Origin of the sequence: Actinopolymorpha sp. B9G3 (assembly GCF_040120725.1) — a bacterium.
In the GTDB taxonomy this organism is placed as follows: domain Bacteria; phylum Actinomycetota; class Actinomycetes; order Propionibacteriales; family Actinopolymorphaceae; genus Thermasporomyces.
Map to the genome: position 1 here is coordinate 171,690 of NZ_JBEEAB010000004.1, position 57,671 is coordinate 229,360.

Annotated in this window: 46 protein-coding genes and 2 tRNA genes (1 of these 48 only partly in view); 23 read left to right on the forward strand and 25 right to left on the reverse strand. The window is 69.5% G+C overall.

Annotated features, from left to right (window positions below; all coding sequences use genetic code 11):
* Positions 1 to 137: 137 nt before the first annotated feature.
* Positions 138 to 203: transfer RNA gene (locus ABNF93_RS09650), tRNA-OTHER, on the reverse strand.
* A 34-nt stretch (positions 204 to 237) separates the two neighbouring features.
* Here ABNF93_RS09650 and ABNF93_RS09655 point away from each other — a divergent pair.
* The 3 genes from ABNF93_RS09655 (at position 238) to ABNF93_RS09665 (ending at position 2,973) form a co-directional block, all read left to right on the forward strand.
* Complete coding sequence (locus tag ABNF93_RS09655; protein WP_349327529.1) at positions 238 to 549, forward strand: EamA family transporter; 312 nt, start codon at positions 238 to 240, stop codon at positions 547 to 549.
* Between the two features lie 465 nt (positions 550 to 1,014).
* The gene (gene sigJ, locus ABNF93_RS09660) at positions 1,015 to 1,956 is read left to right on the forward strand and encodes an RNA polymerase sigma factor SigJ (RefSeq protein WP_349327530.1); all 942 of its coding nucleotides are present in this window, start codon (positions 1,015 to 1,017) and stop codon (positions 1,954 to 1,956) included.
* A gap of 87 nt (positions 1,957 to 2,043) precedes the next feature.
* Positions 2,044 to 2,973 (forward strand): NAD-dependent epimerase/dehydratase family protein, encoded by a 930-nt coding sequence (locus ABNF93_RS09665; RefSeq protein ID WP_349327531.1) that lies wholly within the window; start codon positions 2,044 to 2,046, stop codon positions 2,971 to 2,973.
* 608 nt (positions 2,974 to 3,581) lie between these two features.
* Here the strand turns inward: ABNF93_RS09665 and ABNF93_RS09670 are convergent.
* Positions 3,582 to 3,657: transfer RNA gene (locus ABNF93_RS09670), tRNA-Arg, on the reverse strand.
* Between the two features lie 220 nt (positions 3,658 to 3,877).
* Between ABNF93_RS09670 and ABNF93_RS09675 the strand changes: the two genes are divergently transcribed.
* The 5 genes from ABNF93_RS09675 to ettA all read left to right on the forward strand — a co-directional run bounded on the left by ABNF93_RS09675 (position 3,878) and on the right by ettA (position 11,606).
* Positions 3,878 to 5,686 carry an ABC transporter ATP-binding protein gene (locus ABNF93_RS09675; protein ID WP_349327533.1) on the forward strand — a complete coding sequence of 603 codons (1,809 nt, stop codon included), beginning with the start codon at positions 3,878 to 3,880 and terminating at the stop codon, positions 5,684 to 5,686.
* A complete protein-coding gene (locus ABNF93_RS09680) occupies positions 5,679 to 7,514 on the forward strand; it encodes an ABC transporter ATP-binding protein (protein ID WP_349327534.1) in 1,836 nt (611 codons plus the stop codon). Before ABNF93_RS09675 ends, ABNF93_RS09680 begins: the two co-directional genes overlap by 8 nt.
* 50 nt (positions 7,515 to 7,564) lie before the next feature.
* Positions 7,565 to 8,857, forward strand: coding sequence for a nickel-dependent lactate racemase (gene larA / locus ABNF93_RS09685; RefSeq protein ID WP_349327535.1), 1,293 nt, complete (start codon positions 7,565 to 7,567; stop codon positions 8,855 to 8,857).
* 189 nt (positions 8,858 to 9,046) lie between these two features.
* Positions 9,047 to 9,718 carry a single-stranded DNA-binding protein gene (locus ABNF93_RS09690; protein ID WP_349327536.1) on the forward strand — a complete coding sequence of 224 codons (672 nt, stop codon included), beginning with the start codon at positions 9,047 to 9,049 and terminating at the stop codon, positions 9,716 to 9,718.
* A 205-nt stretch (positions 9,719 to 9,923) separates the two neighbouring features.
* Positions 9,924 to 11,606, forward strand: a complete 1,683-nt coding sequence (gene ettA, locus ABNF93_RS09695) for an energy-dependent translational throttle protein EttA (RefSeq protein ID WP_349327537.1) — start codon at positions 9,924 to 9,926, stop codon at positions 11,604 to 11,606.
* Between the two features lie 6 nt (positions 11,607 to 11,612).
* Here the strand turns inward: ettA and ABNF93_RS09700 are convergent, their stop codons facing one another.
* Positions 11,613 to 12,131, reverse strand: coding sequence for a MarR family winged helix-turn-helix transcriptional regulator (locus ABNF93_RS09700; RefSeq protein WP_349327538.1), 519 nt, complete (start codon positions 12,129 to 12,131; stop codon positions 11,613 to 11,615).
* A 107-nt stretch (positions 12,132 to 12,238) separates the two neighbouring features.
* Here ABNF93_RS09700 and ABNF93_RS09705 point away from each other — a divergent pair, with 107 nt between their 5' ends.
* Complete coding sequence (locus ABNF93_RS09705) at positions 12,239 to 12,787, forward strand: YceI family protein (RefSeq protein WP_349327539.1); 549 nt, start codon at positions 12,239 to 12,241, stop codon at positions 12,785 to 12,787.
* Positions 12,788 to 12,918: 131 nt separating this feature from the next.
* Positions 12,919 to 13,329: an acyl-CoA thioesterase gene (locus ABNF93_RS09710; protein ID WP_349327540.1), complete on the forward strand. Its 411-nt coding sequence runs from the start codon at positions 12,919 to 12,921 to the stop codon at positions 13,327 to 13,329.
* A gap of 12 nt (positions 13,330 to 13,341) precedes the next feature.
* Here the strand turns inward: ABNF93_RS09710 and ABNF93_RS09715 are convergent, their stop codons facing one another.
* Together ABNF93_RS09715 and ABNF93_RS09720 are read right to left on the reverse strand one after the other, a co-directional pair.
* Positions 13,342 to 14,169 (reverse strand): GNAT family N-acetyltransferase, encoded by an 828-nt coding sequence (locus ABNF93_RS09715; protein WP_349327541.1) that lies wholly within the window; start codon positions 14,167 to 14,169, stop codon positions 13,342 to 13,344.
* Positions 14,166 to 15,014 (reverse strand): DUF1707 SHOCT-like domain-containing protein, encoded by an 849-nt coding sequence (locus ABNF93_RS09720; RefSeq protein WP_349327543.1) that lies wholly within the window; start codon positions 15,012 to 15,014, stop codon positions 14,166 to 14,168. The genes ABNF93_RS09715 and ABNF93_RS09720 overlap by 4 nt, the downstream gene beginning before the upstream one ends.
* A 266-nt stretch (positions 15,015 to 15,280) precedes the next feature.
* Here ABNF93_RS09720 and ABNF93_RS09725 point away from each other — a divergent pair, with 266 nt between their 5' ends.
* Positions 15,281 to 16,666, forward strand: coding sequence for a Gfo/Idh/MocA family protein (locus ABNF93_RS09725; protein WP_349327544.1), 1,386 nt, complete (start codon positions 15,281 to 15,283; stop codon positions 16,664 to 16,666).
* 56 nt (positions 16,667 to 16,722) lie between these two features.
* Here ABNF93_RS09725 and ABNF93_RS09730 read toward each other — a convergent pair whose 3' ends face one another.
* The 10 genes from ABNF93_RS09730 to ABNF93_RS09775 all read right to left on the reverse strand — a co-directional run bounded on the left by ABNF93_RS09730 (position 16,723) and on the right by ABNF93_RS09775 (position 29,864).
* On the reverse strand, positions 16,723 to 19,083 hold the full coding sequence (locus ABNF93_RS09730; RefSeq protein WP_349327545.1) for a glycoside hydrolase family 95 protein: 2,361 nt from the start codon (positions 19,081 to 19,083) through the stop codon (positions 16,723 to 16,725).
* Between the two features lie 202 nt (positions 19,084 to 19,285).
* Positions 19,286 to 19,546, reverse strand: coding sequence for a hypothetical protein (locus tag ABNF93_RS09735; RefSeq protein ID WP_349327546.1), 261 nt, complete (start codon positions 19,544 to 19,546; stop codon positions 19,286 to 19,288).
* Between the two features lie 346 nt (positions 19,547 to 19,892).
* The gene (locus ABNF93_RS09740; protein WP_349327547.1) at positions 19,893 to 21,584 is read right to left on the reverse strand and encodes a glycoside hydrolase family 13 protein; all 1,692 of its coding nucleotides are present in this window, start codon (positions 21,582 to 21,584) and stop codon (positions 19,893 to 19,895) included.
* 167 nt (positions 21,585 to 21,751) lie between these two features.
* Positions 21,752 to 22,300 carry a globin gene (locus ABNF93_RS09745; RefSeq protein WP_349327549.1) on the reverse strand — a complete coding sequence of 183 codons (549 nt, stop codon included), beginning with the start codon at positions 22,298 to 22,300 and terminating at the stop codon, positions 21,752 to 21,754.
* A 129-nt stretch (positions 22,301 to 22,429) separates the two neighbouring features.
* Positions 22,430 to 23,500 carry an ABC transporter ATP-binding protein gene (locus ABNF93_RS09750; protein ID WP_349327550.1) on the reverse strand — a complete coding sequence of 357 codons (1,071 nt, stop codon included), beginning with the start codon at positions 23,498 to 23,500 and terminating at the stop codon, positions 22,430 to 22,432.
* A 195-nt stretch (positions 23,501 to 23,695) separates the two neighbouring features.
* The gene (locus ABNF93_RS09755) at positions 23,696 to 24,700 is read right to left on the reverse strand and encodes an ABC transporter ATP-binding protein (protein WP_349327552.1); all 1,005 of its coding nucleotides are present in this window, start codon (positions 24,698 to 24,700) and stop codon (positions 23,696 to 23,698) included.
* 9 nt (positions 24,701 to 24,709) lie between these two features.
* The gene (locus tag ABNF93_RS09760; protein ID WP_349327554.1) at positions 24,710 to 25,633 is read right to left on the reverse strand and encodes an ABC transporter permease; all 924 of its coding nucleotides are present in this window, start codon (positions 25,631 to 25,633) and stop codon (positions 24,710 to 24,712) included.
* On the reverse strand, positions 25,630 to 26,730 hold the full coding sequence (locus ABNF93_RS09765) for an ABC transporter permease (protein ID WP_349327555.1): 1,101 nt from the start codon (positions 26,728 to 26,730) through the stop codon (positions 25,630 to 25,632). Before ABNF93_RS09765 ends, ABNF93_RS09760 begins: the two co-directional genes overlap by 4 nt.
* Before the next feature lie 10 nt (positions 26,731 to 26,740).
* Positions 26,741 to 28,555 carry an ABC transporter substrate-binding protein gene (locus ABNF93_RS09770; RefSeq protein WP_349327556.1) on the reverse strand — a complete coding sequence of 605 codons (1,815 nt, stop codon included), beginning with the start codon at positions 28,553 to 28,555 and terminating at the stop codon, positions 26,741 to 26,743.
* A 295-nt stretch (positions 28,556 to 28,850) separates the two neighbouring features.
* Positions 28,851 to 29,864 carry a LacI family DNA-binding transcriptional regulator gene (locus ABNF93_RS09775; RefSeq protein ID WP_349327557.1) on the reverse strand — a complete coding sequence of 338 codons (1,014 nt, stop codon included), beginning with the start codon at positions 29,862 to 29,864 and terminating at the stop codon, positions 28,851 to 28,853.
* Between the two features lie 247 nt (positions 29,865 to 30,111).
* Between ABNF93_RS09775 and ABNF93_RS09780 the strand changes: the two genes are divergently transcribed.
* Positions 30,112 to 30,537 carry an OsmC family protein gene (locus ABNF93_RS09780; protein WP_349327558.1) on the forward strand — a complete coding sequence of 142 codons (426 nt, stop codon included), beginning with the start codon at positions 30,112 to 30,114 and terminating at the stop codon, positions 30,535 to 30,537.
* A 106-nt stretch (positions 30,538 to 30,643) separates the two neighbouring features.
* On the opposite strand, the gene ABNF93_RS09785 is transcribed toward ABNF93_RS09780, so the two are convergent.
* Positions 30,644 to 31,573 carry a mechanosensitive ion channel family protein gene (locus ABNF93_RS09785; RefSeq protein WP_349327560.1) on the reverse strand — a complete coding sequence of 310 codons (930 nt, stop codon included), beginning with the start codon at positions 31,571 to 31,573 and terminating at the stop codon, positions 30,644 to 30,646.
* A 155-nt stretch (positions 31,574 to 31,728) separates the two neighbouring features.
* On the opposite strand from ABNF93_RS09785, the gene ABNF93_RS09790 reads away from it, so the two are divergent.
* From ABNF93_RS09790 to ABNF93_RS09800, 3 genes are all read left to right on the forward strand, one after another.
* Positions 31,729 to 32,148: a hypothetical protein gene (locus tag ABNF93_RS09790; RefSeq protein WP_349327562.1), complete on the forward strand. Its 420-nt coding sequence runs from the start codon at positions 31,729 to 31,731 to the stop codon at positions 32,146 to 32,148.
* Complete coding sequence (locus ABNF93_RS09795) at positions 32,135 to 32,524, forward strand: DUF5130 family protein (protein ID WP_349327564.1); 390 nt, start codon at positions 32,135 to 32,137, stop codon at positions 32,522 to 32,524. Before ABNF93_RS09790 ends, ABNF93_RS09795 begins: the two co-directional genes overlap by 14 nt.
* A gap of 115 nt (positions 32,525 to 32,639) precedes the next feature.
* Positions 32,640 to 33,476 carry a nucleotidyltransferase domain-containing protein gene (locus ABNF93_RS09800; protein ID WP_349327566.1) on the forward strand — a complete coding sequence of 279 codons (837 nt, stop codon included), beginning with the start codon at positions 32,640 to 32,642 and terminating at the stop codon, positions 33,474 to 33,476.
* 62 nt (positions 33,477 to 33,538) lie between these two features.
* On the opposite strand, the gene pepN is transcribed toward ABNF93_RS09800, so the two are convergent.
* Positions 33,539 to 36,103 carry an aminopeptidase N gene (gene pepN, locus ABNF93_RS09805; RefSeq protein WP_349327568.1) on the reverse strand — a complete coding sequence of 855 codons (2,565 nt, stop codon included), beginning with the start codon at positions 36,101 to 36,103 and terminating at the stop codon, positions 33,539 to 33,541.
* A gap of 250 nt (positions 36,104 to 36,353) precedes the next feature.
* Between pepN and ABNF93_RS09810 the strand changes: the two genes are divergently transcribed.
* Positions 36,354 to 36,983 carry a mycothiol-dependent nitroreductase Rv2466c family protein gene (locus ABNF93_RS09810; RefSeq protein WP_349327569.1) on the forward strand — a complete coding sequence of 210 codons (630 nt, stop codon included), beginning with the start codon at positions 36,354 to 36,356 and terminating at the stop codon, positions 36,981 to 36,983.
* Between the two features lie 155 nt (positions 36,984 to 37,138).
* Here ABNF93_RS09810 and ABNF93_RS09815 read toward each other — a convergent pair whose 3' ends face one another.
* From ABNF93_RS09815 to ABNF93_RS09825, 3 genes are all read right to left on the reverse strand, one after another.
* Positions 37,139 to 40,456: a M36 family metallopeptidase gene (locus ABNF93_RS09815; RefSeq protein WP_349327570.1), complete on the reverse strand. Its 3,318-nt coding sequence runs from the start codon at positions 40,454 to 40,456 to the stop codon at positions 37,139 to 37,141.
* Positions 40,457 to 40,553: 97 nt separating this feature from the next.
* On the reverse strand, positions 40,554 to 41,846 hold the full coding sequence (locus ABNF93_RS09820; RefSeq protein ID WP_349327571.1) for an MFS transporter: 1,293 nt from the start codon (positions 41,844 to 41,846) through the stop codon (positions 40,554 to 40,556).
* 64 nt (positions 41,847 to 41,910) lie between these two features.
* Positions 41,911 to 43,233 (reverse strand): MFS transporter, encoded by a 1,323-nt coding sequence (locus ABNF93_RS09825; protein ID WP_349327573.1) that lies wholly within the window; start codon positions 43,231 to 43,233, stop codon positions 41,911 to 41,913.
* Between the two features lie 92 nt (positions 43,234 to 43,325).
* On the opposite strand from ABNF93_RS09825, the gene ABNF93_RS09830 reads away from it, so the two are divergent.
* Together ABNF93_RS09830 and ABNF93_RS09835 are read left to right on the forward strand one after the other, a co-directional pair.
* The gene (locus tag ABNF93_RS09830; protein ID WP_349327574.1) at positions 43,326 to 44,708 is read left to right on the forward strand and encodes an ROK family transcriptional regulator; all 1,383 of its coding nucleotides are present in this window, start codon (positions 43,326 to 43,328) and stop codon (positions 44,706 to 44,708) included.
* Positions 44,709 to 44,751: 43 nt separating this feature from the next.
* A complete protein-coding gene (locus tag ABNF93_RS09835; RefSeq protein ID WP_349327575.1) occupies positions 44,752 to 45,222 on the forward strand; it encodes a ribose-5-phosphate isomerase in 471 nt (156 codons plus the stop codon).
* A 16-nt stretch (positions 45,223 to 45,238) separates the two neighbouring features.
* Here the strand turns inward: ABNF93_RS09835 and ABNF93_RS09840 are convergent, their stop codons facing one another.
* Positions 45,239 to 46,465 (reverse strand): GNAT family N-acetyltransferase, encoded by a 1,227-nt coding sequence (locus ABNF93_RS09840; RefSeq protein ID WP_349327577.1) that lies wholly within the window; start codon positions 46,463 to 46,465, stop codon positions 45,239 to 45,241.
* Positions 46,466 to 46,685: 220 nt separating this feature from the next.
* Between ABNF93_RS09840 and ABNF93_RS09845 the strand changes: the two genes are divergently transcribed.
* From ABNF93_RS09845 to ABNF93_RS09865, 5 genes are read left to right on the forward strand one after another with little or no spacing between them, the layout of a single operon-like run.
* Positions 46,686 to 49,076 (forward strand): HelD family protein, encoded by a 2,391-nt coding sequence (locus ABNF93_RS09845; protein ID WP_502877566.1) that lies wholly within the window; start codon positions 46,686 to 46,688, stop codon positions 49,074 to 49,076.
* A gap of 40 nt (positions 49,077 to 49,116) precedes the next feature.
* A complete protein-coding gene (locus ABNF93_RS09850; RefSeq protein WP_349327579.1) occupies positions 49,117 to 50,244 on the forward strand; it encodes a Gfo/Idh/MocA family protein in 1,128 nt (375 codons plus the stop codon).
* On the forward strand, positions 50,241 to 51,269 hold the full coding sequence (locus tag ABNF93_RS09855; RefSeq protein ID WP_349327580.1) for a Gfo/Idh/MocA family protein: 1,029 nt from the start codon (positions 50,241 to 50,243) through the stop codon (positions 51,267 to 51,269). Before ABNF93_RS09850 ends, ABNF93_RS09855 begins: the two co-directional genes overlap by 4 nt.
* Before the next feature lie 58 nt (positions 51,270 to 51,327).
* Entirely contained in the window at positions 51,328 to 52,107 is a 780-nt protein-coding gene (locus ABNF93_RS09860) for a TrmH family RNA methyltransferase (protein ID WP_349327582.1), read from the forward strand.
* Positions 52,108 to 52,138: 31 nt separating this feature from the next.
* Positions 52,139 to 52,945, forward strand: coding sequence for a class I SAM-dependent methyltransferase (locus ABNF93_RS09865; RefSeq protein WP_349327584.1), 807 nt, complete (start codon positions 52,139 to 52,141; stop codon positions 52,943 to 52,945).
* On the opposite strand, the gene ABNF93_RS09870 is transcribed toward ABNF93_RS09865, so the two are convergent.
* The 4 genes from ABNF93_RS09870 to ABNF93_RS09885 all read right to left on the reverse strand — a co-directional run.
* Positions 52,933 to 53,850, reverse strand: coding sequence for an SWIM zinc finger family protein (locus ABNF93_RS09870; RefSeq protein WP_349327586.1), 918 nt, complete (start codon positions 53,848 to 53,850; stop codon positions 52,933 to 52,935). The genes ABNF93_RS09865 and ABNF93_RS09870 overlap by 13 nt on opposite strands.
* Positions 53,847 to 56,744, reverse strand: coding sequence for an SCO1167/SCO6262 family helicase (locus tag ABNF93_RS09875; RefSeq protein WP_349327588.1), 2,898 nt, complete (start codon positions 56,742 to 56,744; stop codon positions 53,847 to 53,849). Before ABNF93_RS09875 ends, ABNF93_RS09870 begins: the two co-directional genes overlap by 4 nt.
* A 35-nt stretch (positions 56,745 to 56,779) precedes the next feature.
* Positions 56,780 to 57,328, reverse strand: coding sequence for a Uma2 family endonuclease (locus tag ABNF93_RS09880; RefSeq protein WP_349327589.1), 549 nt, complete (start codon positions 57,326 to 57,328; stop codon positions 56,780 to 56,782).
* Positions 57,329 to 57,427: 99 nt separating this feature from the next.
* Positions 57,428 to 57,671 carry the 3' portion of a hypothetical protein gene (locus ABNF93_RS09885; RefSeq protein ID WP_349327590.1) on the reverse strand. It continues 1,427 nt past the right edge of the window, so 244 of the gene's 1,671 nt are visible here — the last part of the coding sequence; the start codon falls outside the window, past its right edge — the gene reads right to left on this strand; the stop codon is at positions 57,428 to 57,430.

The following is a 57,671-nucleotide window of genomic DNA, read 5'->3' on the forward strand; positions in this document are numbered from 1 at the left end:
GCCGCAGCCCCAAAAGTCGTTGTCCTGCAAGGCTCGTGCGCTCGTGAACGCGCGAAATCGCGAGTTACTTGACGCATCCGTGACGCATGGGCACGATCAGATGCTCGTTGAAACCTCAAACCTGCACGTCATCGCGGTGGCACGCCGGAGGCTCGAACTCCGCACACACGGGTTAAAGCCCGTTGCTCTACCCGATGAGCTAGTGGTCAGTCGGATGACGCCAAAGTGTTCTTAGCGTTGGCGAGGACTTCGTCGGCGGTCGTGGCGGCGTTCTTCTGCAACGCCTTGCCGTTCACGATGTTCAGCATCGGCCAGCAGACGATCGACTCGGGAGTGGCCGGGGTGCTGAACGCGACCACGCCGCTCTGGTCGCTGCTGCTCGGCCTCGCCATCGGCACCGAGCGCGGCATCCGCCCGGTCCGGCTGGCCGGCCTGGTACTCGGGTTCGGCGGCACGGTGCTGATCTTCGCGCCCTGGCAACAGGCCGGATCCGTCGGTTGGGGTGCTCTCGGCGTGGTGACGGCGCCGACGGGACCGAGGGCCAGGTGACCCGGCGGCGTGCAGCACTCGACGGTCGTCGGCTGGTCGAGCAGGGGCAGTGTCTCGAGGGGCACGTGGCCCCCTTCCTCGCAAGGGTCCCGCAATCTCGTGCACGTCGTGGTGACGTCGACGTCGAGCGGACCTCGATGAACGAGGTCCGGAGCCTGACCCGCCGTGCCAGATGGACCGCGTCCTTCGCGTCGTTCTTCAGCCGATCGCCGCTGGGCCGCTGCCGAATGAAGCGCCCCAGGCTTGATGCCGCATCCTTGTGAGTTGGGAGGATGCGAACCATGCCGAAGAGGATTGGTCCGAAGGTCAAAGAGCGGTGCGTGCGGTCGGTGCTGAAGCAAGACACTTACCGCGCGCCCGTGGCTCGCTCTCGGGGTCGCGTGCCTTCGGGATGGCTACTGCACAAGCGGGTTGAGAAACAGGCGCTGCACATCGCCAATGCCGGATCCTAGGTACGATCCGGTCGTGCCTTTGACAGCGGACGACGTTGACCGGTTCGAGCGATCGAGGCCGCGCCTGGAGGCCATCGCCTACCGTATGCTCGGTTCCGCGGACGAGGCACAGGACGTCGTGCAGGACACGTTCCTGCGATGGCACGCCGCCGACGTCGACCGCGTCGAGGTCCCCGAGGCCTGGCTGACGAAGGTCCTCACCAACCTGTGCCTCAACCAGCTCACCTCCGCGCGGGCACGGCGCGAGACCTACGTGGGTCGATGGCTCCCCGAGCCGCTGCTCGCCGGGGACCCGATGCTCGGCCCGGCCGACACCGCTGAGCAGCGCGAATCGGTCTCGTATGCGGTCCTGACCCTCATGGAGCGCCTGTCCCCCAACGAGCGGGCCGTGTACGTGCTGCGGGAGGCCTTCGACTACCCGCACCGGGAGATCGCCGAGATCCTCGACATCACCGAGGCCGCCAGCCAGCAGATCTTTCACCGTGCCAAGAAGCATGTCGCGTACGGCAAAGCCCGCGGCGAGATCGACCAGGCCGCCGCCCAGCGGATCGTCGAGGAGTTCCTCGCGGCCGCCACCAGTGGCCAGACCGATGAGCTCGTACGCCTGCTCACCAAGGACGCCATCTCCATCGGCGACGGCGGAGGGAAGGCTCCGGCACGCACCAAGGCGTTCGAGGGAGCCGTCGCGGTCGCGAAGTTCGTGTGGGGCTTGTTCAAGCCCGCCGAGGCCAAGCGCGCCATGGTCGGCGGCTCGTCCGAGATATACGCCTGGGCCGCCAATGGCGAACCCGCCGTTGTGGCCGTCGTGGCAGGCCGGGTCGTCGCGATCATGTGCCTGGAGGTCACCGCCGAGGGCATCACTGCCTGCCGTATGCAGGCAAACCCTGACAAGCTCGAACGCGCGACCGAGCAATGGGCGGCGGCCAACCATGGGGAACCCCTGCTCATGATGTGACGGGTATCACCTTTGGCTCCTGTCAGGAATCGGTGGGCCATCCGGTTCAAGCGACACATCCGGACCTGAACCGAACAGGAGCTAACGATGAGAGTGCTGGTGGCAGGAGCGACCGGAGCGATGGGGAAGGAACTGGTGCCGCGTCTGGTCGATGCGGGACACGAGGTGTTCGCCATGATCCGCAGTGATTCCAACAAGGCCAAGGCATCACAGCTGGGCGCGGTACCGGTCATCGCCGATGCGCTGAATCGCGCCCAGGTCGAGAAGGCCGTGCGCCAAGCGGCCCCAGAGGTGATCGTCAACCAGCTGACCGCCATCGGGCACGTCGATCTCCGCAAATTCGAACAGAGCTTCGCCGCCACCGACCGGCTGCGGGTCGAGGGCAACGACAACCTGCTCGCGGCCGCACGCGCCACAGGAGTACGACGTTTCGTCGCCCAGAGCAACGGCGCGTTCACCTACGCGCGGACCGGCGGGCCGATCAAGAACGAACAAGACCCCCTGGAGAACTCACCGATCGCCCCGATGGCCCCGATGATCGCCGCGATCAAGCACTTGGAGAAGGCGGTGCTGGGCGCCGCCTGGACCGAAGGGATCGTGCTGCGCTACGGCGGGTTCTACGGACCCGGCACCTCCATGGCGCCGGGCTCCCAGCAGCTCGAGATGATCCGCAAACGCAAGTTCCCGGTCGTCGGCGACGGCGGCGGGGTGTGGTCGTTCATCCACATCGCCGATGCCGCCGAGGCCACGGTCATAGCGGTGGAGAAGGGCGGCCGCGGTGTCTACAACATCGTCGACGACGAGCCCGCCCCGGTCGCCGAATGGCTGCCGGAACTGGCGGCGATGCTGGGCGTCAAGAAGCCGACGCGCGTACCCAGGTTCATCGGACGGATGGCCGCCGGACCCGCCGGCGTCGTGCTCATGACGGAGCTGCGCGGCGCATCCAACGCCAAGGCCAAGCGCGAACTGGGTTGGCATCCCGCACATCCCACCTGGCGACAAGGCCTCCTGGGGTGACCACCGCGGAGATCGGTATCCCCGTCTGGCGCGAAGCCGACTTCGCTGCGACCGCGGATGCCGTGTAGGAAGTCCCTGGTCCTGGCGCTGGACACCTGGCCGGGCGGTTCACCGCGAACCGACGGATAAAGCTGAACGCCCCCAGCAACGGCTGCGATCGCAGCAACCGGCATTCGACGTGGACACAGAGGTACGCACCGTGGCCTGGCCGATGGACGGTCGGGGCCGCACGGTCTTCGGTTTCGCGCCGTGCATGCCCGTGGCGCTCGGCTGTTCGCAGGTTCGCGCGGCCGCCACGTCGCGGGGGAGCGGCCTACGTGGCGATGCTAGCCCTGGCCCGCCGGTCGATCGACCCCCAGCCACGTGCCAGCGGTCCAGGGAATCAGCGAGGCAAGGATCGTCTCGGCATCGCAGGACCGGAGACACACGTTCAGGCCACCGGGTCTACGGCAGGCTCTCCGGGCCGAGATCCTTGAGCCGCAAGTCTTTTCACCCAACTGCGGCTTTACTGGCATGACCGAAGGGGCGCGCACCGGGACACACATCTAGCTTCGCGGCGCGGTCGACCGGCTTGTCGGAGGCAAGAGGCGACGTTTTCGCAGGTCAGTTGGTGCGCCCGGGAGGATTCGAACCTCCGACCATCGGATTAGAAGTCCGGTGCTCTATCCACTGAGCTACGGGCGCAGGCGCGGCTAGAAACTCTACCGAGGAGCGGAACGGATCTCTCGCTGGACCGGCCGGTGAGTCGCTGCGACTCGCCGGACGACCCGTCGATGATCAGTCGGAGCCACGCGACGGAGAGAGTCTGCGGGCGTGGAGTCGGCCGTTCCCGCAAGGGGCCGCAGGTGACGCGCGAAGCGTAATTGCGTTGTCCCTGTCGGTGGCCGCCGTTACGGTCGTCGCTGTGTTCGCCTTGATCTGGTACGCCTACCGGGTCGCTCGTGGCAGCACCGTTCTTGCGCTCACCCTCGCCGTTGCCGCAGCCAGCACCGGAGTCCTCCTCACCTACCTCGTCGGGCAGGTCGTCGGCGCGGTTCCGGGCATCGTTACTGGCGGCTCCAGGGCCATGTCGATGGTGGCGTTCGGCTGGTTGCTCGCCGCCCTGCTGACCGTGTTCGTCGTGGAGACAACCCTGCCAGCGATCCGCCAGGCCGCCGAGTGGAGCATGTCCAATCGGATCAGCCGGGACATCGGCGTACGCGTGACTGATCCGCTGCTGGCTCCGTGGCGGATCAGGCATCTGGAGGATCCCGAGGTTCAGGACGCCCAGCAGCGGGCCAAGGGCAAGGATGGCTACCAGGTCAGCTTCGGACTCCGCATCCTGCCGGGTTTCCTCAGCAGCCGGCTCACGCTGCTGGGTTCGGCGGTCCTGGTGGGCCGGATGTTCTCCTGGCCGGTAGCTGCCGGCCTCACGGCCGTGACTCTGTTCATGGAATGGCACCGTCGGCGGGTGCTCGAGGGCGAGGTCGACTCCTGGTGGGGGCTGACCGAGGGTGCGCGGCGGGCCGGGTACCTCTTCGACCTGGGGATGCGGGACGCGCCCAAGGAGCTTCGGGTGTTCGGTCTTGGTCCGTGGCTGGTGGAGCGGTACGTCGCGCAGTGGCTCGACGCGATGCGGCCGATCTGGCAGGCCCGGCGCCGAGGCACCCTTGTGGCGGCGGCCGTGGGTGTGCTGCACCTCGGTGCCCATGCGTTCGCGATCGTGCTCGTCGGCCGGGCCGCGCTCGCCGGCCAGTTGCCACTCACCCAGGTGGCTACGGCGGTGCCGGCGATCCTCGCCGTGGGGGCGTCGTACAACGGATTCGCGGCCGTTCAGGTCAGGCGTGCGCTGACGGCCTACCGCGCGATGTGTGACCTGCCGGGACTGATCGCCGAACGCCATCCCGAGACCGGTGAGGGGAGCCGGCATCCGGTGGCCGCGATGCCGCGGGAGGAGATCCGATTCGAAGGCGTGACCTTCCGCTATCCGGGGTCGGAGGTCGATGTCCTGGCCGGACTTGACCTCACCATCCGTGCCGGCGAAGCGCTCGCCCTGGTCGGGGTCAACGGCGCCGGCAAGTCGACCCTGGTCAAGCTTCTCGCCGGCGTCTACGCGCCGACCACCGGACGCATCACCGTCGACGGGGTCGACCTGCGTGAGCTCGACCTCGTTGCCTGGCAGCGCCGGATCGCCGCCATCGTGCAGGACTTCCTCCGCTTCCCGCTCTCGGCAACCGACAACGTCGTCTTCGGCGCGGACGAACACGCCGGCGACGGCGCCGCGGTGACGAAGGTGGCGACGGAAGCGGGGATCGCCGAGACCATCGCCGCGTTACCGGCAGGGTGGGACACCGTGCTGGACAAGACCTACGACGGCGGTGTCGACCTGTCGGGCGGGGAATGGCAGCGGGTCGCGCTCGCCCGGGCGCTCTTCGCCGTCGACGCCGGAGCGGGTGTGCTGGTGCTCGACGAGCCGGCCGCCGCGCTCGACGTACGCGCCGAGGCCGAACTCGTCGATCGCTACCTCGACCTCACGTCAGGCGTCACGTCGCTGATCATCTCCCACCGGTTCTCCGTGGTCCGTGACGCGCACCGGATCTGCGTCCTTGACCGCGGTGCGATCGTCGAGGCCGGTACGCACAAGGAGTTGCTGGCCGAAGGGGGCCGCTACGCCCAGATGTTCGGCCTCCAGGCCGAGCGCTATCTGACCGAGGACGGTGTGTCCCGTGCCTGAGGGGGTCCGGACGGACTCAGCGCGCGCCCCCGAGTCCCTGCGGATGCCGGAGACCCTCCGCGCGCTGCGGTTGTGGGTCGCGACGGCGTTCCGGGCGGCGCCGCTGCTGGTCGTCGCCCAGTGTCTGCTGGCCGCCGTGCAGGCGGTCACGGCTCCCGCCCAGACCTACGGCGTGAAACTCCTGGTCGACGGACTCACCGGCCATGATTCCGCCACCGTCGTGTGGGGCATGGCCGTGATCCTGGCCGGCTTCGGCGTGATGTTCGTGGGCATGGTGATCAGCGGACCCGTGCAGGACACGACCGCCGAACGTGTCTCCGGGCAGATCTACCGTGACGTCCTCGACGTCACCGTCTCCGTGCCGGGCATCGTCCATCACGAACGCCCCGACGTCGCCGACAAGATCGAGCTGATCAGGGACCAGGCATGGCGGCTGGGCGTCAGCTTCGAACTCCTCCTGTTCGTGGTCGGCACGGCGGCCAACACGGTCGCCGTGCTCGGTCTGCTCGGGTCGGTCCATCCGGTGCTCCTGCTGCTGCCGATCCTTGGCCTGAGCCGAGTCTGGTCGGCCTTCCGCGGCTTCCAGCGATCGCAGGACGCCATGGAGCGGACGACGCCGCACGACCGGGTGATGAACCGGCTGATCGAGATCTCCAAGGACCCTCGCAGCGGTCTCGAGGTGCGGGTCTTCGGCCTGCGGCCGGTGCTGACCAGGCGGCTCACCGAACTGATGGACGAACGCCTCGACATCCAGGAGACCGCCCTACGCAAGGGGGCGGTGCTCGACGGGACCGTCCGGATCTGCTTCGGACTCGTCTACTGCGCGGCGATCCTCTGGACGCTGTGGATGGCGCAGGCCGGCCGGCTCTCGGCAGGTGACGTCGTCCTGATCATCCTGGTTGCTCCCCAGGTGGACCAACTGGCCGGTGGTATCGCCGGCAACGTCTACTGGATGGGCGAGATCGTCCGCAGCTTCGCCCGGTACGACTGGTTGCGTCGCTACGCCGCCGACAACTCCTGGTCGGGCAGCAGCGATCCCGGACCGACGAAGCTGCGCGAGGGCATCACCTTGCGCGACGTCGGGTTCAGCTATCCGGGTTCGGACCAGCCCGTCCTCCGCGATGTCAACCTCACCTTGCCGGCGGGATCGACCGTGGCGCTGGTCGGCGAGAACGGCGCCGGCAAGACGACCCTCGTCAAGCTGCTGGCCCGGCTCTACGACCCCACCACCGGCGCGGTACTCGTCGACGGCACCGACCTGCGCGACATCGACCCCGACGCATGGCGGAAGCGGATGTCAGCCGGGTTCCAGGACTTCGTCAAGTTCGAGCTGCCGGCACGTGAGGTCGTGGGCCTCGGCGACACCGGCCGGATGACCGACGACGCCGCCATCAAGGCGGCCCTGCTCCGGGGCGACGCCGAACCCGTCATCGAAGGGCTTCCGAGCGGACTCGACACCCAGCTGGGCCGGAAGTTCACAGGCGGTGTCGATCTGTCCGGCGGGCAGTGGCAGCGGCTGGCGCTGGCGCGGGCGTTCATGCGCGACCGGTGCCTGCTCCTGCTGCTCGACGAGCCGACGGCGGCGCTGGACCCCGAGGCCGAGCACACGTTGTTCGAACGCTTCGCGGAGGCGTCGCGGATCGCTGCGCGTGAGACGGGCGGGATCACGGTGCTGGTGTCGCACCGGTTCTCCACCGTACGGATGGCCGACCTGATCGTGGTGCTGGTCGACGGGCAGGTGGCGGAGGCGGGCAGCCACGCGGAGCTCCTCGCCGGAGGCGGCCGCTACGCCGAGCTCTTCGAGATGCAGGCCCGCGCCTATCGCTGAGGGTGGCGTACCGTCGGGGTCGACGACCTTCGGGCGAGAAGGGGAGCGAGATGGCGGGAGCGGGTGCCTCGATCACGGTGCGGCTGGCCTATGGCGAGCGCGGTTTGGACGTACGTCTGCCTGCCGACCGCACGGCGCTGGTACAGCCGCGTTACCGGCCGGGGGTCGCGGATCCGGCCGCCACCCTCGCCGACGCGCTCCGCCACCCGGTGGCCGGGCCGCCGCTTCGCGAGGTCGTACGCAGGGGACAGACGGTCGCCATCTCCGCCTGTGACAGCACGCGGCCGCAACCCCGGCACCTCATGATCCCGGCGGTGCTTGCCGAGCTGGCAGACGTCGTACGACCGGAGGACGTCACCATCCTGGTCGCCACCGGCACCCACCGGTCGAACACCGACGCGGAGCTGCGGGCGATGTTCGGCGACGCGGTGGTCAACCGTGTCCGGATCGTCAACCATGACGCGCGCAACGACGCGGAGCTCGTCTGGTGCGGACGTCACGGCAACGACGTGCCGGTGTGGCTCAACCGCGCGTGGGTCGACGCCGACGTACGCCTCACCACCGGTTTCGTGGAGCCGCACTTCTTCGCGGGCTTCTCGGGCGGGCCCAAGCTCGTGGCGCCCGGGCTCGCCGGCCTGCAGACGGTGCTGACGCTGCACGACGCCGCCCGGATCGGCGACCCGCGTGCGACGTGGGGGATCACCGAGGGCAACCCGGTCCACGACGACGTACGCGCGATCGCCGCCGCCACGGGTGTCGACTTCGCGTTCGACGTGATCCTCAACCGAGACCAGGAGATCGTCGGTGCGTACGCAGGCGAGCTGTTCGCCATGCACAGGGCCGCCTGCGCGGCGGCGAAGGACAACGCCATGGCGCCGGTCGACGCGGCGTTCGACGTGGTGCTGACCACGAATTCCGGCTTCCCGCTGGACCAGAACCTCTACCAGGCGGTCAAGGGCATGTCGGCCGCGGCGAAGGTCGTGAAGCCGGGAGGTGTGATCGTGTGCGCGGCCGAGTGCCGGGACGGATTCCCGGACCACGGTTCCTACCGCGAGGTGCTCACGTCGGCACCGTCGCCCGAGGCCCTGCTCGAACGCATCGCCGCACGTGACCACACCGTCCCTGACCAGTGGCAGGTGCAGGTCCAGGCAGCGGTCCAGGCGAAGGCCCGGGTCGTCGTGCACACGTCGTACCTCTCGGCTGACGATCTACGCGCCGCCCACCTGGACCACACGGCCGACGTCGAGAAGACGGTCGAGGAGGCGTTGGACGCCGCGGGTGAAGCGGCGCGGGTCTGTGTCCTTCCGGAGGGACCGCAGACCATTCCGTACCTCGTTGACTGACTGGTTGGCTGACAGGTTTCCTGGCTGGCTGGCTGGCTGGCTGGCTGGCTGGGTGGTGCGTTCCGTCGCTGCCAGGTTTTGTCCACAGGACCCAGATCGGTGGTCTTTTCCACACCCGAACGCCACCGCGGCCCGCAGGTGATCGTGCTCCGCCATCGTGGTGAGCACAGTTCACGAGAAGGGTCAGACATGAACGAGACGATGATCAGCATTGCCGGCAACGTCGCGACCGAGATCCGGTTCCTGCGTTCCGATCGAGGCACTCCGCTCGCGTCGTTCCGGCTTGCGTCGACTTCGCGGCGATTCGACCGGAGTCAGGGGGGCTGGGTCGACGGTCGCACGACATACGTGACTGTCGTGTGCTGGCGCGCTCTCGCCGAAAACGTGGCGGCGAGCCTGCGCAAGGGAGAACCGGTCGTGGCCACCGGCCGCCTGCGGGTGGAGCCGTGGGAGCGCGACGACGGTCGCAGCGGAACGTCTGTCGAGATCGAGGCCCAGGTCGTCGGTCACGACCTGTCCCGGGGAACCTCGGCGTTCCGGCGCACCCGGCGCGAGCACGTGGACACGCCGTCGGACGCCAAGGTCGCCGAACAGCTCGCGCGGAGCCTTGACTCGGTGCCGCTGAACGACGAAACCGACGCGTCGACCACGGCACCCGGTCCAGGTTCGACCACGGCACCGCGCTCGGCGACTGGGCAGGCGACGCCTCAGTCCAGCCCGGGTTCGGAAGCAACCACAAACCAAGACGTCGGCGCCCCCAGCGCCGAGGCGGCTGCGCTGCCCACGCAACCGCGCAGCGGCGGTCGAGCCTCTCGGGCCGCCGCCGCGTCCTCGGCAGGCGCCGACCAGCGGGCCGCCTGAGTGGCGGCCCGTCCGAGATAGGCGGTTTGTGACCGTCTCATCTCGACAGCTGCCGGGCGGCAGCCCGCCCGCCTGACGGTGTGCCCTGCCAGCCCCCCGCCGGTGGCGGGCACGGGACGCCGCCCGGCAGCGCCGGTCTCGACGCGATGTTGCAGGATAGGTATCTGTCTGGTTCTCCCCCCGATCTCTCCAAGGTGAATGCCACGTGCCCGAGTTCATCTACACGATGCGCGGCGTCCGCAAGTCGCTCGGTGACAAGGTCGTCCTCGACAACGTCACCCTCTCGTTCCTCCCCGGAGCGAAGATCGGCGTCGTCGGCCCGAACGGCACGGGCAAGTCGACCCTGCTCAAGATCATGGCCGGCATGGAGCAGCCCTCCAACGGTGACGTGATGTTGGCGGCCGACGCGACTGTCGGAATGCTCCAGCAGGAGCCGCCGCTGACCGAGGACAAGAACGTCCTGGAGAACGTCCAGGAAGGCGTGGCCGACACGAAGGCGATGCTCGACCGGTTCAACGAGATCTCTGCCGAACTCGCCGATCCGGACGCCGACTACGACGCGCTCCTCGCCGAGATGGGGGAGTTGCAGACCCAGCTCGACCACCGGGACGCCTGGGACCTCGACTCGCGCCTCGAGATGGCGATGGATGCTCTCCGATGCCCGCCGGGGGACGCTGACGTCACCCCGCTCTCCGGTGGTGAGCGGCGGCGGGTCGCGCTCTGCAAGCTGCTGCTGTCCCAACCCGACCTGTTGCTGCTCGATGAGCCGACCAACCACCTCGACGCCGAGAGCGTCCAGTGGCTCGAGCAGCACCTTGCCGCGTATCCCGGCACGGTCCTCGCCGTCACGCACGACCGGTACTTCCTCGACAACGTGGCGGGTTGGATCCTCGAGCTCGACCGCGGCAAGACCTTCCCCTACGAAGGCAACTACTCGACCTATCTGCAGACCAAGCAGGAGCGGCTCACTGTCGAGGGTCGCAAGGACGCCAAGCGCAAGCGGATCCTCGAGCAGGAGCTCGAATGGGTCCGGTCCAACCCGAAGGCGCGCCAGGCCAAGAACAAGGCCCGGCTGCAGCGTTACGAAGAGCTCGCGACCGAGGCGGAGCGAGCCAAGAAGATCGACTTCGAGGAGATCCAGATCCCTCCAGGCCCCCGTCTGGGCAACCTGGTGCTCGACGCGACCGGACTGACGAAGGGCTTCGGCGACCGGGTCCTCATCGAGGATCTGTCCTTCTCGCTGCCGAGAGCGGGCATCATCGGCGTGATCGGCCCGAACGGGGTGGGCAAGACCACCCTGTTCAAGATGATCGTGGGCGAAGAGAAGCCTGACGCCGGAGAGTTGCGGGTGGGGGACACGGTCAGCCTGTCCTACGTCGACCAGAGCCGAGGACGTATCCCCGCGGAGAAGACCGTCTGGGAAGCCGTCTCAGACGGTCTGGACTGGATCAGGGTCGCAAGCTTCGAGATGCCGAGCCGGGCGTACGTCGCGTCGTTCGGGTTCAAGGGTCCCGACCAGCAGAAGCGCGCGGGAATCCTCTCAGGCGGGGAGCGCAACCGACTCAACCTCGCGCTGACGTTGAAGCAGGGCGGCAACCTGTTGCTCCTCGACGAGCCCACCAACGACCTCGATGTCGAAACCCTCCAGTCGCTGGAAAATGCTCTGCTGGAGTTTCCTGGCTGTGCCGTCGTCACGTCACACGATCGGTGGTTCCTCGACCGGGTGGCGACCCACATCCTGGCCTGGGAGGGCGCCGACGAGAACCCGGCGAAGTGGTTCTGGTTCGAAGGAAACTTCGCCGACTACGAAGCCAACAAGATCGAGCGACTCGGACCCGAGGCGGCGCGGCCGCACCGGGTGACCTACCGCCGCCTCACCCGCGACTGAGTTGGCCTAGGTCCCGCGCGACTCGGCACCGCGCGACTCGGCACCGCGCGTCGGGGTGTTGTGCGATGAGGTGGACTGACCGCCGCGGCTGATGACCGACTCGAAGGCGCGACCGATCGCCTCGAAGTCGGCGTCGCTCACGAGATCGACGAACCCGTCACGCACGCCGGCCACATGGATCGGGGCGGCCTCGACGAGCCTGTCGTAACCCGTGTCGGTCAGTTTGGCGAGCACGCCGCGCCGGTCCGACGGGCACGAGTGGCGCTCGACGAGACCGGCAGTCTCCATCCGGGAGACGGTGTGGGTGAGCCGGCTACGGGAGTGGTGGACCGACTCGGCCAGTTCCGCCATCCGCAGCGTCCGGTCCGGCGCCTCTGACAGGCGGACCAGGATCTCGTACTCGGGCAGCGACAGGCCGAGCCCAGCCAGGTCCCGGTCAAGTCGCTCCATGAGGTGGGCCGCCCCCAACAGGTAGGTACGCCAGATCCGCTGCTGTGAGGCCGTGAGCCACCGAGGCGTCGTCATGCCCACCAGCGTAGCGCCATGGTTGACGATTCAACGAACGTCAGCTAGGGTCGGACCCAATGTAGTTGAAGATTCAATAGGGATCGCCTGAAGGAGACCTCGCAACCATGACAATTGCCACGACGTACGCGCTCGTCGCCGGGACCTGGGCCATCGATCCGGCACACTCCGAGGTCGGCTTCACGGTCCGTCACCTGATGACGAAGGTGCGTGGATCCTTCCGTGAGTTCGACGGGACGATCGAGGTCGCCGAGGACCCGGCCGCGTCCAAGGCGACGGTGTCGATTCAGCTCGCCTCGATCGACACCGGCACCAAGCAACGGGATGATCATGTGCGGTCCGGAGACTTTCTCGACATCGACAACCACCCCGTGATGACCTTTGTCTCGACGGGGATCCGGCCCGACGGCGACGGCTTTGTCCTGACCGGCGACCTCACCGTCAAGGGGGTCACCAGGTCGGTGGATCTCACCGCCGAGTTCCTCGGCGTCGAGGAGGACGCCTACGGCAACACGCGTGCCGGGTTCGATGCGACCACCACCATTGACCGCAAGGCGTTCGGCGTCGACACGAACGTGCCTCTCGGCGGCGAGAAGCTCCTCATCGGCGACCAGGTGTCGGTCCAGTTGTCCGTCCAGGCCGTCCTGCAGAAGTAGGACCACGGGCGCCGTCCTGCAGAGTAGGACATCGGGCAGGTCAAGCGACGCCAGGGAGCTGTCGCGCGTCCGCACCGAGACCCTGCGATCCCCCCACGAGCGGTCATCGCCAGGCCTGAGAGGATCGCGGGGTGGCGCCCTTCGTGTTCCAGTGCCCGCTGCGCTGGTCAGACATGGATTCGTACGGTCATGTCAACAACGTCGAATTCTTGCGCCTGCTGGAGGAAGCACGGGTCGCGTTGTTCTTCGACGGCGCCCGGCAGGCGGGCGTGAAGAGCTTCGAGGGCGAACTCGTCGTCGTACGCCATGAGATCGACTACAAGCGTCCCCTGGTCTACCGGCCGGAGCCGATCACCGTCGAAACCTGGGTCACCACGATCCGCTCCTCGTCGTTCACGATCGACTATGAGGTGAGCGACGAGGCGACGCGCTACGCCTCGGCGCGAAGTGTGCTGGCGGCCTACGACGCCGAGCTCGACCGGCCACGCCGGCTGAGCCCGGAGGAGCTTTCGTGGCTGGAGCGGTACCGCGGCGACGAGTGACGGCCAAGCGTGTTACCCGAGCTGGCGCCACAGTGCGCGGACGAACTGCACGCGCATGCCAACTCGTTCCATCGCGCGATGACTCGTCGAGAGGTAGTCGGCGCCACTGCAGACGAACTCGACACCGGCCGCGTGCGCGTCCGCGATCCGGCGTCGGAGCAGCGCGGTCTGCAAGCCGCGGCGCCGGAATGCCGGATCGGTCGCCGCGTCGGCACAGTAACCCACTTTGTCGTGCAGGAAGAGGATGCCTGCCGCCGCCGGCCGGCCATCCACCCGCGCAAGGTAGAGCTGCCACCCGGGAAGGCCCAGCCAAGGCTGTACGTTCGCCTTGAACCCGGCTCTCTCCGGGATCTGCCAGCCGGCCGTGTAGGCGTCGAGGAAGGCATCGAACTGCTCGGCCGTCGTGACCCGCTCGACGGCGGCAGCAGCGTCCGCCGCATCCGCGTCGCCACCCAGCGGTTCAGGCTCGCGGATGAGCGAGGTGTGGAAGCCTGCTTGGAAGTATCCGAGGCGGCTGAGCTCCCGGCCGAGCTCCTTGTCGTAGGTGCCCGGGACCAGCTCGAACTGCGTCTGGATGCCCGCGGAGCGATACCACTCGGCCAGCGGCGCGACGTGCCGTTCGAGTCCAGAGCGCAGTCCGGTCACGGCATTGAACCCAGGGATGTGCCGGGCCATCATCGCCACCACCCCGTCGTCGACGTGGCGGTAGGCGACCCCGATCGGATTGCCAGGCAGGCGTTCCAAGATCCGCAGCCTGGCAAGGGTGTAGGCGGTCTCGACGGTGATCGTCTGCCGGATCAGGTCGAGTGAGGGCAGGAGCACGCCGCGCCCTGCGGTCATCGGCTGGGGCGGGCCTTGCGCTTGACGTTGACGCCACCCCAGAACGCCAGTCCGGTGACGCGGACAACCGGCCGGCTGGTTCGCGGCGCAACGGTTCCGCCGGTGGCGTGGCCCCTGTCCGCGTTCTCCGCGCCGTCCTGACCAGGCTCCGCGTGGCTGTGGCTGCCGTGGCCGGCGGCGCCCACGTGGCTGCCGTGGCCGGTGTGGGGGAGTGCGGGGCGCCGATCGTCCTCCGAGCCCCCGGAGTCGGGTTCGACCACGTCGCTGCTGTCGTCGAAGCCGCCCATGATCCCGACACCGTCGACGATGACGTCGACGTCCTCCGGCACGATCACTTCGATGCCACCCATGATCGCGAACGCTCGGATGGTCACCTCGGGCTGGGTGAAGCGGGCGTTCCGCAGGTCGAGGTTGACCCCGCCCCAGAAGGCGACGGCGGTGTGTGCGTGGGGGACCACCCAGGATCCACGGCGGTTGACCCCGGACATGAAGGCGATCGACACCGCCTGCCCCGGCAGGGTGCCGCGGTAGGCAGGCGCCGCCGCTGGTTCCGGGCGTGCGGCCAACCCGGTCGCCGGGTCGACGGCAGGAAGATCATGGGTGAACCGGTCCAGCTCGGCGTAGGTCCGAGCGGCGTAGACCCCCTCGAGACGTTGGTCCAGCTCATCAAGGGTGAGCCGGCCGTCGCCCGCCGCGTCACGCAGTCGCTCGGCCACCTGGTGCCGGTCGGCGTCCGAGGCGCGCACATCACGCGGGCCGTTCGGCTCCGTGGGCTCGACGTGCCCCGCCGAGGCAGTCGGCTCGACCCGTCCCTTCGGGTCGGTTGGCTCAGGCAGCTGTGTCACGGCGACAGCTTAGAGCGCTGGGGCGAGTCGGCAACGCTTACCGCCCGACCGGGCTCCATGGTCGACGGTGGCGCCTCGGGACGTGCTGCTGGCGAGTGGGCCGGTCCTGGTCGGCTCCGGCGCTCCACCTTGCGAGGGGACTTGATTGGGTCTAGTTTGCCGAGAAAGCGCTTACCAGGCGGAGCGTCGCGGGACGGCGTGAGAGTCGCACACCCACGCGATGACCGGCACGACGGCGACCCGAGCGGTTGCCGGAAGGAGTTCGGATGACCACGCAGGATTCCTCGAAGGCACCGACGGCTGCGACGGTTCAGGCCGGTGGGAGCGAGCGGGCGAGGTACGCCGTGGTCGGCTTGGGTTCCAGGTCCCGGATGTTTACGACCGCGCTGCTCACCGAGTATCACGAGAGCGGTCAGCTGGTTGCGCTGTGCGATCCCAACCAGACCCGGATGGGCTATTACAACAAGAAGTTCGCCGACTCCTACGGCATCGCCCCGATTCCGACGTACGCACCGGACGAGTTCGTCCGCATGCTCGACGAGGAGCGGGTCGACACCGTGATCGTCACGTCGGTCGACCGTACGCACGACCACTACATCGTCACGGCGATGGAGAATGGCCGTGATGTCATCTCCGAGAAGCCGCTGACGACCGACGCGGACAAGTGTCAACGCATCCTTGACACCCAGCACCGGACCGGCCAGAAACTCACCGTCTCGTTCAACTACCGTTACGCGCCGCGCAACTCCGCGGTCAAGGACCTCCTCCAGTCCGGGGCGATCGGTGACGTTCAGTCGGTGCACTTCGAGTGGCTGCTCGACACCCGGCACGGCGCCGACTACTTCCGCAGGTGGCACCGCGACAAGCGCAACTCCGGCGGCCTGATGATCCACAAGGCAAGCCACCACTTCGACCTGGTGAACTGGTGGCTCGGCACAGTGCCGGAAACGGTGTTCGGATTCGGCGACCTCCGCTTCTACGGCCGCGACAACGCCGAACGCCGCGGCGAGGTCGTCCGGAGCTATCGCAGCCACGGCAGCCCCGACGGCGAGAAGAATCCCTGGGCGATCAGTCTCGCCGACGACCCGACCCTGCGCGCGCTCTATCTCGACGCCGAGCACGAGGACGGCTACCTGCGCGACCGCAACGTGTTCGCCGACGGCATCAGCATCGAGGACGACATGTCGGTGCTCGTCCGCTACGCGACGGGCGCGACGATGACCTACCACCTCACGGCGTACTCCCCGTGGGAGGGCTATCGCGTTATGTTCAACGGTACGAAAGGGCGCCTCGAGCTCAACGTCGAGGAACGTTCGTACGTCAGTGGAACGGCGCAGGATCCGAACAAGCCTGGCGCGGGTGCGGCGAAGAAGGCGCCGCCCATCGACCGTGCGCAGCTGATGATCCGTCCGTTGTGGGATGTGCCCCAGCCGGTCGAGGTCGAAGAGGGCGCCGGCGGCCACGGTGGTGGTGACCGGCGCCTGCTCAACGACCTGTTCGGTGAGGTCAAGGAGGCCGACCCGCTCGGCCGTGCCGCGACCCACGTCGACGGTGCGTACGCGATGCTGGTCGGCGCGGCGGCGAACCGTTCCTTCGCGAGCGGCCTGCCGGTGCGGATCCGCGATCTCGTCGACTTCCCCGGCGGACGCTGACCGCAAGGCGGGCGCCAGGCTGTTGTGAGTGGCAGGGCGCGGCGACGGGAGTGGGGTCAGCCGGTGGCCACGACTTCGTACCGCTCGCCTGTCCGGGCTTGCATCGTCACCAGAGTGCCACTGCGGTGATGGTCGACGAGATCGCCGGTCGCGCACTGGATGAGAACGTAGCGACCGTTGGCAAAAAGCGTGCTCACCAGCCGCAGCTTGACGTCCCGGCCGGGGGAGGAGAAGTGGATGCGGGTAGGTAGTCCGCCCGCCCACGCGATGTCCACGATGACGCCTCCGCGGCCACGCAGGCCGGTGACGGTGCCCTGGCGCCAACTGGAGGGCAGTGCGGGGAGGATGTGGAGCGTCGCTCGGTTCTCGCCGTCCCACCGGCTCTGGAGCAGCATCTCCGCCATCCCGGCTGTCGCGCCGAAGTTCCCGTCGATCTGGAACGGTGGGTGCGTGTCCCAGAGGTTGGAGAGCGTGGAGTGCCGCAGAAGCTCGCGCAGCATCCGGTGCGCGTGGTCACCGTCGTGTAGTCGCGCCCAGAAGTTGATCTTCCACGCCTTGCTCCACCCGGTGCCGCCGTCGCCGCGCGCCCGCAAGGTCGCCATGGCAGCTTGGGCCAGCTCCGGAGTCTTGCTGGGCGAGATCCGTCCGCCAGGGTGGAGTGCGTAGAGGTGCGAGACGTGCCGATGGTCGTCAGTGGCGTCGTCGACGTCTGCTTTCCACTCCTGCAGTTGTCCCCAACCACCGATCCGGAGTCCGGGGTCGAGTCCCCGCAGTGCGGTGGCGAGCCGCCGGCGAAACGCCGGATCCTCACCGAGGACCTCGCTCGCCGCAATCGTGTGTGCGAAGAGGTCTGCCACCACCTGCTGCGCCATGGAGGCCCCCGCCGTCACCGGTCCGTGCTCGGGTGAGTAGCTCGGCGAGACGACCAGCAGGCCGTCATTGACGTCGGGTACGAGGAAGTCGAGCCAGAACAGTGCCGCCTCGGCCATGATCGGAAATGCCTTCGTACGAAGGAAATCCACCTCACCGCCGAACTCGTAGTGTTCCCACAGGTGCCGGCACAGCCATGCTGCCGCCTCGGGAAACCAGAACGACGTCGGGTGGTCGCGTACGCCGGCGAACCCCCAGACATTGGTCTGGTTGCCGACGATCCAGCCGCTGGCTCCGTCGAGTTGCTTCGCGGCGTCGCGACCGGCTGGTCTCAACGCATCGATGAAGTCGACGAGCGGGGTGACGGACTCGGCCAGGTTGGTGGCTTCGGCGGGCCAGTAGTTCATCTGCAGGTTGATGTTGACGTGATAGTCACTCGACCATGGCGGTGTCGGTGACGCGTTCCACACGCCTTGCAGGTTGGCGGGCAGCGAACCGGGTCGCGACGAGGCAAGGAGCAGGTAGCGCCCGTACTGGAAGAACAACGATTCCAGCGCACGAGAGTCCGGGCCGGTCCCGTCGTAGCCAGCGAGCAGTTCGTCGGTGGGAACCGTCGTGTGTGGGGGCGCCCCGATGTCCAGACGCACCCGCCCGAACTGCCCGGCGTAGTCGGTGACATGGCCCGTACGCAGAGCCGAGTACGGTTGCGCCGCGGCGGCGTTGATCCGGCGCGAAACCTTGCGATGGGGCTTCTTCCCACGGTAGCTGGGATAGCGTTCGGCATAGTCGGTTCCCAGGCAGAGCAGCAGCGTCGCGGCCCGGGCCTCCCTGACTGTCACCGAGTCTTCGCCGTCGAGCAGGGAACCGTCCTCGGCCACGACGAGAAGCTGACCTTCGTAGCGCAGTCCGTTGTCGGGAAGGGATCCCCGGATCGTGATCCGGCCGTCGTTGACGTGCACCCGTGCGTGGGGATTCGGGGACTCGAAACGCACGGTCAGCGACAGTTTTCCGGCCTGGCTCGCTTCCAGCCGGGAAGCGATGACGCCATCCGGGTAGCTCGCGAGGTGCTCACGCGAGTAGTGGATGCCGTCGATGTCGTAGTCCACCCGGGCGATCGCGGTGGTGAGATCGAGACTGCGCCGGTAGTTGTCGGCGCTGACGCCCGCGTCGTGCACGTCGATGTACACGTCACCGAACGGTTGGTACGCACCGAACGCCCAGTCCCGCTGGCCAAGCTTCTCCGCCAGCCAGGCGGGTTCGGCGCTGCCGTGGGCGGCCAGGTGGTCGCGCACCTCCTGCAGCGCGCCCGCTCGCTGCCGTTCCCAGAGGCCGTACGCATAGGGGTGGCCGTCCTCCACAGCGCCAGGACCGCCTGTCCACAAGGTCTTCTCGTTCAGCTGGAGATGTTCGGTGGCGACTCCGCCGAACGCCATGGCACCCAGCCGCCCGTTGCCGATCGGAAGTGCCTCGCTTTCCCAGTCGGTCGCGGGTTGGAGGTACCAGAGGGTGAGGGCATGGGGAAACGAGGTGGCAGTGTCTTCAGCCATCGATCGGATGGACGTGATGACGAGCCTCCTGACGGTGGTCGGGATGTGGCTCGGACTGGCCTTCGATCGTACATCTGATGTTTTCGGCTCGTCAGAGATTTGATCTTTCCGCCAGCTCTGCCGCTGTCCGCCGGCACACATGCGTCCGGTCGCTTCCCGGGCCGAACGTGTCGAGCCGGAAAGCGACCGGATGTGTGTGCGTTCAGTTGTCGTTCACGGTTTGGTTGCGTTGACCCGAGCCGAGGATCAGCCGAAGCAGTTCTCGACCGGGTCTCCGCTGTCCGCGCAGTTGGATGGCCGGTTCTTGGTGATCTCCGACTTTTCGTCGACCTCGGCCGTCCCGCCCTCCGTCCTCGCTGTGGTGCAGCGCGACGTTGCTGCCGACGACGGCAATGATGCCGCCGCCCGAGCCGTCTGGACTGGCGATGGAGTTCGCGTTGATCTTGCTGTCGTTGGCCGCCACTTCGCTGGCGAAGCTGAACAGTCCACCGCCAAAACCGCTCGACCGATTCTGGACCAGGCTGGTGTGCGTCAGGTACGTCGTGGAGAGGAAGGTGTCAAGGCCGGCACCGGCACCTGCACAAGCGCGGATTCGAGGTGCGCGTCGTCAGGTGGGGAGGGTCGACGCGGTGGGTTTCGATGATGTGGAATCGACGTTCGGGGTCGAGAAATTCCTGAACTACAACGACCCCGGGTCCCGTGTTCGGGAGCCGGCGGCCGTCGCTGGAATTCCGCGGTAAACCGGAAAGGACGGGCAGGAGTACGGCGAATGGATTCTGCCGGGTGGATACTCTGGCGACTTCCGGCGCTCAGGAAAGTGTCAGCCAGATCGTCGTGTCCGACGGGAGTTCGTCACCGGAGAGCGGGCCGCTTGACAGCAGGACCTTCTCGTGCGGCGGCAGGGCAACCGAATCCGTGCCGAAGTTGACCACACAGCAGAAACGGCCGGGCCGTTCGAACGCCAACAGGTCTTCGGCGAGATCGTTCCGCCACCGCAAGGTCGCATCTGCCAACCCTGGCAGCGATCTGCGCAGCGCCAGCGCCGTCCGGTAGAGCTCCAGAACCGACTCCGTGTCGCCGGTCTGTGCATCGACGCTGAGCGCCTTCCACTCAGCCGGCTGGGGGAGCCACGGCGCGGCCGAGCCGAACCCGAGCGCCGGGGCGTCACCCGTCCACGGCAACGGGACCCGGCAGCCGTCGCGGCCGCGTACTGTGCCACCGCTGCGGGTCCAGATCGGGTCCTGCAGGGTTCCGACCGGAAGGTCCTCCACCTCGGGCAGGCCCAGCTCGTCGCCCTGGTAGACGTACGCGCTGCCAGGCAGGGCAAGCATCAACAGTGCGGCGGCGCGGCCGCGGCGGGTTCCCAGCGCGATGTCGGCGGGACCGTCGGCGGCGGTCCGCCGCCGCAGGAGGCCGCCCGCCCGGCCGTACCTCGTCACGTGCCGTGGTACGTCGTGGTTGGACATGACCCAGGTGGAAGGTGCGTCTACTGCGGCGAGGGTCTGGAGATTGTGGTCGATGGAGCGACGGAGGTCCGCGGCGTTCCACGCGCACTTGAGGAAGTCGAAGTTGAACGCCGTGTGCAACTCGTCCGGTCGCAGGTAGCGGGCCAGCCGGTCGCTCTCGGTGCGTACCCACGCTTCGGCGACGAAGACCCGGGAGCCTTCCGGGGTGTCGGCGTACGAGTCGGCGATTCGGCGCCACTCACGGTAGATCTCATGAACGCCGTCGCGGTCCCAGTGCGGGTGGTCTGCGATGTCGGGTTCAGCGAGGAGCTCTTCCTCGTCGAGGCCGATGTCGGGCAGGCCGGTGTGCTTGTCGAGCCCGTGGGCGACGTCGATCCGGAACCCGTCGACGCCACGGTCGAACCAGAAGCGCAGGATGTCGGCGAACTCGTCGCGTACCTCTGGATTGGTCCAGTTGAGGTCCGGTTGCTCGGAGGCGAACAGATGGAGGTACCAGTCGCCGGCCGCACCGGTGCGTTGCGCCTCGTCGTGCTCACTGTTCGGTACGCCGTCGTCGACCCGGGTCCAGGCGGGGCCGCCGAAGACCGAGCGCCAGTCGTTGGGAGGTTGTGCGCCGTCGGGTCCCTGGCCAGGACGGAACCAGTACCGCTCCCGGGCCGCCGAACCCGGTCCGGCTTCGACCGCCGCCACGAACCACGGGTGCTGGTCGGAGGTGTGGTTGGGCACGATGTCGAGGATCACCCGCAGGCCGTGCGCGTGCGCCTCGGCGATCATCGCCTCGGCCTCGGCCAAGGTTCCGAACTCGGGTGCGATGCCCCGGAAGTCGGCCACGTCGTAGCCCCCGTCCGCCATCGGCGAGGCGTACCACGGGGTGATCCAGACCGCGTCGACCCCGAGGTTCGCGAGGTAGGGGAGTCGGGACCGGATCCCCGCGATGTCGCCGATGCCGTCGCCGTTGCCGTCGGCGAAGCTGCGGATGTAGATCTGGTAGATCACGGCGGTTCGCCACCATGCGGCGGGCGGTGTCGTGGTCATGACGGCCTCTCGGTGCGGTCGGGCTGCGGTCGATCAGCTCGGCTGGGCTGCGGTCGGTCAGCTCGGCTGGGCTGGCTCGTCGGCCGAGCGTCTCACGGTCTGGATTGGCTGGGTCTGGATGTGGCTGGGTCTGGATGTGGCTGGTCTGGATGTGGCTGGGAACCAGATCAGCGCAGCAGGTTGGGGCGCTGGCCCGGCGCCGCAGGTCCGGGGTCGGCCGGACCAGCGTCGGTCGGACCGGTGTCGGTCGGTCCGGTGTTGACCAGGGAGTTGGCGGCCATGACGAGGTAGGCCCAGAGCTCCTTCTCGTACGCCGGATCGAGGGCGAGCTCGTCGACCGCCGCGCGCATGTGTGCGAGCCACCGGTCGCGGGCATCGTCGGTCACCGCGAAAGGGACGTGCCGCATGCGCAGCCTCGGATGGCCTCGCTGCTCGGAGTAGGTGCGCGGACCGCCCCAGTACTGCTCGAGGAACATCCGCAGGCGCTCCTCGGCCCCGGCGAGATCGGGCTCAGGGTAGAGCGGACGCAGGACAGGATCGTCCGCGACGCCTTCGTAGAAGCGCCGGACCAGGCGTACGAACGTCTCGTGGCCACCGATGGCGGCGTAGAAGGTGCCGGCGTACGCATCGGGTTCCGGGGCGTCCGCGCCGCCCGTGATCGGGATGCCAACGTCCGGATCCTGCCCGGCCTGGGGGTTCTGCGGTTGCTCGCTCATCGCCGTCCATTGTGACAACCGGGACCAAGTCAGTGAACACCGCTCCGGATACCTGGACGATGCACGGCAATTCGCCATGTTGCACGCCGAATGCGCCGCGCATCGCGGGGGATGATCGCGCGCACATGATCACGTCCGCCCCAGGACGCGGGCGGCATGGAGGTGGCAGGCGACTCCGGCGGCACCGGGCTCGGCGGCACCGGGCTCGGCGGCACCGGGCTCGGCGGCACCGGGCTCGGGAGGCGTCGTGGCGACGCTGGCGGTGGTGCCGGCTTCGATGATCTCCACAGGGGTACGCCGGCAGGACTCGGCTACGCCGGCGGCCTCCGCCGCGCCGGACGCGAGCTCCTGACACCGGGGATGGAACCTGCACCCGGCCGGGATCTGCGTCGCGTCGGGTGGTTCGCCGGCGAGGACGATCGGCGAGGCGATCGGCGAGTCCGGCAGTACCGACACCAGCGCACGCGTGTACGGATGCCGTGGATCGGAGAGGATCCGCTCGACCGGACCGGTCTCGACGATCCGCCCGAGGTACATCACGGCCAGCCGGTCGGCGATGCTCCACGCGAGCCCGAGGTCGTGGGTCACCACGAGCGCCGCCAGACCGAACTCCTCCCGCAGCCGCAGTAGCAGCGCCAGGATCTCGCCCCGGACGGACGCGTCGAGCGACGCCACCGGCTCGTCGGCGATGATCACCTTCGGCTCGAGGACCAGAGCACCCGCGATCACCACGCGCTGGCGCTGCCCACCGGACAGCTCATGGGGGTACGCCAGGAAGAACCGCTCCGGCGGGCGCAGTCCGCAGACTGCCAGCGCGTCGGCCACCCGGTCGCGTTCGTTGCCGGTGATCCCGTGGATGCGCAGCCCCTCGGCGACGGCCTCGTAGACGGTGTGTCGGGGGTTGAGCGCGCCCGTCGGGTCCTGCAGGACGAGTTGGACCGAACGCCGGTACGCCTTAAGAGCGCCGGTGCTGTAGGTCAGCGGTTGGCCGGCGTACGCGACCGTGCCGGCGGACGGGCGGACGAGGCCGAGCAGGGTCCGCGCCAGGGTCGTCTTGCCGCAGCCCGACTCGCCGGCGAGTGCCAGGACCTCACCGGGGGCGAGGTCGAGGTGGACGCCGTCGACGGCGCGGGCGGTCCGCCCACCACGGACGCGGAAGTCGACTCGCAGGTCACGCGCCGACAGGATCGGTTCGCTCATGCGGCGTTCCTTCCCTTTCCGCCTCGCTGCTTCGTGGGTGTTCGACCGGAGGCCAGCAAATCCTCGCCCTCGCGGGCCAGCCTCCAATGACCACGCTGAGCAGCCCTGTGGAGTCTGACCAGGCGTCCATGCCTGTGTCGGGTCCCGGTGGCATGCTCAGCGTGGTCATTCTCGGCACGGTCATGCTCAGCGTGGTCATTGTCCGGACCCGTGCGGCGAGCCCGACGACAACGGCGGCGCCCCGGCTGCGCGTACGCAGGCGGCGCGACGGTCACCGCCGTCGACCGGCCACAGACCTACGTCGGCCGTCGAGCACTCCGGCAGCACCACCGGGCACCGCGGATGGAACGGACACCCCGACGGGATCGCGGCCGGGTCGGGTGGATCGCCGCCCAGCCCGCGGGGGCGCCCACGCGAGCCCGGGTCACCAATGGTCGGAAACGCCGCCGCCAGCGCTCCCGCGTAGGGATGCGCCGGGGAGGTGAAGACCGACCGGGCGGGACCGACCTCCACGACTCGGCCCGCGTACATCACCGCGAGCCGCGCACAGGTGGACGACAGCACCGAGAGGTCGTGGCTGATCATGAGCAGACCGATCCCGCGCTCGGCGACGAGGCCGGCGATGAGGTCGAGCACCTGGGCCTGGATCATCACGTCCAGCGCCGTGGTCGCCTCGTCGGCGATGATCAGCCGCGGCGAGCAGGCGAGAGCCATCGCGATCATGACCCGCTGCCGCTGGCCCCCGGAGAGTTCGTGCGGGTAACTGGCCGCCCGCCACGTCGGCAGGCCCACCTGGGTGAGAAGGTCGGCCGCCCGCTGATGGGCCTGCGCCTCGGTGACCTTCTCGTGCAGCAGGATGGGCTCGGCGATCTGTCGACCGATCCGGTGGACGGGATTGAGCGCGTGCATCGCACCCTGGAAGACGATCGAGCTGCCGGCCCATCGCACGGCCCTGAGCTGTCCCCACGACATGGCGAGTACGTCGTCGCCATCGAGCAGCACCTGTCCGGTCACCGTCGTACCGGCGGGAAGGAGCCGGAGCAGCGCCAACGCGAGCGTCGACTTGCCACAGCCGGACTCGCCAGCGATGCCGAGCGTCTCACCGACGTCGAGGGTGAGGTCGACGCCACGCACGGCCGGTACGTCGCCACGGGTGCCGTGGTAGGTGACCGCGAGGTCGCAGACGTCGAGGAGCACCATCGCCAGCCCTCACCGCCCCCGCAGCCGCGGGTTGAAGACGGCCTCCAGCGCGCGCCCACACAGCGTGAAGCACAGGACGACCACCAGGATCGCGAGGCCGGGTGTCAGGAGATACCACCAGGCGCCGTAGGTGATCGCTCCGGAGGAGTTGGCCCGGCTCAACATGCCGCCCCACGAGATCCGCGACGGATCACCCAGCCCGAGGAACGCCAATGTCGCCTCGGCAAGGACCGCGCTCGCCACCTCGAGGGTGGTGCTGGCGAGAACGAGAGGCATCACGTTCGGGAGGACGTGCCGGGTCATCTGGTGCCAGTGACCCGCACCGAGGGCCCTGGCGCGTTCGAGGTACGGACGGGCTTCCACGGCGAGAGTCTGCGCCCGGATCAGCCGTGCCGTGCCGGCCCACGACGTGACGCCGATCGCGACGATGATCGTGGTGAGGCTCGGTCCGAGAACCGCGGCGAGGGCGATCGCGAGTACCAGCCGCGGCAGAACGATGAACCAGTCCGTGATCCGCATCAGCAACCCCGCGAACCATCCGCCGAAGTGCCCCGCCGTGATACCGACGAGGGTGCCGATGCCCATCGCCAGCAGAGTCGCCGTCACGCCGACCAGCAAGGAAATCCGGGCCCCCCACAGGATGAGGAGCAGAACTGACCGACCGGACTCGTCCGTACCGAGGAGGAAGCGTGCACTCGGTGCCTCCAGGCGTTCGCCGGTGACCTGGGTGACGTCGAGGCCGCTCTCGTCGGTGAGGAGCGGTGCCGCCAGCGCGAGCACGACGATGAGGACCATGCCGGTGAGCCCGGCGACGCCCACTCGCTGCCGCCGGTAGTCACGCCAGAACCGCGTCAAGGCCGCCTTGCGTCGCTCCCAGGCGACCGCGCGACCCGATGCCAGCCCGGCCGTGTCGGGTGCCCCGGTGGTGCTCATGCGTGCCGCACTCTCGGGTCGAGGAACCGGTAAACGAGGTCGGCTGCGGTGTTGGCGAGGATCACCGCGGTGGAGAAGAACAGGAACGTCCCCTGCAGGAGTGGCAGGTCGGGGATCTTCAACGCCTGGTAGGCCAGCAGTCCGAGACCCGGCCAACTGAACACCGTCTCGGTGAGGATCGCGCCGCCGACCACGCTCCCGAGTTGGAGGAACACCAGCGTCACCGTGGGCAGCAGCGCGTTGGGTACCGCGTGCCGGCTGCGTACCTGGGCGTCCCGCAGGCCCTTGGCGCGCGCCGTCGTGAGGTAGTCGTTGCCCATCTCGTCGAGGATCGACGACCGCATGACAAGGACGTACTGCGCGTAGATCACCGCCGTCATCGTGACGACTGGCAGGACGAGATGGTGCAGGGTGTCGAGCGTCTGCGGCCAGAACTCGTCAGGGGTACGCGGCGCGACCATGCCGTTGATCGGAAAGAGCCCGAGATAGCGCGCGAACACCATGATGACGAGCATCCCGAACCAGAACGTCGGCGCCGACCAGAGCGTGAGCGAGACCCCGACCTGCGTCTTGTCGAACCTGCTGCCCTGGCGCCAACCCGCCCGCGTCCCGATCCACAACCCGAGGGAGGCGGCCAGCACGAGCGCGGTGCCGGTGAGCAGGACGGTGGCGCCGAGGCGTTCGAGGATGAGGGTCGTGACCGGCTGCTGGTACTGGTAGGACTCGCCGAGGTCGCCGGTCACCACCCCCCGCAGGTAGGTGAGGAACTGCAGGCCGAGCGGATCGTCCAGGCCGAGCTTCTCCCGTAGCGCCGCGCGTTCGGCCGGCGTGGTGGGCACGTCGCGGGTCAGCGCGTCGACCGGGTCGCCGCCGAGGATCCGGAAGAGGAAGAACGCCGAGAACACCACCATGAGCAACGAGAGCGCGGCACCACCGAGTTTGCTCAGGAGGTAGCGGGCGAAGCCGCCTGCACCCAGGCGGGCCCCGGCACCCTCGTGGCCTGGGTCCCCGCCGGCCGCATCCGGTCCGCCGGTGGCCGCGTCCGCCGACCCCTTCGAGTCGGCGGACCGCGCCACCAGCGATGGATCCATCGCCATGAGTGGCCGGCTACTCCCGCTCGTCCGCGGTCTTGCGCCGGCGTACGACGACGAACCCGGCGGCCGCGGCGATCAGCACGACAGCGGCACCGCCACCGACGAAGAGCGCGACGCGCGAGCCGCCAGCATCCTCGGCCTCGATCGGCCTGGCCGACATGTACGCCCAGTTGCCCTGCTGGCCCGAGATCATGCCCCGCGTGGACGGCTGCTTGATGAACCCGGTCCAGCGGTCGCTGCGGTATGCCTCGAGCGTGTCGGCATAGCGGAGAGTGATGACCGGGGCGTCGGTGTAGAGGATCCGCTGCATCTCCTTGACGATCGCCGCCCGCTTGGCGATGTCGCTCTCGGCCTTCTGCTGCTCGTGCAGCCTGTCGTAGGCCGGGTTGCAGTAGAAGGTGTCGGTGTCGCGCTGCGTCCCGCTCGCGTCGTCGGGTAGGACGCCGCACGTGTGCAGGCTGAGGATCGACGTCGGGTCGGGGCCGACCCCCCAGCCGGAGAAGATGATGTCGTACCGGCCGAGGTAGAGGTTGTCGTTGAGCTTGGTGAAGTCGGCGGCCTCGATCGTCACCTCGATCCCGATCTGCTTCCACCAACCCTTGAGAAACTCGGAGTCGGTCGCCTCTGACGGTGTGTCGGAATGGTTGAGCAGGCGGAACTTCAGCGGCTCGTCCGAGTCCGGCATGCGTCTGATCCCGTCGGACCCGCGTTCGTATCCCGCCTCGTCGAGGATCTGGTTGGCTTTGTCGATGTCGAACGTCACCTTGTCCGCGTCGCTCGGCTCGTAGTGGTAGGTGTCGAAGATCGGCGGGATGTAGCTGATGCCGGGCAGAGCCATGCCGTCGTTGACCTTGGCGATCAGCTCGTCCTTGTTGGTGGCGTAGTGGATCGCCTGTCGGACCGCCTTGTCCTTTAGTGCGGGATGGCCGTCACCGAACTCCTTGCCGTCCTTCGTACGCGCCCCCATGTTGAACGTGATGGCGCCGAACCGGCGGTTCGCCGCCCGGTTGAGGGTGATGCCGGCCTTGCCGTCGAGGGCTTTGTACGCGGCGGGCGTCAGGCCACTCACCACGTCGACCTCGCCGGCGATGAGCGCCTGCACGCTCGCGTCCGGCGTCTTGTAGTAGCGGAAGACGAGCTCGTCATAAGCCGGCGCGCCTGCCCAGTAATCCTTGTTGGCCTTCAGCCGGATGAACTGGTCGGTCTTGAACTCCACGACCTGGAAGGGTCCCGAGCCGACCAGCGGGAAGTCGAAGTTCTTGAAGTCGCCGACCTTGCCCTCGTGCTTCTCCCAGATGTGCCGGGGGACGATGGCGTTGTCGAGCGCCAGCATCTGGTTGGTCGGGCGCTTGAGTCTGATGACCAGGGTGGTGTCGTTGGGGGCGTCGACGCTGGAGAAGTTCTCCACCAGGTCCGACGACGACGCGCGGGCGTCCTCGTCGGTCATCATCAGGTTGTAGGTGAACTCCGCGTCGCGCGCCGTCAGCGGAGTGCCGTCGGAGAACTTCACGCCCTTGCGGATCGTGTACGTCCACGTCAGGTGGTCCGCCGACTCCTCCCACTTGGTCGCGAGGCCTGGGACCGGCTTGAAGTCCGTGGCACTCCAGTCGATCAGCGAGTCGTAGCTCAACCCCGCGACCGTGTAGCCGATCGCGAAGAACGACATGAACGGGTTGAACGTGTCGACCGACTGCGACGCCGCGACGACCAGCTGCGTGGGCTGCTCCTCCTCGGCGAGTGCGCTGGAGGGGAGGACGAGTGCCGTGACGCACGCGAACGCCGCCAGCAGGGCGGTCGCGTGACGCCATCGAGCCGTCGCGATGCGCATCAGACACTCCTCGGAACGGCGCTCGGGCCGAGCGCTCGGGTCAGGCGCTCCCAGGCGGGGCGCTCACGGGGGGAGAAACTTTCTACCATTGATCACGCCTGGGCGGTAAGTGATCGCGATGCTGCCGTGGTCACGGCGTCGCGGTCAAGTGATTGCGGGTCACGACCCGGTTGAGCTTGCGCTTCCGCGCCGTGGCGCTGAGGTGGGGGGATCTCTCGGCGCCAGGTGCGGTTCGGGTGAGGGTGCCCCTGTGGCAGGTGGGGTTTGCGTGAGGGTGGCCCCCCGCGCCACCGTCTCACCGACGGAGAGGTGCGGTGCTCTGTCGTACGACCAAGGTGGTGGCCAACTCCATCCGGCTCGGCTCCGATGCCCCGACCGCGATCTGGCGGACGAGCATCCGCATCGCTGCCGCAGCCATCGCGGCGAGCGGTTGCCGGACGGTGGTCAGCGGCGGGTCCAGCCACTGGGAGATCGGGATGTCATCGAAGCCGACGACGCTGAGGTCGTCGGGAATCCGGACCCCACGGGCATGGGCGGCCTGGTACGCCCCGATCGCCTGCTCGTCGTTGCCGGTGACGATGGCGGTGGGTGGGTGGGGGTGGTCGAGCACCCTGCCGGCGGCGGCCTGTCCCTCCTCGCGGGTGAAGAGTGCCGGTGTCACCAGGGCAGGGTCGACGGCGTGTCCGGCCGCCTCGATCGCGTACCGGAACCCGGCCAGTCGAGCGCGTGCCGACTCCACGACCGGCGGCCCGGAGATCGCGGCGATCCGGGAGTGACCGAGGTCGAGCAGGTGCCGCGTGGCGTCGAATCCGCCCTGCCAGTTCGTGACACCGACCGAGAGCGTCTCGGGTCCGCAGTCGCCCATGGGATCCACCGCGACGTGCGGGATGGCGGCGGCGCGCAGCCGGCGAAGGTCCGAGCGCCCGAGCTGCTTGACGACCGCGGCGATGCCGTCGCTGCCACGGCGCAGGATCCGGTCGATCCACGGCGTCCAGGGTTGTGCGTACGGAAGGATCGACACGGCGACACTGAAGTCCGCGGACTCAGCGGTCTCGACCGCCCCTCGCAGGATCTCCTCCGCCCACGGGGTCGCGAGATTGTCGATGGCGAGGTCGATGAGGCCGGTCGCCTGGCGGGTGCGGCTGCGGAGATAGCCGTGGTGACTGAGCAACTCCTCCACCCGTGCCCTCGTGAGGGCGGCCACGTCATGCCTGCCGTTCAGGACCTTGGACACGGTCGGCACGGAAACCCCCGCCTCGGCGGCGATGGCCGCGAGCGTGACTGTGCGAGGACCCGCGGATCCGGGCATCTGGCCTCCCGTCGAGTGGTCGGTCGACGCGGGCGGAGCGAAGGTTCGGACCAGCCTTCCGGGCTCGGCGGGACGGCCTGCCCTGGTCCTGGTCAACGGCGCCGACCGAAAGTCGGAACCGAAACTGCGAGCGGATTTTCGGTAAGGATAGCCAGCAGGGGGAACCGGTGGAAATCGCCACCAGGGTGCCACGGCAAGATGGCCTACGTACGACCGAACAACCATGCAGGAACCGACAGGAGGATCCATGGCCACCACGCGGACCGCGAACGCCCACTGGGAAGGTTCCCTGATCGAGGGAGCCGGTCGGGTCTCGCTCGACTCGTCCGGTCTCGGGACCTACGACGTCACCTGGCCAGCGCGTTCCGAGGCCCCGAATGGCAAGACCAGCCCCGAGGAACTGATCGCGGCCGCCCACTCGACGTGCTACTCGATGGCGCTCTCGCACGGTCTCGCCCAGGCTGGGACGCCGCCGCGCGTGGTCGACACGAAGGCCGACGTGACGTTCCAACCGGGGGAGGGCATCACCGGCATCCACCTGACGGTCCGGGCGGACATTCCTGGTCTTGACGCCGACGCCTTCGCCAAGGCCGCCCAGACGGCGAAGGAGAACTGCCCGGTCTCCAAAGCGCTCGCGGGTACGACGATCACCCTGGACGCCGCCCTGGTCTGAGCTGGACCGGCTCGGTCACCATGCGGAGTTGTCGGAGGCTCACCTGCTTCTGCGCGGCAGACCTCCGACAACTCGACGGGTCGGCCAGCCTCGAGAGGGCCGCCTGCTACGGAGCCGCCGTTCCGGTCGTTCCGGTCTGATGGTCGGGCCATACCGGGGCGGGTACCCGGATGTCCTCGGCGTCGAAGATGGCCTTGAGCCGCAGCCTGAGCTCGCGCAGGACCCCGAAGTGTTGGTTGGCCGCACACCGGCCGATGACGCGGAGTGTGATCGAGTTACCCGTCACGGCTTCGATGCCGACCACCTTCGGCACCTCGAGGATGTTGTCGCGGAACGCGTCGTCCTCGGCGATCGCCTGCGCCACGCCGTTGATCAGTTCCTCCACCTGGGGGATGTCCTCGTCGGGGGCCACCTCGACGTCGAGGAGCAGGCTCGACCAGCCCTGGCTGCGGTTGCCGATCCGGATGACCTCGCCGTTGCGAACGTGCCAGAGGACCCCGTCGAAGCCGCGCAGCCGCGTCACCCGGAGGCCGACACCCTCGACCGTGCCCACGGCTTCGCCCATGTCGATGATGTCCCCGACGCCGTACTGGTCCTCGAGCAGCATGAACACGCCCGAGATGACGTCCTTGACCAGGTTCTGGGCCCCGAAGCCGAGGGCCACGCCGACCACGCCGGCACTCGCGAGGACCGGGCCCAGGGGATAGCCGAGGATCTCCAGGATCATCAGCACGATGACGCTTGCGGTCACCACAGTCGTCACGCTCTTGAAGAGCGAGCCCAGCGCCTGGGCCCGCTGCGCACGGCGTTCGTGATAGAGCGTGGCGTTGGTGCTGAGGATCTTGGCCGCCCGCTCGCTCCCGAAGAAGTGCTTGGGCGGGGCGAGGCCAGCGGTCTTGGAGACCAACCGGTCGATCAGCCGATTGACGATCAGGCGGATGACGACGCCGAGGATCAGCAGGAAGGCGATCCGTGCCGGCACCTCGGCCTTGTCGGCGAACTGGCTCCAGGTCAGCGCATACACCACCCGGCTCATTGTGCAGGGGCCACGAGACCGTGCCGATCCGGGGCCCCGCGGGCAGGACATGCCGCATGTGACGCGGAGCCACGAGGCGGGTTGCGCGCGGGCCCGGGCCGAGCGCCCGCTGGTCGGTCCGGGTCGGTACGGTGGCACCCGTGATGAACAGTCAGATGAGGGTCAGGCGGCTCCTTTCGTCGGCAGTCGTGGTAAGCGGTGCCGGCACGTTCCTCCTCACGGGAGCGGCGACCGCCTTCGGGGCGACGGCCCAGGGGACCGCCGTGGCGATGACCCCGCTCGAGGTGATCGGCATCTTCGTCGGCATTCCCGTCGGGCTCTTCGTCATCATCACTCTGCTCGTCATGGCGCCCGGAATGATCCGCGGCGCGCGCCAGCAGCCTGGTCTCTCCTGGTCCGGCCGGCCGGAATGGTTCGGCGCCAACCCTGACGCCGGCGAACTCGCCGCGGGCACAGGTTCGACGTCCAGCGACCGTCCCGCGGTCGCGTCCGCGAGTGCATCGGAGGAGGAGTCCGGGCCGGCGCTCGAGGGATCACCCTCCACCGAGCGAGGTGGCGCCGGTGGCCAGTGGTGAGACGTTCAGCCCACGTGAGCGCGCCGAGATCGAGCGTGCGGTACGCATCGCGGGCGAGCTCTCAGGGCTGACCTTCTCCACCTACGTCGGCCATGTCGACGGCGATCTGCGATCCTTCGCCGCCCAGGCGCACGCCGCGCTCCCGGACCCGGCGCGCTCTGTCATGATCCTGGTCGACCCCACCGCCCGGCGGATGGAGATCCTGACGGGGCGGGATGCCGGTCGGGTGTTGTCCGACGATGCCTGCCGGCTCGTCGTCCTGGCCATGCAGTCGGCGTTCGCTGTCGGCGATCTCGTGGGCGGGATCGTCACCGGGCTGCAGCAGCTTGGTGAGCACGCCCGGCGTCCCAGGACCGCCCATCTCGACGAGTCCTAGGGTCCGCCGACAGATCGCCACAATGGAGTGAGCGCGCGAGCGAGGGTGGGTGGTCCCGTCCACGCGGGCGCCAGGTGATTGTCCACGCGACCGAGCGACCGAACAGGTGAGCGCCGTGCAGACAGAACCGCTACCAGCAGCTCTCGAACCGCTCCCCGTTGGCTACCGCGCACTCTTCAGTCGCCTCCTCGCCGTCGTACGGGAGGACGAGCGGTTCCGTGCTTTCTGGCTCTCGGGTTCGTTGGCGCGCGGCGTGGCCGACGCCGGGTCAGACCTGGACGTGATCATTGCGGTACGCGACGACGACTTCGAGGCGTACGCAGAGAGCTGGCGCGACTGGCTCGCCACCATCACACCGGTTCTACTCGCTCGACAGATCCCGGACATGCCGGGAAGCTTCTACTCGCTGACCACCGACTGCCTGCGACTCGACGTGGTGGTCGAGCCGGTCAGTCGACTCGCGACGACGCCGTTTCGCCGGCGGGTCGTGGTCGTCGACCACGATGGCCTCGACGCTCAGGTGCCGCCGCCGGTCGACCGGGCGGGACCTGATCTGGAGCGGATGGCCTTCCTGGTCGAGGAGTTCTACCGGACGATGGCGAACTTTCCGCCGGCCGTCGTCGCCCGCGAGGACTGGCTGCTCGGGATCATGGGTGTCCAGAGCCACCGGCAGATGCTCTACGAACTGTTCGTCCAGGCCAACCAGCCGCTGCCTCCCATGGGGGTCAAGCAGTGGAGTTCGAAGTTGACGCCGGAGCAGCGGTCGGTGCTCGAGGACCTTCCGCCGCTCGACGTCGTTCCGGGTGTCCTGATCGAGGCGATGCGGGCCACTGCCGACGCGTGGCAGACAGCGGGCAGGGCGACCCTCGAAGCGGCGGGCGTTGCCTGGCCGGCAGAGCTGGCCGCCGCGACCCGGGCCTACTTCGATGCCGAGATCTCCCGCTGGGTCTGAACGGAGGCGCGGGCCTGGCCTCGTTCGACGCGGAGGTCGCCCGGCCAGGCACCTGCCCGTGGTCAGCCTTCGGCGTCGCGGGCCTGCGCACGCAGCGCGCGTTGCAGATCGGCGATCCCTTCGCCGACCAGTCGGCGTACCGCCGGCACCGGTTGGGTGTTGTCAACCCAGGCTTGCACCTTGTCCACCGTCTCCTGGGTGGCCAGCAGGCGGGGGAACAGTCCGACGAGCACCGCCTGGGCCATCTCGTTGGCCTTGCGTTCCCAGACCGCGCCTGCCGCGTCGAGGTAGGTGTCGACGTACCCCGCGAGCAGGTCCTCCTGTCCCGGCTGCCAGAACCCCCGGATCGTGTCGAACTGGGTCTGGTTGGGGATGTCGTCGCGCTCGACCGCGTCGCGCCAGGCGTCCGCCTTGGCAGCGGCGTCGGGCCGCGCCGCCCGGGCGTGTGCGGCCGCCTCCTGACCCTTGCTCGTACGGTCCCGCTCCAGTTCCTCGGTGATCTCGGCCTCTCCGAAGACGCCAAGTCGGGCGAGGCTCTGCACAAGACGCCAACGCAGCTCGGCGTCGACTGCCAGGCCGTCGAGGACCTCCGAGCCGTCGAGCAGCCCAGCCAGGAAGTCGGCGTGCTCGGCAAGCGCGGCGCCGGCGAAGGTCCGGACCAACGCCAGCTGGTGGTCGCTACCAGGCTCGGCGGCCTTGACGAGCGGGAGCAGGCCGTCGGCCCACGTCTTCCGTGCCTCGTTCCGGCGCACGGGCGCCGTGTAGACGTTGACCGCGGTGCCGGCAGTACGCAGCAGCAGCTGGACAACGTTGATGTCCGGTTCTGCCGCCACGCCGCCCAGCACCAGAGCGATGTAGTCGCGGGCCGGGATCTCGGCGTCACGGCACATGTCCCACGCGGCGGTCCAGGCGAGCGAGCGGGGCAGCGAGTCGGTGAACTCCCCGATGTGCCCGATCAGGGTGGCGAACGACCGGTCGTCGAGCCGGATCTTGGCGTACGTCAGGTCGTCGTCGTTCAGCAGGATCAGGTCAGGACGGGAGAGCCCCACCAGCTCGGGTACGTCGGTGTGCTCGCCGGTGACGTCCAGCTCGACCCGCGTACGCCGGACCAGGCCGGCATCGGTGCGGTCGTACAGGCCGATCGCGAGCCGGTGGGACCGAAGCGTCGGGTGCTCGGTCGCGGCCGACTGGACCACGCCGAACGACGTGAACCGCCCCTTGTCGTCGACGTCGAACGACGCCCGGAAGGTGTTGACCCCGGCGGTCTCGAGCCATTCCTTGCTCCATGCGACGAGGTCGCGACCGCTCGTCTCCTCCAGGCACACGCGCAGGTCGGCGAGAGTGGCGTTGCGCCATTCGTAGGCCTTGAAGTAGTGGCGCAGCCCTGCGAAGAACTCGTCCCGCCCCACCCAGGCGACAAGCTGCTTCAGCACGCTGGCGCCCTTGGCGTAGGTGATCCCGTCGAAGTTGACCTGGACGTCCTCGAGGTCGCCGATGACGGCCTGGATCGGGTGGGTCGACGGCAGCTGGTCCTGTCGGTAGGCCCAGGTCTTCTCGGTGTTGGCGAACGTCGTCCATGCATGAGCCCAGCGGGTCGTCTCCGCCTGGCAGAGAGTGCTCGCGTAGGTGGCGAACGACTCGTTGAGCCACAGGTCGTCCCACCAGGCCATCGTGACGAGATCGCCGAACCACATGTGAGCCAGCTCGTGCAGGATCGTCGTGGCGCGCCCCTCGTAGGCGGCGTCGGTCATCCGACTGCGGAAGACGTACTCGTCGCGGATCGTCACGCAGCCGGCGTTCTCCATCGCACCCATGTTGTATTCGGGTACGAAGAGCTGGTCGTATTTCTCGAACGGATAGGCGTAGTCGAACTGCTCCTCGAAGAACGCGAACCCGCGCTTGGTGACGTCGAAGATCTCGTCCGCATCGAGGTACTCCGCCAGGGACTGCCGGCAGAAGACCGCCAGCGGGATCTCGTTTGCCAGACCGGCGTAGGAGTCCCGGACCACGTGGTAGGGCCCGGCGACGAGTGCGGTGATGTAGGTCGAGATCCTGGGCGTCGGCGCGAACTCCCAGACCGCGGTGGCGCTCTCCCGCGCCGGCAGCCGCCGGGGCTCCGGGCTGGGCGAGTTGGAGACGACCTGCCAGTCGGCCGGTGCGGTCACCGTGAGCGCGAAGGTGCCCTTGAGGTCGGGCTGTTCGAACGTCGCGTAGACCCGCCGCGCGTCGGGCACCTCGAACTGGGTGTAGAGGTACGGCAGCTTGTCTACCGGATCGAAGAACCTGTGCAGGCCCTCACCGGTGTTCATGTAGCTCGTGTCGGCCACTACCCGCAGCTCGTTGTCGGTGGCGAGGTCGTCGAGGGTGATCCGTGAGTCGGCGTAGGCCGTCGCGGGGTCGAGAGCGCGCCCGTTGAGGACGATCTCACGGACTCGGGGAGCGATGAGGTCGACGAATGTGCTCGCGCCGGGTTCGGTGCAGCTGAACCGGATCACGGTCGTCGAGGAGTACGTCGTGGCCCCCGGGTCGGGCGCCGACGACAGGTCCAGCTCGACGTCGTAGCTGTGGACCGACAGGAGACGGGCGCGGGTGGCGGCCTCGTCGCGGGTGAGGTTCGTGCCAGGCATGGCCCTCATCCTTCCACGCGCGGTGTCACCGTCGCGAAAGAGTTGCGCAGGCCGGTCAATTGGGGAATGTCGCACGTCGGCGGTGAAGTTGCCCATGATGGGTCGTCGGTTCCCGGCCGCTGTGTGCGTCCGGTGTCTGCCCGCGGTTGCTATGCCCGAAATGTGCGGAGAAGGTGTGGGCGAGGTACGGAGAGTACGCCGAGAAGGTGCCGAGGACGTGTCGAGGATTTCCTGAGGAGATGGAGTGAGCATGGGCGATGAACGAGAGACCGCCGACTTCTGGTTCGACCCGGCCTGCCCGTGGGCGTGGATCACCTCCCGATGGATGGTGGAGGTGGAGAAGGTACGTCCGGTGAAGACTCAGTGGCACGTCATGAGTCTCGCGGTCCTCAACTCCGGCCGAGACCTGTCCGAGGACTACAAGAAGGGCCTGGAGACCTCGTGGGGCGCGGTCCGGATCGCGATCGCGGCCGCGCAGCAGGCGGAGAAGGACGGCGAGGACCCGAGTGAGGTCCTCGGCAGGTACTACACCGAGATCGGCACCCGCTTCCACCACGAGAAGAAGCCCCGCGAGCGCGCCACGTTCGAGGAGGCGCTCGAGGCGGCCGGCCTGTCGACCGACCTCGTCGACGCGGCCAACACGAACGACTACGACGACGCCCTCCGCGAGAGCCACAAGGAGGGCATGGATCTTGTGGGATACGACGTGGGTACGCCGGTGATCCGGGTGGCCGGATCGGCGTTCTTCGGCCCGGTCGTGTCACCGATCCCGCGCGGTGAGGACGCCGGCAAGCTCTGGGACGGCGTACTCCTCGTCGCCGGTACGGACGGTTTCTTCGAGCTCAAGCGCAGCCGGACGCGAGGCCCGGTCTTCGACTGACCCGTCGCCTCTCCGGCGACTGCCCCGGGCGACCATCTGCGTGACCGTCGCCGGTGATCATGACGGTGATCATGTTCGTGATCATGAAGGAAACGGGCTCACATGGCCCGAAAACTTTCATGATCATGGACATGATCACGGAACCGCGTTGCCGATCACGGATCAACTCCGTAGACCATGAGCTCGGCGACGGATGTGGTGGCCGCCTTCGACGAGGTGAGGCAGTCCGACATCGACAGCAGGTCAGACTCCTGTTCCCCGTGATACTCGGGATTGCCGGTGCACTGGGTCTCGAGGACGACGAGGCGCACGTGGGTTGCCTGGTTGTCCGGTACGTCGAAGTCGCGGAAGGTCAGGTCCGGGGTCACCGGGCGCGGCCTTGTGCCGGGGAAGGCCGCATCCGGAGACGTGTAGATGCGCCGCCACCGGTCGTGCTGGTCGACGGCGCAGGGAGCGAGCAGCTGCTGGGTGCAGACCTCGATGGCGAACGAACGCAGCGCGGTGAACCGGTCATGGGTCATCGCGCTGACGCGGACCGCGCGCACCCATGCCGGGTCGCGGCCGGCCAGGTCGACGGCGACCGCGGCCCGGCCGTCGCCGCTCTCGTTTCCCGTGCTCCCGTTCCCGGCGCTTCCGTCCCCCTCGCTCTCGTCCCCCTCGGCCCCGACCCCGTCGAGGCGGCGGACGGATCGAAAGTCGCGGTCGATCCGGTCATCGCTGGTGATCGTCCAGGCGGTACCTTCGCGTTCGTCGATGACCGACTCCGCCCCGATGTCGGCCGGTGTACTCGTCATCTCCGCGCCGTTGCGGGCCGAGGCGAGGTTGGGGTGTAGGCGCAGCGACAGGTACCGCGTCCTGCCCGGGTACACCGTCACACTCGCCCGTCCCATGCCGAACCCTGGTGCTGACCAGGTGAGCGCGTAGCGTCCCGGCACCAACCGCACTTCACGATCGCGCCCGGTCGTGGGATCGGAGTCGGCGACGGGGACCGCTTGGTGGACCGCCTGTCCCACAAAGACGCGCACCGGGACCGACGTGCCGTACGGATGGCTGAAGGCGCCGACGACCAGCGTCGCGGCCCGGAGCTCGCCGCCGGCCAGCGAGTCCGGGACCGTGAAGTCGGGTACCGCCGCGTGTCCGACGGACGGCGGCTGAGCCTCGGCCCCCAGACCGCGACGGGCGAACGCCTGCCACAGCTCGGTGGCGTTCGCGCCGTCGAAGCGCATCCGGTCGGCGGCGAGCAGTGCGTCGCGCGCGTCCAGCATCGACGCGTCGCTCTGCAGCAGCGGGAGCGAGTCGAACAGCAGCTGCACCCACCTCCGGTTCCCGGGGCACGCGGTCACCGGAACCGCACCATCTGCGCAGTGTCGCCCCAGATTCGCGCCCTCGGCCGTGGCTGCGTCGGCGTACTTCCGGATCAGGGCCGAACGGATGTCCCAGTTGACGGCGGCCCAGACGCTGGCGCGGTTCCTGACCAGCTCGGCCCCGCTCGGGTCGGCCCCGCTCGGGTCGGCCCCGCTCGGGTCGGCCCCGCTCGGGTCGCCAGCGCCGGCGGTGTCGGCGTAGGTGAGAGGGCTCCTCCCAAGCCGGTGGTCGCGAACACCCCGGATCCTGTTGCCGGCGACGTAGGCACCAATCGCGGTCGGCGAGCTCCCATCGGGGCCGGTACGCGCGTACTCCCACAGGTACTCCGCCGCGAGCAGGTCCGACCACGCTTCCCCGATCGCCCGGCCCTCCGGGGTCGTGAGCCCGGCGTCCGGTCCACCGACCATCCGGTTCGTCACGGCGTGCGCGTACTCGTGGGCGACGATCGTCGGATCGAGCGCACCGTCGACGCATGGCCCGTACCACCGGGCCGCCACCGGTTGGAAGAGGTAGAGGTTGGTGATGGCCGGTATGCCGTCCTGCAGGGTGACCTGGTTGGCGTCATTGCGCCCGAGATAGGTGGGGTAGCCGCCGGTCAGGGCGCCGGCCTGGATGAAGCCGGTCTGGCGGTCGCGACCAAGCCCGCCACGCCCCTTGTTGTCCAGCTGCAGGTTGCCGACGTCCTCGGTGAAACCGAGCTGGTACGTCCAGTCGTGCAGTTCGTTGTGGAGGTGGAAGACGTTGGCGACCGCTGCTCCCACGTCGTTGCCACCGGGGCGGAGGCCGGAGATGTCACACCCGGAGCGGCGCCAGGCGTCAGTCCATCTCGTTGCCATCGTCGCCGGGTTGTCGGCGGCCCGTCCGGGGACCCTTCGGGCCAGCGGACTGGTCCAGGCGGGCGACGTCAGTGCGTTGTTGCTTTCGGCGTTTCCGCCGGTGAACCCCTTGGTGGCCGGACCGAGATCGTCGACGGTCATGATCCCCGACATCGAGGGTTGGAGGATGGCCTCCCACACCGGGTTCACCGGGGTACGCGCAAGGCGTACACCACAACCCGGCTGGCAGTCCGGTCCATAGGCGGACGTGACCGGCGCTCGCGGGTCGTCCCCCTCGAGCGCTTGGGAAACGCGGTCGTGCCGGAGCAGCAGGTCGCCGGTCACCGCGTCGACGAACGACGTAGAGGCCAGCGCGGTGCCGTCCTGGACGTCGACGACGTTGACCTCGTACGCCGGCCGGACGCCTTGCGAGGGAAGGCCAACAGCGACGAGCCGGGCCTGCTGGACCTGCGTGAATCCGGCGACCGTGAAGCTCGTCCAGTCCCGGTGGTCGTCGGCCGGGGCGACCGGGCCGACGGCGTTGGCAGCTACCGGTCGCCCGAGCGCGTCGGCCGCCAACAGCCACGCCTCGGTCGGGGTGAGCGAGGCGGCAACCGGCGGGGGCGCGCTGCCGAAGGCGGAGGAAGACACGTAGGTGATGTCCCGACCCACGACGCCGAGAGCGATCAGGCCACCGGCGCCGGCGGGCAGGGCGCCGAAGCTTTCCCGGAGCAGGACCACCTGCGGTCCGCTGGCGGGAACGCCGGACTGCGCGCCGGCAACGGCACCCGTCACGGCACCTGTGTCGGCGTCCGTCGCCGGATCTGTCCCCACACTGGCGCCGGGGGACGAACGGAGGTTGGCGAGCGGCCCGGCGCGCACCAGTTCCAGTCGGCGCACCGCACCCGCGGACATCCGGAAGAGCAAGCGGTTGTCCCGGAGAAACCCGCGCGCGACCGCCACCGGTCCGCCCGCGCGGCTCGACGTGAACGCCGAACCGCGCGGCACCAGCGAGGCCGGCGTGCCGAACCGGGTCCACCGTACGTCGGCTCCGAGCGCCTCCACTCGGTCGAGCTGCCGCTCGGACGGTGCGACCCGACCCACGCGGTTGTCGAGGTCGGGGGCCGGGTCCGAGCGATCGAGCCCACCCACCTCGTCGGATCCTGACGGCCCACCCTCGGCCATCGCCGGTGGCGACACTCCGGCAAGGCCGATCGCGGCGACGAGCAACACTTCGCCCGCGACCACGGCAGGTTTCTGAACGACCCGCGCAACACTGCCGGGCAGTCGCATGACAGTCCTCCGTTGACCGAAGCCCACCCCGGTCGCGCCATTTGAGAATGCCCCATTAACCGGGTGCTTACGCAGAGAACGGGAAATTGCGAAAAAATTAACCGAGAGTAGCCAAATCAGGCTGGTCGGGACTGCGGCCGTGGGTGCGCCGGGCGCGCGGGCCCGCAGCGTGCGTACGCAGGCCGAATCCCAGGCCGGCCGCGACCATCGCCAGAACGGCCACTGTGCTCAGTGCGCCGGGAAGTCCGATCTGGTCGGCGAGAAACCCGATCACCGGCGGTCCTCCGAGCATGCCGACGTTGCCGATGGTCGACGCCAGTCCCACGCCGCGCGATCCGCCGATCGCACCGGCACGGGCCATCGCGATGGGGTACATGTTGGCGAGCCCCAGGCCGACCATGACCAGCCCGCCGAACGCAACGGCCAACCCGCCAGCCCATGCGGTCGCGAGGATCCCGGCGGCGGCGAGGACCGCGCCGCCGATCAGTACTTGTGCCTCACCGAACCACGCGATGAGCCATCCGCCGGTCAGCCGGCCGACGGCGATCGCGACCGAGTAGGCGCCGAAGCCGTACGCGGCGATTCCGGCCGGTGTGGCGAGGGTGTCGCGGAGGTGCAGGGCCGCCCAGTCGCCCACCGCGCCCTCGCCGTACGCCGTACACAGGGCGACGATCCCGAACAGGATCACGACGGTACGCAGGCCGGCCCGCTGCGCGGCAGGGCGTCCCGTGCTGACCGGCGTGGGTTCTGCCGCGCCCAGGGCTGGCACCGCACCGGCGGCGTGCGCCGTCGTGGCCTCGCGGTTCGGATCGGCCGCAGCGGACCGGAGCATGCGTCGTCCGGTCACCGCGACGACGAGAAGTCCACCGGCCGCCACCGCTCCGAGATGGCCGAGCGTGTCGAGGCGGTTAGCGAGGAGCCCACCTGCGACGGCTCCCACCAGTCCGCCGAGGCTCCACAGACCGTGCAACGCAGACATGATCGCCCGGCCGGTCGCACGTTCGACCTCCACCGCCGCGCTGTTGAGCGCGACCACCAGGACGCCGTAGATGGCCCCGAACGCAAGGAGGACGGCGCCGAGGTGGACCGGCGACCGCGCGAGCGCGGGGAGGATCAGGGCGCCGCAGGCCAGGGGAAAGGTCGCGACGATGAGGGCACGGGTGCCGAGGCGTACGCAGAGGCGGCCGCCGACGTACATCGACACCGCCGTACTGAACGTCATGCAGAGCAGCGCGAGTCCGAGTGCGGTGGCCGACGCACCCACCTGCTCCTTGATCTCGGGGACGCGGACGACCCAGCTCGCGAAGAGGACGCCGTCGGCGGCGAAGAGGACCGTGAGCGGGTATAGCCGGGTCACGGGCAGGTGGCTCGTCGCGGACGTTCCGGGCACGGGCGGGTCTCCTGACAGGGAGATGGTGGTCAGGCGGATGACTTCGCTGGCTGGCGTCGGGTGGTCAGGCGGGTGACTTCGCTGCCTGGGGTCGGGTGGTCGGGACGATGGCGAAGCGGAGGGCGAGGGCGAGGGAGCACCCGACGGCCGTGAGGACCACCACACTCGACAGGGCGGCCGGCAGTCCCGCGCGATCGGCGAGGAAGCCGATGACGGGCGCCTGGCTGAGCACGCCGAGGCCGGCGATCATCGAGACCCGGCTCACGCCACGGGGACCGCCGAGCAGCCCGCCACGCGAGATGGCGAGGGGATAGACGTTGGCCAGTCCGGCGCCGACCACGACATAGGCGCCGAACGCCAGTGGGAGCCCGCCGGGCAGCTGTCCCGCCCAGGCGGCGACCAGCATGCCAACGCCTGCGACGGCGAAGCCTCCGGCCAGGACGGTGGTGTCGCCGAGCCGGCGGATCAGGAACGCGCCCGCGAAACGCCCCGCCGCGATCGCGCCCGCATACGCCGCGTATCCGTATCCCGCGACGGCAGCTGATGCGCCCAGATCCTCGCGGAGGTGAAGTGCCGCCCAGTTGTTGTTGGCGTACTCGCTGAACGCCGTGCAGGCAGCAACCACGCCGAAGAGCAGCACGACCCACCGGACGGCGCGCCACTCCTTCCGACCGGTGCCAGTGTCGGTGCCAGTGTCGGTGCCAGTGTCTGTCGGGGTGGAGTCGCCGGCGTCGGTACCCGCGTCGGTACTCGTCGTCGTGCCCGGGACCCCACGATCCGGTTTTCCGGCGGACGAACGAACTGATCGGAGCAGGATCGTGCCGCACCAGATCGTGGCGAGCAGCCCGAGTGCCGCCGTGAGACCGAGGTGGACGGCGGGGGAGAGGTGCGCCGCCGCGTAGCCGCCGGTCGCGGCGCCGGCCAGCCCGCCGACGCTGAAGATGCCGTGCAGCCCTGGCATCAGGGGGTTGCCGCTGTCCATGGCGACCTCGACCGCGGTGCTGTTGAGCGCGATGTTGAACGTCGCCTGGGAGACGCCGAAGCCGACGAGGGCGGCGCCGAGCGTGGGCGGCGAGACCGCGAGGGCAGGAAGGATGAGCACCGTGCTGAGCAGGGTGGCGGCCACGACGAGGACCCGGCGGGTCCCGAAGCGCACGCACAACCGCCCCGCGGCGAACGTCGCGGCGAGCCCACCGATCGATCCGCAGAGCAGGGCCAGACCGAGTTCGCCCGCGGTCGCCGCCACCTGGTCCTTGACGTCAGGGACGCGGACCAGCCAGTTGGCCGGAAGGAAGCCGACGATGGCGAAGAAGCCGGCGAGGGCGTACGACGGAGCACGAGCGGACCGGGCTTGGCGTCGAGCACCGAGGTCCTGCGGCTGCGGCACGGGAGTCCTTCGAGCTGAGGTAGTTGCCATGCGCGGGTCGCGCGGGTAACTTGCGCTGAAATTAACAGGCAGGGTTCCTAATGAAAAGTGGTGTGACCAGGTCGCGGACAGCCGCTGCCCTCTCCTCGCCGGCACCGCCCTCGCAGGAGTCGGCCGCGCAGGAGTCGGCCGCGCAGGAGTCGGCCGCGCAGGAGTCGGCCGCGCAGGAGTCGGCCGCGCAGGAGTCGGCCGCGCAGGAGTCGGCCCTGTCGGCAGCTGCACCTGCGACACCCCGGACCGCGAGGCTCATCAACGACCGACTCGCCTTCGACCTCCTGCTCGATCGTGGCCCGCTGACCCGTGCGCAGCTGCGGAACCTGACCGGGTTGTCCGGGCCGACGGTCTCTGATCTGGTCCACCGGCTCGAAGCCGCGGGACTGGTCGCGCCCGTGGGCGAAGCGGGGACGGAACGGCGCGGCCCGAACGCCACGCTCTACGGTGTCGTCGCCGAGCGTGCGCATGTCGCCGGAGTGGAGGTCCGGTCCGATAGCGTCGTCGCGATCCTCACCGACGCCACCGGCCGCCTGGTGGGAGAGGCCGCCGTCTGTCAGGACCCGGCCATCGCGCCCGACCGGATTGTCGGGGCGGCGCTCGACGGAGCACTCGTTGACGCTGGCCTGCTCGACGACCAGCTTCGGATGGTGGTGGTCGGAACGCCCGGGCTGGTGGATCCGGCGACGGGCGACCTCAGCTTCGTGGCGACGCTGCCGACCTGGCACGCCAACGTCCTACCTGGGCTGCGCAGGCGCTACGGGGACCGGGTCCTGGTCGAGAACGAGGTCAATCTCGCCGCGTTGGCGGAGCACCGGCTGGGCGCTGCACGTGGACGGGACACCTTCGCCCTGCTGTGGTTGGACGTCGGCATCGGGGCGGCGATCGTCCTGAACGGAGAGCTTCTGCGAGGTGCCTCCGGAGGCGCGGGGGAGCTGGCCTACCTGCCGGGCGCCGGCGGGTCGTTCCAGTACACCGCCGGTGGTGCGGCGGTGAGCGACTTGGCAGCGACGTACCTACCTGACCGCCCAGGCGAGCCCCATGGGCAAGGCGAGCGCGATGGGACGGCGTCGCCGGGTGCGTTGGTGGCGGCCGCGGTCGGGCCCGACGCGATGCCCGGGTCTGCGGCATTCCTCGATGCCGTGGCCGATCGGGTGGCGGCAGGCGCGGCGGCGATCTGCGCGGTGCTCGATCCGGGGTACCTCGTCCTGGCGGGCGAGGTGGGCCGGGCCGGCGGCGACCAGCTCGCCAACCGGGTGGCCGAGCGCCTGGCCGACGCCGTGCCCCTTCCGACCCAGGTCGTCGCGGCCACCGTAGGAGGGCCGCCAGCGCCCGAGCCGGCGGCTGGTCCTGATGCGGGCGCACGTGTCGCGGACAGTCCGGTGCTCCGAGGTGCCGTGCTCGTCGCGCTCGATCGCGTCCATCGCGACACCTTCACCCGGTAGGGAGGTGGCGTTCGGCAGGTCCGCGGCTGTCAGACTCTGCCTCATGCGTGTGCACCTGGGATCGGACCATGCGGGATTCAAGCTGAAGCAGCAGCTGGGTCGGTGGCTCGCCGACAACGGCTACGAGGTCGTGGACCACGGACCGGTGACGTACGACCCGGACGACGACTACCCGCCGTACTGCCTCCGCGCCAGCGAGGCGGTCGTCGGCGAGCCCGGGAGTCTTGGCATCGTCCTCGGCGGCTCCGGCAACGGCGAGCAGATCGCGGCCAACAAGGTCCCTGGCGTGCGCGCCGCCCTGGCCTGGAGCGAGGAGACCGCTCGGCTGGCCAGGCAGCACAACGAGGCCAACGTGCTCGCGATCGGCGCCCGCATGCACTCGCCCGACGAAGCGACGCGCTTCGTCAAGGCGTACTTGACGACCGGCTTCTCCGCCGAGGAGCGCCACGCCCGACGGATCGCGATGCTTGCCGCGTACGAGAAGACCGGCGTCGTCCCTGCCCTGCCCGGGTAGCAGGACAGGGCCTGGGTCAGAACGGGGTGTCGAGCCAGGGGAGCGGGTCGTGGCGGAACGCCCTGTCGAGGGCGGCGAGACTGCCGGGCGTGCGTTCGTCGACGAGACCCGCGGCTCCGAGGGAGTGGAGAACCGGCCGGCCGAAGAACGCCGCCGCGAGGTCGACGACGTCGATCACGAGGTCCGGCTCGCGGGTGACCCTTCCGCAGGAGGCCCCGGTCGCGTCACCCGCAAGGTGCCAGCGGCCGGAGTTCCATGGACAGAAGTCGTCGCGGACCTCGACCACGACATCGACCGGTGTGGCATAGGTACGCGAGGCCAGCGCACGACCGACGTCGACCAGCCTGGCCCACAGGCCGTCACGGATCTTCAGCTGCGCCTGCCGGAGGTCGACGAGGAGGGAGAGCAGCGGGTCGTCGACGGCGAGGCGGCGGTGGGTTGTCGTGGACGCGAGGTCCTGGTCGAGCAGGAATCCCCACAGCGCTGCGGAGGACGCGGGGTCGGTGGCGTGCACCCGTTCGACCACGGTCGTACCGTCCGGGCCGCGCTGGCTCCACGATGCCTTCGTACGAAAGTAGGCGTAGCCGGTCGTTCGCCCCTCACGCTCGGCGAGGACGCACCGCAACGGGCTCGCACCGTGTCGAATGCTTGCCGGGTCGGCGACCTCACCGCGGCGCCACGGCTCGGTGTGCCTGAACATTCCCGGCCGGGTCGCGACGATCTGTTCGCGCAGGTCGGCGCAGAGGTCGAGCGCCTTGTCCTTGTCCGCATACCGCAGGGTCACCTCGCGAGATCCGGGGACGGCCCGGAGCGACCGGTGGGCCCGTGGGATCTCGACAGAAGCGACCTCGGACGCCAGTCCGTAACCGAACCGGCCGTAGATCGCGGGTTCGGACGCGGTGAGCGCGGCCACCGCCTCGGCCCCGGTCTCGTGCAGCGCCGTCAGCTGTTGGCGCATCAGCGCGGTCAGCACGCCGCGTCGCCGGTGCGTGGGGAGGACTCCCACCATGCTGACGCCCGCGACCGGGAGGGGCCCACCAGGCGCTGTCATCGTGAAGGAGTAGGCGCAGGTGTGGCCGACCACCTCGTCGCCGTCCATGGCGCCGATGCTCCGGTCGGGTTCGAACCGGGCCCGATCGACATCCTGCTCGTCTGCCGGCCAGTCGGAGCCGAACGACATCTCGATGATCCGGACCACGTGAGTCCACGCGTCGGCACCGAGCGGCTGCATCTGGACGGTCATCGCGTCCTGCTTGTCATCACGAGCCAATGCCTACCAGATGCGAGCGACACCCGCCCAGCAGGTTTTCCGCAGCCGATCTCGGACCTGGCGCGGCGCTCGAAAGGATTTGTGCGATAACCGTCTCGCCATTTTCTGGCGGAACCGCCGAAGGTCTTGTTATCTTTGGAATTTCGTTCGCGAATTCAAAGGACAAGCTCTTGATCAGCATTCGGCAGGAGAAATGAACGAGACAAATAATACCGCGAATTCCAGTTCTCCGTCAACTCAACTGTCGACGGAGATCGCGTCCGAACAGCAGTACGTCTCGATGCTGTACGACCGTCTCGATGCCCTTCGGGAAAGGGCGAGTATGCGCCTGGGTCAGGCTCATCGCGGACCTCATGCCGAACACGACCAGGCATTCTCCGAGCGCCAGTCTTTCCACGAGTTGTATTCCGGCCGGCTTGCCCAACTCTCTGCGGTCGAGCGGGGGCTTTGTTTCGGCCGTCTCGACATGGACGACCGGACGCGAACGTATATCGGCAGGATGGGATTGTTCGACGACGACTACGAAGCGCTGTTGGTCGACTGGCGGACCCCGGTCGCCCAGCCGTTCTACCGGGCCACGCCTGCCGAGCCTGCCGGTGTCGTACGGCGGCGATATCTGCGCACCCGCGGCCGGCAGGTGATCGACATCGAGGACGACCTGCTCGACCTCGCCGCGCTGGACGACGAACAGCGGAGCCACCTGTCCGGCGAAGGGGCCCTGCTGGCCTCCCTCGCCTCAGGCCGGACAGGACGGATGGCCGACATCGTGGCGACCATCCAGGCCGAACAGGACAAGGTGATCCGCTCCGACCTCGACGGCGTTCTGGTGGTCGAGGGCGGTCCAGGTACCGGCAAGACGGTCGTGGCCCTGCACCGGGCGGCGTACCTGCTCTACACCCATCGCACCCGACTGGCCAAGCGTGGAGTGCTGATCCTCGGTCCGAACCTCACGTTCATGCGCTACATCGACCAGGTGCTGCCGTCACTCGGCGAGACCGAGGCCGTGCTGGCGACCGTGGGGGAGCTGTATCCCGGCGTCGTCGCGACCGGGCACGAGCCCGCCGAATCGGAACGGGTGAAGGGCGACCAGCGGATGGCTGACGTCCTCGCGACCGCGGTAGGCCAACGCCAGTGGGTGCCTGACACCGACCTCGAGATCGTCGTGGAGAAGGAGGCGTACACCCTGACGCCGGAGGTCTGTCGCCGCGCGCGGGACCGTGTGCGAGCGCGGTCGGTGGAAACCGGCGAGGACCAGCACAACCGGATGCGGCGCCACTTCGTCAGGGAGATCCTCGACGACCTCACGGCGCAGGGCGTCGCGAGGCTGGGCGCCGAGCTGCTCGGTCCCGCTGACGTCGAAGACGTCCGACAGGAGTTCCGCTCGTCGCCCGCCGTCCACGACGTGCTCGACGACCTCTGGCCGGAGCTGACCCCGGAGCGGTTCCTCACCGATCTCTTCCGTTCCCCCGAACGCCTGGACGCCGCGGCGCCGGACTTCACCGCCGCCGAGCGGGCCGCCCTCGTCCGTGCACCCGGGCACCCGTGGACGCCGGCCGACGTCCCGATGCTCGACGAGGCCGCGGAGCGACTCGGCGACCTCGACGCGACCATCGCCGGAGCGACCAGCGCCGCCGTCCGGCAGCGCGAGACAGCGGCGGAAGAGTTCGCCTACGTCCGCGCGACCATGGAGATGCAGGCGGAGTACGGACAGCTCGCCGCCACCCCGGACGACATCGGCCCGGTCGCCGAGATGGTGTCCGGTCGCTACCGCGAGAACCGGCGTCCTGGACCGGCGGCGGACTCGGCGCTCGCCGACCGGGAGTGGACCTACGGCCACGTCATCGTCGACGAGGCGCAGGAACTCTCGGCGATGGCGTGGCGGATGGTCATCCGGCGGTGTCCCGCCCGGTCGATGACGGTCGTCGGCGACCTCGCGCAGGCCAGCGCGCCCGGGGGAGCGCCGTCGTGGGCGGACGCCCTCGATCCGTACGCCGGCGGCCGGTGGCGGACCGAACGCCTCACGGTCAACTACCGCACGCCGAAGCAGATCATGGCCCTCGCCGGCGACGTACTCGCGGCGATCGATGCCGGGCTGCAGCCGCCGCGTTCGGTGCGGAACGGTCTGCCGCCGTGGAGCCGGCAGGTCGACGCGGGCGAACTGGCCGGTGTCCTCCCGGACCTGGTGGCGGCGGAACTGCGCGCGGTCACCGACCCGGCCGCGCATGACGACGGTGAGGACCTGGCCGGAGCCGGACGGGTCGCCGTCGTCGTGCCGTCCGCGCGACTCGCCGACGTGACGGCCGCGCTCGGGCCTCTCGCACCGGGGACGGCCGCGGGCGGCACCGCGTCGGTGCTCGACTCCCGGGTGGCGGTCCTGACCGTGGCGCAGGCGAAGGGGCTGGAGTTCGACGCCGTGATCGTCGTCGATCCGGCCGGCGTCCTGGCGGAGTCCGCGCGTGGGGCGGGCGACCTCTACGTCGCGGTGACCCGGGCGACCCGGCGGCTCGGGGTGGTGTCGGTCGGCCCGCTCCCCGGCGTACTCGCCCGCCTGCCCCGCCGCGCCGGAGCCGCCGCCGAGGAATGATCCCGCTGCGGAAAAGATCACGCGGGCGGCATTCCGGGCTGTGGACGGGGCTTCCCACGAGGGCGCCGGGACGTTAGGCATATGGTCGTACGAAAATTCTCGGGCGAAGGGAACCGCTCCGGTGAAGGTTTCACACGTTGGTGTCGTCGGACTGGGCGGCATCGGAGGCATCCACATCGCCGGCTGGCGCCGGCTGGGTGTCGAGGTGCACGGCTACGACGGCGTCGCGGAGGCGAGGGACCGCGCCCGCGACGAGCTCGGCGTCGTCGTCCACGCCGACCTGGACGACCTCTACTCCGCCGTCGACGTGGTCGATGTCTGTACGCCGACCGACAGCCATGCCACCCTCGCGCTCGCCGCCGTCAGAGCTGGCCGCGCGGTGGTGTGTGAGAAGCCGCTGACCCGCACGGTCGCGGAGGCGGACGAGCTGGTCGCGGCCGCACGGGACGCGGGCGTGCAGCTGCACGTGGCCCAGGTGGTGCGGTTCTTCGCCGAGTACGCCGCCGCGCAGGCAGCGGTCGCCACCGGCCGGATCGGGCAACCGGCGGTGCTCCGGCTCAGCCGGGAGGGTGGCATGCCTGGTGCCGACCGCTGGTACCACGACATGGTCCGGTCCGGCGGGATCATCTGCGACGTGATGATCCACGACATCGACTACGCCCGGTGGATCGCCGGCGATGTCGTCCGGGTCTACGCCCGCACCCTCCGACCGTCGGGACCGCAGAACGGCGCGACCCATGCGTACGCGATCCTCACCCACGCGAGCGGCGCGATCACGCACCTCACCGCCTCGTGGGCCCGCACCGGCGTGCCGTTCCGGACCAGCTTCGAGCTGGCCGGCAGCGAGGGGTTGCTGGAGTACGCCACAGACCAGCGGGCCGCTCTCCGCACGGCGCCGCCGGAGCTGGCCCGCTCGGCCGGCATGATGCTCGACGAGGATCCCTGGGCCGCCGAGCTCCGCGAGTTCCTCGCGGCGATGCGCGGCGGGCCGGCACCACGGGTGAGCGCCGAGGACGGCCGCGCTGCCCTCGCGATCGCCCTTGCCGCCGTGGAGTCCGCCGAGACCGGGCGGGCGATCGAGCTGCCGGTCGGTCCCGATCCGTATCAGGGCAGCGCTCCCTCGTCCGCGCAGTCCTTGTCCGAGCAGGTGGAGGTGGCGACGTCATGACGACCGCACCGGAACAGCGGCCGCTGAAGCTGGGAATCCTGTCCTTCGCCCACCTGCACGGCGCCGGCTACGCCGGGTTGCTCGCCGGCCGGCCCGACATCGAGCTGCGGGTCGCCGACGAGGACGCCCAGCGCGGCAAGCGGATCGCCGACACGAACAGGATTCCGTTCGTGTCGTCGTACGCAGAACTCCTCGACTGGGGCCCCGACGGCGTCGTCATCTGCTCGGAGAACGCCGGCCACCGGGTCCTCACCGAGCAGGCCGCCGCGGCGGGCGCGCATGTGCTCTGCGAGAAGCCGCTCGCCACGTCACTCGCCGACGGCAAGGCCATGATCGCGGCCTGCGAGGCAGCGGGGGTACGCCTGATGACGGCGTTCCCGGTCCGGTTCTCCCTGCCCATCGCGCGGTTGGAACGCCTGGCGCGCGAGGGCGCGCTCGGCCGGATCCACGGCATCGCGGGCACCAACCCGGGCACCATGCCGGGTGGCTGGTTCGTCGATCCCGACCTGGCCGGCGGCGGGGCGGTCATGGACCACACCGTCCACGTGGCCGACCTGATGCGCTGGATTCTCGGCTGCGAGGCGGTCGAGGTCTACGCCCAGACCAACCGGATCCTCTACCCCGACCTGCCGGTCGAGACGGCGGGCAACATCGCCGTGACGTTCACCGACGGGACGGTCGCGACGATCGACTGCAGCTGGAGCCGGCCGAAGTCCTTCACCACCTGGGGCGGCGTGACGCTCGAGTTGGTCGGCGACGACGGCGTGGCGACCGCGGACGCGTTCGCCCAGACGCTGACGTCCTACCACGACGGGCCGGGACGCAGCGGTGGTCAGGATGTGGCGCAGGTGCCATGGGGGTCCAATGCCGACGCCGGCATGGTGGCCGAGTTCATCGCCGCGATCCGCGAGGACCGGGCGCCGAGCCCGGACGGCTGGGACGGCTACCGCGCCACCGAGATCGCGTTCGCCGCGTACCAGTCGGTCGAGACCGGTCAGCCGGTCCGCCTCCCCCTCGAGGCGTAGCAGGGGACGGGGCGGGTCGGCCTGAGCGTCGTTCGGCCCGCAGGGGAGACTTGCGGGCGTGCGGGAAGACGAGTCGCCGAAGGACCGGTTCGTGACGGTGTACGGGTTCCGGCCGGTTCTCGCGGCCCTCACCGACGACGGACTCACGATCGACAAGGTGATGGTGGCCGAGGGCGCGCGTGGGCCCTCCGTTCGCGAGATCGTGGCGACGGCGGAGGCGCGGCGGATTCCGGTCGTCCGCGTCCCGCCCGCGCGGATCTCGCTGCTGTCCGGCAGCCCGCGTCACGACAACGGCGTTCTGGCCGACGTGGTCGCCCCACAGATGCGGTCCCTCGCCGGGGCGCTCGACCGACGGCACCACGAGCGCCCGCGGACCCTCCTGCTCCTCGACGGGATCACCACGCCGGCGAACGTCGGCATGATCCTGCGGACAGCCACGGCCGCCGGCCTGGACGGCATCGTCGTACCGCATCGTGGGGTCGCCGGCATCGATCCACTGGTGGTCAAGGCGTCTGCCGGCGTGGCGTTCCGGGCGCCCATCCTGCGCAGCGAGACGACTGCGGACGCGGCCGAACGGCTGGTCGAGGCGGGCTACGCGCTGGTCGGCCTGTCCGCCGACGCTCCGGCCACGCTGTTCGACCTGCCGCTTCCCTCGCACGTGGCGTTCGTCCTCGGCAGCGAGACCACGGGTGTCACCGCAGACGTCCGGCGCCATGTCGCCGAGTGGGTACGCATCCCGATGCCGGGCGCGGTCGAGTCGCTGAACGTCGCCAGCGCCGCGGCCGTCGTCTCGTTCGAGGTCGTACGCCGGGTCACGGCCGCCGGCGCCCGGTCCTGACGGCCGACGCCGCTCGGATACGTTGACGGGCGTGGAGACCATCGGGAACGAACGTGGCGGCAGCGCCGAGGCACCCCACCGGGCGACGGCCTTCGGCACCAAGGCCCAGGCGTACGCCGAGAACCGGCCGAGCTACCCGGTCGAGGCCGTGCGCTGGGCGCTGGACCCGGTGACGGACAGCGGTTCCCCCGACCTGCGCGGGCTCGCCGTCCTCGACCTCGCGGCGGGTACGGGCAAGCTCACCGAGGTTCTCGTGGCACAAGGGGCGGAGGTCCTCGCCGTCGAGCCCGATCCGGCGATGCTCGCCGAACTGAGCCGCAGGCTGCCGCGGGTCCAGACGTTGAGCGGGCGCGCAGAGCGGATTCCGGTGCCTGACCAGAGCGTCGACGCGGTGGTGGCCGGTCAGGCGTTCCACTGGTTCGACATGGACCAGGCGATGGCTGAGATCGCCCGGGTGCTGAAACCCGGTGGAGTGGTCGGTGCACTGTGGAACCTCGAGGACGTACGCGTGCCCTGGGTCGCCGGGCTCGCCGAGGTGTCGGAGCTCCCCAGGGACCTGGAGACCTGGCAGGAGGACCAGAGCACGTTGGCGGGGCATGAGCCGTTCGGCTCGGTCGAGCGCGCCGAGTTCGCGTCGCCGCAGCAGCTGACGTCCGAGGCGTTCGTGGCACGGACGGCGACCCGATCGTCGCTGATCGTCATGGCCGAGGACGAACGCGCACAGGTCCTTGCCCGGATCCGTGGCTACCTTCGGGCGTGCCCCGAGACGGCGAACGGTTCGTTCGTCCTTCCCACGGTGACGGGAGTCGACCGCGCTGTTCGTGGTCAGGGCGACTGAGGGCTCGGTGGGTCGGCGGTAGCGAGCCGCCACGCCCGTTCGGCGGCAGCGGCGGCCAGCAGGCGGAGCGCCTCCGGGTCGATGCCGGACCCCGGCGGGGGATCGACCGCGACGGTGACCGGCTGGCTCGGCCGGTCCGGTGGCAGCGGCGGCACCGGGACGGCCGGTCGGGGATCGCCCGACCGCGCGTAGGCGTCCCGGGCGACGACGCCAGCGACCTCGGCGAGGTCGCCGGCGCGGCCCGACCTCACCGTCGCCGCAGCGTCGTCGTCGGACGTACGTCCGCTCCCGGGTGTGGCAGACGCGCGACGGGCCCGCAGCGCCGACAACACCTCGCCACGAGGCCGTCCGCGCAGGAGCAGGACCGCGAACGGGTCCTCGTCCATCGCATCCGCGATCAGGTAGCACACCGCTGCGGCATGCTTGCAGGGATCCCCGACGTCTGGACAGGAGCAACGCGGCTGGATCTCGCCCGGACCCGGCAGCAGTCCGAGACCGGTGCCGCCGACGTCATCGACCACCTCCGGTGGGAGTTCGCCGTCGAGCAGCGCCGCCACGCGGCCGATCTGGGTGGCGATCGCGTCGAGTACCCGCGTCCACTCGTCCTTGTCGAACGTCGTCACCCGGACCGTGACCGTGTAGGGCAGGGCACGGCTTCCCTGGACCGAGGCCATGACGAGTCCCGGCGCGAGCGTGAGCCGGTCGACAGCGCCACGCCGGGCGTAGGAACGGCCACGGGAGAGCCGGCCGGGATCGAGTGCGGCGCGGTCCTCGAGGGCACTCACCCACTGCCCGCCCCACCAGGACTGCCCGAACGTCCGCCGACTCCCACGCCCACGCGCCGCCGGCGGCCGGTGGTCCTCCTCGTCACGGTCGGCCCACCACGGCTCCTGGGTAGAAGTCACGGTCGGTCTCCCAACGCGACCAGGTCCGCCAGCTCGGCGTCGCTGAGTTCGGCGATCCAGGCCTCACCGCTGCCCACCACCGAGTCGGCCAGCTCGCGTTTGGTGTCGATCACCGTGGCGATCCGGTCCTCGAGCGTGCCCTCGGTGACCAACCGGTGCACCTGGACCGCGTGGTTCTGGCCGATCCGGTACGCGCGGTCGGTGGCCTGGTCCTCGACGGCGGGATTCCACCACCGGTCGTAGTGCACGACATGGGTGGCCCTGGTGAGCGTCAGGCCAACACCGCCGGCCTTCAACGACAGCAGGAACACCGGCGCCTCGCCAGCCTGGAACGCCGCCACCATCTGCTCCCGCTTCCGGGCGCCGAGCCCGCCGTGGAGGAACAGTAGTGGAATGCCGCGGGCTTCGAGGTGCGCCTGCAGGAGCCGGCACATCTCGACGTACTGGCTGAAGATCAGCACCGACTCGCCTTCGGCGAGGATGACGTCGAGCAGCTCGTCGAGGGCGGCCAGCTTGCCCGACCGGGCGGGGAGCGGTCCGGCCTCGTGGAGGTACTGCGCCGGATGGTTGCAGACCTGCTTCAGTGCGGTGAGCAGCGCCAACACGAGCCCTCGGCGCGCGATGCCCTCGGCCTGCTGCACCTCGGCCATCACCTCGTCGACGACCGCCTTGTAGAGGGTGGCCTGCTCGGTCGTCAGCGAGACGACCACATCGCTCTCGGTCTTGGGCGGCAGCTCCGGCGCGATGCCGGGATCGGACTTGCGGCGTCGCAGCAGGAACGGTCGGGTGAGCCGGCTCAACCGTTCCGTGGCCGCCGGATCGCGGTAGCGCTCGATCGGGACCGCGAGCCGGTGCCGGAAACGTTCGAGGGGCCCGAGGATCCCCGGAGTCGTCCAGTCGAGGATCGACCAGAGTTCGGACAGTCGGTTCTCGACCGGCGTGCCGGTGAGTGCGACGCGGGCGGCGGCGGGAATGGACCGCAGCGCGCGGGCGGTGCGGGCGAGCGGGTTCTTGGCGTGCTGCGCCTCGTCGGCGACGACGAGCCCCCATGGCGTTTCGGCCAGCCGGGGATGGTCGCGCCGGGTCACGCCGTACGTCGTGAGCACCACCTCGTCGTCCGCGAGGTCATCGAGGCGGCGACTGCCACCGTGGTAGCGGCGTACCGGTGTGTCAGGGGCGAACCGGGCCAGCTCGCGCTGCCAGGTGCCGAGCAGTGACGTGGGGCAGACGACCAGCGTGGGCCCGAGCCCGAGCGGGCGCCGGTGCAGGTGGAGCGCGATGAGCTGCACGGTCTTGCCCAGGCCCATGTCGTCGGCGAGGCAGCCACCGAGACCGAGCCCGGTGAGATGGGCGAGCCAGGCCAGACCGCGTTGCTGGTAAGGGCGCAGTGTCGCCTGCAGGTCAGGTGGCGGGTCGAGGTCCCGGTCGCCGGTGGCGCGGGACAGGACCTCGGCCAGGTCGGCCACCGGGCCGTCGGCGGTGAACTCCACCTGATCCCCGGCTACCTCGAGCTCGCCGGTGAGCGCGGCCGCGAGTGCCTGTGCGCCACCGATCCGATCGTGCGTACGCCGGCGGAGCCGGTCGAGCAGGTGGCTGTCGACCTTCACCCATCGTCCGCGCAGCCACAGGAACGAACGCTTGGCGGCGGCGAGCGCCGCGATCTCGTCGTCGGTCAGCGCCTCGCCGTCGAGCGTGGGCTGCCAGCGGAACTCCAGCAGGTCCGCCAGGGTGAACTGTGTCTTGCCTGCGCCCGCCGGTGTCGGGGTGGCGGTGGCGCGAGCCTTGAGTTGCAGACCGGCGCCGAAGACGTCCTTCGGCCACAACACCTCGACTCCGACGCTGTCGAGTGCGCTGGCACCGGTCGAGAGCAGGTCGTCCAGGTCGGCGTCGGTGAGGTCGATCCCGGTCGGCCGGGAGGCCTCGAGCGCGGTCTTGAGCGGCGACCAGACCTTGCCGGCCCTGCGGAGGGAGAGCAGCAGATCCGACTCGGCTCGCGACCCCAGCCGGTCGAGGACGACCGCGGGCGCGTCCCAGAGGTCGGCGACGTCGACCAACAGGCTGGGGTCGGAGACGCTGCGCAGCTGGAGGACACCTCGGAAAGGCGCGTCCTCGCTGCCGGCGGGCGCCTCCGTGGTGGCGTCACTCGGGCGCGCGGCCGCACCGGTGGTCGCCGATCCTTCGCCGGGGTAAGCCAGCTCTGCGTCAAGGCACTCGGGCGGTTCGATCCGCAGGACCAGCCGAGCACCCGCGTGGTCGAGTTGGCCGATCTCGTCGAGCCAGCCGGTGTCACCCGTCAACGCAATGGGTTCGCTCGCCGCGAACGCCGCCACACCGGTCGACGCCTGCCCGTCGCCCCGCTCGTCACCGTCCTCACTGCCGTCGCGCCCGCCGCGAGCCAAGGTGTCGGCGATGGCGTCCCAGAACGCCAGCACCGCCCCCTCCGGGTCAGGCAACCGCACCGGCTGGGTACCGGGCAGCGGTATCGCATGGGCGGCCGGTGGCATCGCGGCCGCCAGCTCCCGGACCCAGGCGCGGTCGGACGGTTCGAGTGGTCCGACCTGCCAGGCCCCGAACCCGCCGGGGCTCCTGGACGGCACCAGCTTGCCGCGCGCCACCAGGCCGAGTCCCGCCAAGGCGGCGGCGGACCACGCGCGGAGGGAGACGCTCGCCTCCTGGGTGGGTACGGCGGCCAACAGGTCGAGTGCGTCGGTGATCGGGACCAGCCGAGCGGGCACCTGGGACCGGCGTACGCGCGAACCGGCCGGAACAACCACCTCGATGGTCGTGTCGACGTCGCTGTGACCGGCAGCAGGACCGGTCGTGTGCCACAGGGCGAGCCTGCCGGCGCGGGGCGGATCAGCGGGTACGAAGACCGCCTCGATCTGGCTCGGCACCCCTCGCACGATAGCGGTCGGGACCGACAGCGGGATCAGGAGATCAACACGGCGGGGGTGAAGCTGACGGCGTAGGGAGCGTCGGTGTGGAAGTCCTCGTCGGCCTTGACATGGGCGGTCTCGACGTAGCGCCCGTCGCGGAGCCGCAGCTCGAGCAGGGAGGGGATGTCCGGATCGACGATCCAGTACGACGGGCAACCGCTGCTCTCGTACCGGTTCCGTTTCGAGACCAGATCCACTCCCCGGTTGCCGGGCGAAAGCACCTCGACGGCGAGGAGCGGGGCGTGCAGCAGCCCCCGGTCGGTGAGGTCGGCACGCCGGGCGACGATGACATCCGGCTCGACGACCGTGTCCTCGGCGAGGCGTACGTCGACCGGCCCCGGCAGGGCCTCGAGCTCGGGTGGGCAGCCTTCCCTCAGAAGTGTGGTCATTTCTGCGACGACCCGCTGATGCAGCGGGCGCGGTGCGGGGCTCACGATGAGCACCCCGTCGATGAGCTCGTAACGGTGCCCGTCATCGGGCATCGCCTCGAGATCGGCCCAGGTGAACGCCCGGCCGTAGGGCAACTGCGTCACAGCAGTCATTTTTCCTCCCGTGGGTCATGCCGTCCAATGCTGCCGCAGATGATCAAGGTCGCGCGCCGCGTCATCCACAGCATCCGGCCATCCACAGTCCGTGATGCCTCAGTCGCCGGTCTTGTGCGCGAACGTCTTCTCCCACGACTCCGGCAGGGCGTCGAGAGCGGCCCGGTAGGCGTCCGGATCCGCCGGTGCTCCGGCCGCGACAGTCTGTTGGATCTGCGTGGTCAGGACGTACATGAGCGCATGCAGGATGTCGTGCCGGTCGTAGCCGGCGTCGAGCAGGCGCTGCGCGGTGGTCCACACCTCGGGCGGATCGTCGAACCACAGCTGCCGCGCGACAGCGGCA

Bases quoted from the DNA above. Each gene is read 5' to 3' on its own strand.
- ABNF93_RS09665 (WP_349327531.1), top strand. From the start codon at position 2,044: ATGAGAGTGCTGGTGGCAGGAGCGACCGGAGCGATGGGGAAGGAACTG.
- larA (WP_349327535.1), top strand. From the start codon at position 7,565: ATGGCGGGAGCGGGTGCCTCGATCACGGTGCGGCTGGCCTATGGCGAG.
- ABNF93_RS09690 (WP_349327536.1), top strand. From the start codon at position 9,047: ATGAACGAGACGATGATCAGCATTGCCGGCAACGTCGCGACCGAGATC.
- ABNF93_RS09700 (WP_349327538.1), bottom strand. From the start codon at position 12,131: ATGACGACGCCTCGGTGGCTCACGGCCTCACAGCAGCGGATCTGGCGT.
- ABNF93_RS09705 (WP_349327539.1), top strand. From the start codon at position 12,239: ATGACAATTGCCACGACGTACGCGCTCGTCGCCGGGACCTGGGCCATC.
- ABNF93_RS09715 (WP_349327541.1), bottom strand. From the start codon at position 14,169: ATGACCGCAGGGCGCGGCGTGCTCCTGCCCTCACTCGACCTGATCCGG.
- ABNF93_RS09725 (WP_349327544.1), top strand. From the start codon at position 15,281: ATGACCACGCAGGATTCCTCGAAGGCACCGACGGCTGCGACGGTTCAG.
- ABNF93_RS09730 (WP_349327545.1), bottom strand. From the start codon at position 19,083: ATGGCTGAAGACACTGCCACCTCGTTTCCCCATGCCCTCACCCTCTGG.
- ABNF93_RS09740 (WP_349327547.1), bottom strand. From the start codon at position 21,584: ATGACCACGACACCGCCCGCCGCATGGTGGCGAACCGCCGTGATCTAC.
- ABNF93_RS09745 (WP_349327549.1), bottom strand. From the start codon at position 22,300: ATGAGCGAGCAACCGCAGAACCCCCAGGCCGGGCAGGATCCGGACGTT.
- ABNF93_RS09750 (WP_349327550.1), bottom strand. From the start codon at position 23,500: ATGAGCGAACCGATCCTGTCGGCGCGTGACCTGCGAGTCGACTTCCGC.
- ABNF93_RS09755 (WP_349327552.1), bottom strand. From the start codon at position 24,700: ATGGTGCTCCTCGACGTCTGCGACCTCGCGGTCACCTACCACGGCACC.
- ABNF93_RS09760 (WP_349327554.1), bottom strand. From the start codon at position 25,633: ATGAGCACCACCGGGGCACCCGACACGGCCGGGCTGGCATCGGGTCGC.
- ABNF93_RS09765 (WP_349327555.1), bottom strand. From the start codon at position 26,730: ATGGCGATGGATCCATCGCTGGTGGCGCGGTCCGCCGACTCGAAGGGG.
- ABNF93_RS09770 (WP_349327556.1), bottom strand. From the start codon at position 28,555: ATGCGCATCGCGACGGCTCGATGGCGTCACGCGACCGCCCTGCTGGCG.
- ABNF93_RS09775 (WP_349327557.1), bottom strand. From the start codon at position 29,864: ATGCCCGGATCCGCGGGTCCTCGCACAGTCACGCTCGCGGCCATCGCC.
- ABNF93_RS09780 (WP_349327558.1), top strand. From the start codon at position 30,112: ATGGCCACCACGCGGACCGCGAACGCCCACTGGGAAGGTTCCCTGATC.
- ABNF93_RS09785 (WP_349327560.1), bottom strand. From the start codon at position 31,573: ATGAGCCGGGTGGTGTATGCGCTGACCTGGAGCCAGTTCGCCGACAAG.
- ABNF93_RS09790 (WP_349327562.1), top strand. From the start codon at position 31,729: ATGAGGGTCAGGCGGCTCCTTTCGTCGGCAGTCGTGGTAAGCGGTGCC.
- pepN (WP_349327568.1), bottom strand. From the start codon at position 36,103: ATGCCTGGCACGAACCTCACCCGCGACGAGGCCGCCACCCGCGCCCGT.
- ABNF93_RS09810 (WP_349327569.1), top strand. From the start codon at position 36,354: ATGGGCGATGAACGAGAGACCGCCGACTTCTGGTTCGACCCGGCCTGC.
- ABNF93_RS09815 (WP_349327570.1), bottom strand. From the start codon at position 40,456: ATGCGACTGCCCGGCAGTGTTGCGCGGGTCGTTCAGAAACCTGCCGTG.
- ABNF93_RS09835 (WP_349327575.1), top strand. From the start codon at position 44,752: ATGCGTGTGCACCTGGGATCGGACCATGCGGGATTCAAGCTGAAGCAG.
- ABNF93_RS09840 (WP_349327577.1), bottom strand. From the start codon at position 46,465: ATGACCGTCCAGATGCAGCCGCTCGGTGCCGACGCGTGGACTCACGTG.
- ABNF93_RS09845 (WP_502877566.1), top strand. From the start codon at position 46,686: ATGAACGAGACAAATAATACCGCGAATTCCAGTTCTCCGTCAACTCAA.
- ABNF93_RS09855 (WP_349327580.1), top strand. From the start codon at position 50,241: ATGACGACCGCACCGGAACAGCGGCCGCTGAAGCTGGGAATCCTGTCC.
- ABNF93_RS09880 (WP_349327589.1), bottom strand. From the start codon at position 57,328: ATGACTGCTGTGACGCAGTTGCCCTACGGCCGGGCGTTCACCTGGGCC.